The organism is Halolactibacillus alkaliphilus (genome assembly GCF_900115465.1).
In the GTDB taxonomy this organism is placed as follows: Bacteria; Bacillota; Bacilli; order Bacillales; family Amphibacillaceae; genus Halolactibacillus; species Halolactibacillus alkaliphilus.
The window spans coordinates 1-57,671 of sequence record NZ_FOWN01000004.1 but is presented as its reverse complement, the minus strand read 5'-3'; the positions used below and the strand labels follow the sequence as shown (position 1 = coordinate 57,671).

General features: G+C 36.9%; 51 protein-coding genes and 3 pseudogenes. 10 read left to right on the top strand and 44 right to left on the bottom strand.

The annotated features are described in order from the left end of the window. The first annotated feature begins 120 nt into the window (after nucleotides 1–120). Entirely contained in the window at nucleotides 121–927 is an 807-nt protein-coding gene (gene hisJ / locus BM163_RS02880) for a histidinol-phosphatase HisJ (protein WP_307725320.1), read from the top strand. Nucleotides 928–1,076: 149 nt separating this feature from the next. Here the strand turns inward: hisJ and parC are convergent, their stop codons facing one another. The 3 genes from parC to BM163_RS02865 form a co-directional block, all read right to left on the bottom strand. Continuing rightward, nucleotides 1,077–3,530 carry a DNA topoisomerase IV subunit A gene (gene parC / locus BM163_RS02875; protein WP_089800034.1) on the bottom strand — a complete coding sequence of 818 codons (2,454 nt, stop codon included), beginning with the start codon at nucleotides 3,528–3,530 and terminating at the stop codon, nucleotides 1,077–1,079. 28 nt (nucleotides 3,531–3,558) lie between these two features. Continuing rightward, nucleotides 3,559–5,514, bottom strand: a complete 1,956-nt coding sequence (gene parE / locus BM163_RS02870; RefSeq protein WP_089800032.1) for a DNA topoisomerase IV subunit B — start codon at nucleotides 5,512–5,514, stop codon at nucleotides 3,559–3,561. A gap of 112 nt (nucleotides 5,515–5,626) precedes the next feature. Next, nucleotides 5,627–6,040, bottom strand: a complete 414-nt coding sequence (locus BM163_RS02865) for a CoA-binding protein (RefSeq protein ID WP_089800030.1) — start codon at nucleotides 6,038–6,040, stop codon at nucleotides 5,627–5,629. Between the two features lie 189 nt (nucleotides 6,041–6,229). Here BM163_RS02865 and plsY point away from each other — a divergent pair, with 189 nt between their 5' ends. The 3 genes from plsY to yidD all read left to right on the top strand — a co-directional run bounded on the left by plsY (nucleotide 6,230) and on the right by yidD (nucleotide 8,131). Beyond that, the gene (gene plsY / locus BM163_RS02860; RefSeq protein WP_089800028.1) at nucleotides 6,230–6,817 is read left to right on the top strand and encodes a glycerol-3-phosphate 1-O-acyltransferase PlsY; all 588 of its coding nucleotides are present in this window, start codon (nucleotides 6,230–6,232) and stop codon (nucleotides 6,815–6,817) included. A 148-nt stretch (nucleotides 6,818–6,965) separates the two neighbouring features. Next, nucleotides 6,966–7,889 (top strand): GTP cyclohydrolase FolE2, encoded by a 924-nt coding sequence (folE2, locus tag BM163_RS02855; protein WP_229675479.1) that lies wholly within the window; start codon nucleotides 6,966–6,968, stop codon nucleotides 7,887–7,889. Then, a complete protein-coding gene (gene yidD / locus BM163_RS02850; protein WP_089800193.1) occupies nucleotides 7,889–8,131 on the top strand; it encodes a membrane protein insertion efficiency factor YidD in 243 nt (80 codons plus the stop codon). Before folE2 ends, yidD begins: the two co-directional genes overlap by 1 nt. A gap of 65 nt (nucleotides 8,132–8,196) precedes the next feature. On the opposite strand, the gene BM163_RS02845 is transcribed toward yidD, so the two are convergent. The 10 genes from BM163_RS02845 to BM163_RS02800 form a co-directional block, all read right to left on the bottom strand. Beyond that, on the bottom strand, nucleotides 8,197–8,496 hold the full coding sequence (locus BM163_RS02845; protein WP_089800025.1) for a hypothetical protein: 300 nt from the start codon (nucleotides 8,494–8,496) through the stop codon (nucleotides 8,197–8,199). Further along, nucleotides 8,496–8,915 (bottom strand): acyl-CoA thioesterase, encoded by a 420-nt coding sequence (locus BM163_RS02840; protein ID WP_089800022.1) that lies wholly within the window; start codon nucleotides 8,913–8,915, stop codon nucleotides 8,496–8,498. The genes BM163_RS02845 and BM163_RS02840 overlap by 1 nt, the downstream gene beginning before the upstream one ends. Further along, nucleotides 8,912–11,215 carry an AAA family ATPase gene (locus tag BM163_RS02835; protein ID WP_089800020.1) on the bottom strand — a complete coding sequence of 768 codons (2,304 nt, stop codon included), beginning with the start codon at nucleotides 11,213–11,215 and terminating at the stop codon, nucleotides 8,912–8,914. The genes BM163_RS02840 and BM163_RS02835 overlap by 4 nt, the downstream gene beginning before the upstream one ends. A 117-nt stretch (nucleotides 11,216–11,332) precedes the next feature. Next, nucleotides 11,333–14,032: an aconitate hydratase AcnA gene (gene acnA / locus BM163_RS02830; protein ID WP_089800018.1), complete on the bottom strand. Its 2,700-nt coding sequence runs from the start codon at nucleotides 14,030–14,032 to the stop codon at nucleotides 11,333–11,335. A 153-nt stretch (nucleotides 14,033–14,185) separates the two neighbouring features. Beyond that, nucleotides 14,186–14,833, bottom strand: a complete 648-nt coding sequence (locus tag BM163_RS02825) for an ATP-binding protein (protein WP_089800016.1) — start codon at nucleotides 14,831–14,833, stop codon at nucleotides 14,186–14,188. A gap of 108 nt (nucleotides 14,834–14,941) precedes the next feature. Next, nucleotides 14,942–15,313, bottom strand: a complete 372-nt coding sequence (locus BM163_RS02820; RefSeq protein ID WP_089800013.1) for a hypothetical protein — start codon at nucleotides 15,311–15,313, stop codon at nucleotides 14,942–14,944. A gap of 708 nt (nucleotides 15,314–16,021) precedes the next feature. Beyond that, complete coding sequence (locus tag BM163_RS02815; RefSeq protein ID WP_089800012.1) at nucleotides 16,022–16,252, bottom strand: YneF family protein; 231 nt, start codon at nucleotides 16,250–16,252, stop codon at nucleotides 16,022–16,024. 359 nt (nucleotides 16,253–16,611) lie between these two features. Beyond that, nucleotides 16,612–18,609 (bottom strand): transketolase, encoded by a 1,998-nt coding sequence (tkt, locus tag BM163_RS02810; protein ID WP_089800010.1) that lies wholly within the window; start codon nucleotides 18,607–18,609, stop codon nucleotides 16,612–16,614. Between the two features lie 114 nt (nucleotides 18,610–18,723). Continuing rightward, nucleotides 18,724–18,948: a DUF896 domain-containing protein gene (locus tag BM163_RS02805; RefSeq protein WP_089800008.1), complete on the bottom strand. Its 225-nt coding sequence runs from the start codon at nucleotides 18,946–18,948 to the stop codon at nucleotides 18,724–18,726. Between the two features lie 40 nt (nucleotides 18,949–18,988). Further along, complete coding sequence (locus BM163_RS02800) at nucleotides 18,989–19,651, bottom strand: YneB family resolvase-like protein (RefSeq protein ID WP_089800006.1); 663 nt, start codon at nucleotides 19,649–19,651, stop codon at nucleotides 18,989–18,991. A 145-nt stretch (nucleotides 19,652–19,796) separates the two neighbouring features. Here BM163_RS02800 and lexA point away from each other — a divergent pair, with 145 nt between their 5' ends. Then, entirely contained in the window at nucleotides 19,797–20,420 is a 624-nt protein-coding gene (lexA, locus tag BM163_RS02795) for a transcriptional repressor LexA (protein ID WP_089800004.1), read from the top strand. A gap of 95 nt (nucleotides 20,421–20,515) precedes the next feature. On the opposite strand, the gene BM163_RS02790 is transcribed toward lexA, so the two are convergent. Continuing rightward, entirely contained in the window at nucleotides 20,516–21,268 is a 753-nt protein-coding gene (locus tag BM163_RS02790; protein WP_089800002.1) for an N-acetylmuramoyl-L-alanine amidase, read from the bottom strand. Nucleotides 21,269–21,343: 75 nt separating this feature from the next. Here BM163_RS02790 and BM163_RS02785 point away from each other — a divergent pair, with 75 nt between their 5' ends. Continuing rightward, nucleotides 21,344–22,018, top strand: a complete 675-nt coding sequence (locus tag BM163_RS02785; protein WP_089800000.1) for a peptidylprolyl isomerase — start codon at nucleotides 21,344–21,346, stop codon at nucleotides 22,016–22,018. A gap of 133 nt (nucleotides 22,019–22,151) precedes the next feature. Here BM163_RS02785 and BM163_RS02780 read toward each other — a convergent pair whose 3' ends face one another. The 3 genes from BM163_RS02780 to BM163_RS02770 all read right to left on the bottom strand — a co-directional run bounded on the left by BM163_RS02780 (nucleotide 22,152) and on the right by BM163_RS02770 (nucleotide 25,496). Further along, nucleotides 22,152–23,495 carry an APC family permease gene (locus BM163_RS02780; RefSeq protein ID WP_089799998.1) on the bottom strand — a complete coding sequence of 448 codons (1,344 nt, stop codon included), beginning with the start codon at nucleotides 23,493–23,495 and terminating at the stop codon, nucleotides 22,152–22,154. Nucleotides 23,496–23,989: 494 nt separating this feature from the next. Further along, the gene (locus BM163_RS02775; RefSeq protein WP_089799996.1) at nucleotides 23,990–24,550 is read right to left on the bottom strand and encodes a sugar O-acetyltransferase; all 561 of its coding nucleotides are present in this window, start codon (nucleotides 24,548–24,550) and stop codon (nucleotides 23,990–23,992) included. A gap of 67 nt (nucleotides 24,551–24,617) precedes the next feature. Further along, entirely contained in the window at nucleotides 24,618–25,496 is an 879-nt protein-coding gene (locus BM163_RS02770; protein WP_089799994.1) for a LysR family transcriptional regulator, read from the bottom strand. A gap of 169 nt (nucleotides 25,497–25,665) precedes the next feature. On the opposite strand from BM163_RS02770, the gene BM163_RS02765 reads away from it, so the two are divergent. Together BM163_RS02765 and BM163_RS02760 are read left to right on the top strand one after the other, a co-directional pair. Beyond that, nucleotides 25,666–26,664, top strand: coding sequence for a YeiH family protein (locus BM163_RS02765; RefSeq protein ID WP_089799992.1), 999 nt, complete (start codon nucleotides 25,666–25,668; stop codon nucleotides 26,662–26,664). Nucleotides 26,665–26,725: 61 nt separating this feature from the next. Then, nucleotides 26,726–26,932 carry a hypothetical protein gene (locus tag BM163_RS02760; RefSeq protein WP_089799990.1) on the top strand — a complete coding sequence of 69 codons (207 nt, stop codon included), beginning with the start codon at nucleotides 26,726–26,728 and terminating at the stop codon, nucleotides 26,930–26,932. 166 nt (nucleotides 26,933–27,098) lie between these two features. Here the strand turns inward: BM163_RS02760 and BM163_RS02755 are convergent, their stop codons facing one another. The 25 genes and pseudogenes from BM163_RS02755 to BM163_RS02635 all read right to left on the bottom strand — a co-directional run bounded on the left by BM163_RS02755 (nucleotide 27,099) and on the right by BM163_RS02635 (nucleotide 53,285). Then, on the bottom strand, nucleotides 27,099–28,367 hold the full coding sequence (locus tag BM163_RS02755; protein ID WP_089799988.1) for an O-acetylhomoserine aminocarboxypropyltransferase/cysteine synthase family protein: 1,269 nt from the start codon (nucleotides 28,365–28,367) through the stop codon (nucleotides 27,099–27,101). Nucleotides 28,368–28,570: 203 nt separating this feature from the next. After that, nucleotides 28,571–29,923 (bottom strand): YjiH family protein, encoded by a 1,353-nt coding sequence (locus BM163_RS02750; protein WP_089799986.1) that lies wholly within the window; start codon nucleotides 29,921–29,923, stop codon nucleotides 28,571–28,573. A gap of 179 nt (nucleotides 29,924–30,102) precedes the next feature. Next, nucleotides 30,103–31,770 (bottom strand): ABC transporter permease, encoded by a 1,668-nt coding sequence (locus BM163_RS02745; protein WP_089799984.1) that lies wholly within the window; start codon nucleotides 31,768–31,770, stop codon nucleotides 30,103–30,105. Nucleotides 31,771–31,805: 35 nt separating this feature from the next. Then, nucleotides 31,806–32,894, bottom strand: coding sequence for an extracellular solute-binding protein (locus tag BM163_RS02740; RefSeq protein ID WP_371859481.1), 1,089 nt, complete (start codon nucleotides 32,892–32,894; stop codon nucleotides 31,806–31,808). 161 nt (nucleotides 32,895–33,055) lie between these two features. Further along, entirely contained in the window at nucleotides 33,056–34,117 is a 1,062-nt protein-coding gene (locus tag BM163_RS02735) for an ABC transporter ATP-binding protein (protein WP_089799980.1), read from the bottom strand. 253 nt (nucleotides 34,118–34,370) lie between these two features. Then, nucleotides 34,371–34,565 (bottom strand): YwbE family protein, encoded by a 195-nt coding sequence (locus BM163_RS02730; RefSeq protein ID WP_089800191.1) that lies wholly within the window; start codon nucleotides 34,563–34,565, stop codon nucleotides 34,371–34,373. Between the two features lie 943 nt (nucleotides 34,566–35,508). Continuing rightward, complete coding sequence (locus BM163_RS02725; protein ID WP_089799978.1) at nucleotides 35,509–36,780, bottom strand: RidA family protein; 1,272 nt, start codon at nucleotides 36,778–36,780, stop codon at nucleotides 35,509–35,511. A 566-nt stretch (nucleotides 36,781–37,346) separates the two neighbouring features. Further along, nucleotides 37,347–37,655: a PTS sugar transporter subunit IIB gene (locus BM163_RS02720; RefSeq protein WP_089799976.1), complete on the bottom strand. Its 309-nt coding sequence runs from the start codon at nucleotides 37,653–37,655 to the stop codon at nucleotides 37,347–37,349. A gap of 156 nt (nucleotides 37,656–37,811) precedes the next feature. After that, nucleotides 37,812–38,291 (bottom strand): hypothetical protein, encoded by a 480-nt coding sequence (locus tag BM163_RS02715; RefSeq protein ID WP_089799974.1) that lies wholly within the window; start codon nucleotides 38,289–38,291, stop codon nucleotides 37,812–37,814. Between the two features lie 185 nt (nucleotides 38,292–38,476). Next, a complete protein-coding gene (locus BM163_RS02710) occupies nucleotides 38,477–39,289 on the bottom strand; it encodes a hypothetical protein (RefSeq protein WP_089799972.1) in 813 nt (270 codons plus the stop codon). Between the two features lie 28 nt (nucleotides 39,290–39,317). Continuing rightward, nucleotides 39,318–39,551, bottom strand: a complete 234-nt coding sequence (locus BM163_RS02705) for a hypothetical protein (RefSeq protein ID WP_089799970.1) — start codon at nucleotides 39,549–39,551, stop codon at nucleotides 39,318–39,320. A 1,287-nt stretch (nucleotides 39,552–40,838) separates the two neighbouring features. Next, nucleotides 40,839–41,399: pseudogene (locus tag BM163_RS02700) on the bottom strand (M15 family metallopeptidase); the annotation flags it as partial. 301 nt (nucleotides 41,400–41,700) lie between these two features. Next, nucleotides 41,701–42,390, bottom strand: a pseudogene (locus BM163_RS14230) (sensor histidine kinase); the annotation flags it as partial. Nucleotides 42,391–42,787: 397 nt separating this feature from the next. After that, the gene (gene vanR / locus BM163_RS02690; RefSeq protein WP_089799966.1) at nucleotides 42,788–43,495 is read right to left on the bottom strand and encodes a VanR-ABDEGLN family response regulator transcription factor; all 708 of its coding nucleotides are present in this window, start codon (nucleotides 43,493–43,495) and stop codon (nucleotides 42,788–42,790) included. Between the two features lie 98 nt (nucleotides 43,496–43,593). Further along, nucleotides 43,594–44,346, bottom strand: a pseudogene (locus BM163_RS02685) (transposase); the annotation flags it as partial. Between the two features lie 869 nt (nucleotides 44,347–45,215). Then, nucleotides 45,216–45,554: a type II toxin-antitoxin system RelE/ParE family toxin gene (locus BM163_RS02680; RefSeq protein WP_089799963.1), complete on the bottom strand. Its 339-nt coding sequence runs from the start codon at nucleotides 45,552–45,554 to the stop codon at nucleotides 45,216–45,218. A gap of 4 nt (nucleotides 45,555–45,558) precedes the next feature. Beyond that, the gene (locus BM163_RS02675) at nucleotides 45,559–45,807 is read right to left on the bottom strand and encodes a type II toxin-antitoxin system prevent-host-death family antitoxin (RefSeq protein WP_089799961.1); all 249 of its coding nucleotides are present in this window, start codon (nucleotides 45,805–45,807) and stop codon (nucleotides 45,559–45,561) included. A 259-nt stretch (nucleotides 45,808–46,066) separates the two neighbouring features. Further along, complete coding sequence (locus BM163_RS02670) at nucleotides 46,067–46,549, bottom strand: hypothetical protein (RefSeq protein ID WP_089799959.1); 483 nt, start codon at nucleotides 46,547–46,549, stop codon at nucleotides 46,067–46,069. Nucleotides 46,550–46,592: 43 nt separating this feature from the next. Continuing rightward, nucleotides 46,593–47,243 carry a hypothetical protein gene (locus BM163_RS02665; RefSeq protein WP_089799957.1) on the bottom strand — a complete coding sequence of 217 codons (651 nt, stop codon included), beginning with the start codon at nucleotides 47,241–47,243 and terminating at the stop codon, nucleotides 46,593–46,595. A gap of 455 nt (nucleotides 47,244–47,698) precedes the next feature. Beyond that, nucleotides 47,699–48,499 (bottom strand): exonuclease/endonuclease/phosphatase family protein, encoded by an 801-nt coding sequence (locus BM163_RS02660; RefSeq protein WP_089799954.1) that lies wholly within the window; start codon nucleotides 48,497–48,499, stop codon nucleotides 47,699–47,701. Between the two features lie 2 nt (nucleotides 48,500–48,501). Then, nucleotides 48,502–48,804 carry a recombinase family protein gene (locus BM163_RS02655; RefSeq protein ID WP_258390158.1) on the bottom strand — a complete coding sequence of 101 codons (303 nt, stop codon included), beginning with the start codon at nucleotides 48,802–48,804 and terminating at the stop codon, nucleotides 48,502–48,504. 26 nt (nucleotides 48,805–48,830) lie between these two features. Beyond that, nucleotides 48,831–49,481, bottom strand: a complete 651-nt coding sequence (locus BM163_RS02650) for a hypothetical protein (protein ID WP_089799950.1) — start codon at nucleotides 49,479–49,481, stop codon at nucleotides 48,831–48,833. Nucleotides 49,482–49,498: 17 nt separating this feature from the next. Next, nucleotides 49,499–50,434: a recombinase family protein gene (locus tag BM163_RS02645; protein WP_089799948.1), complete on the bottom strand. Its 936-nt coding sequence runs from the start codon at nucleotides 50,432–50,434 to the stop codon at nucleotides 49,499–49,501. A 264-nt stretch (nucleotides 50,435–50,698) separates the two neighbouring features. Continuing rightward, a complete protein-coding gene (rlmD, locus tag BM163_RS02640; RefSeq protein WP_089799946.1) occupies nucleotides 50,699–52,087 on the bottom strand; it encodes a 23S rRNA (uracil(1939)-C(5))-methyltransferase RlmD in 1,389 nt (462 codons plus the stop codon). A 106-nt stretch (nucleotides 52,088–52,193) separates the two neighbouring features. Further along, nucleotides 52,194–53,285, bottom strand: a complete 1,092-nt coding sequence (locus tag BM163_RS02635; protein ID WP_089799944.1) for a GGDEF domain-containing protein — start codon at nucleotides 53,283–53,285, stop codon at nucleotides 52,194–52,196. Between the two features lie 278 nt (nucleotides 53,286–53,563). Here BM163_RS02635 and BM163_RS02630 point away from each other — a divergent pair, with 278 nt between their 5' ends. After that, nucleotides 53,564–54,595, top strand: coding sequence for an NAD(P)/FAD-dependent oxidoreductase (locus BM163_RS02630; RefSeq protein WP_089799942.1), 1,032 nt, complete (start codon nucleotides 53,564–53,566; stop codon nucleotides 54,593–54,595). A 99-nt stretch (nucleotides 54,596–54,694) separates the two neighbouring features. On the opposite strand, the gene BM163_RS02625 is transcribed toward BM163_RS02630, so the two are convergent. Together BM163_RS02625 and BM163_RS02620 are read right to left on the bottom strand one after the other, a co-directional pair. Further along, nucleotides 54,695–55,174: a cupin domain-containing protein gene (locus BM163_RS02625; protein WP_089799940.1), complete on the bottom strand. Its 480-nt coding sequence runs from the start codon at nucleotides 55,172–55,174 to the stop codon at nucleotides 54,695–54,697. 415 nt (nucleotides 55,175–55,589) lie between these two features. Then, the gene (locus BM163_RS02620; protein WP_220083664.1) at nucleotides 55,590–57,296 is read right to left on the bottom strand and encodes a glycoside hydrolase family 3 protein; all 1,707 of its coding nucleotides are present in this window, start codon (nucleotides 57,294–57,296) and stop codon (nucleotides 55,590–55,592) included. 110 nt (nucleotides 57,297–57,406) lie between these two features. Between BM163_RS02620 and BM163_RS02615 the strand changes: the two genes are divergently transcribed. Further along, the coding region (locus tag BM163_RS02615) for a transposase family protein (protein WP_177200249.1) at nucleotides 57,407–57,671 on the top strand (265 nt) is incomplete at its 3' end.

The window sequence follows — 57,671 nt, the reverse complement described above, 5'->3', positions numbered from 1 at the left end:
TGTGGTAAAGTAATTATGTATTGTTACTAATTTAACATCAAAAAGTAAGTTGGTCAACAATTTTTTCTTTTCTAATTGTTCAGTTAATTATAACATATATTATAGTGGGAGGTTTTTTTAATGATTATAGGCGATTACCATGTTCACACACCATTCTGTCCTCATGGCACAACAGATACACTTAACGCATATGTAGAAAGCGCATTAAATAAAGGATTTAAAGAAATCAGTTTTACAGAACACGCCCCGTTGCCTTTAGGTTTTATTGATCCAACGCCCGCGAAAGATAGTGGGTTAGCGCAAGATAAAGTCGCGCGTTATATCGAGACAATGATAGATTTAAAGGCAACATACAAGAATGAACTGAAAATAAACGTAGGTTTTGAGGTTGATTTTATTGAAGGTTTTGAATCAGAAACACGACAATTTCTAGATCATTATGGTCCATGGATCGATGATGCTATCCTCTCAGTCCATATGTTGAAAGACCCTTATGGTCAGTATCATTGTTTAGATTATAGTGTCGCAAGTTTTGGAGACATACTGCGTGCCTTTGTATCACTAGAGGAGGTTTATGCTGCTTATTTTAAGACCGTTGCTTTGTCACTTGAAAGTGATTTAGGGATGTATAAACCGATGCGACTTGGCCACATCACGTTAGTGGAGAAATTTAAGCGTCAGTATCCTTATGACTATTCACATAAGCTAAAAAATCAAATAACTGCATTATTAAAAGATGTGAAAGCAAAAGGTTATAGTTTGGATCTAAATACGGCCGGTCTATTTAAGCCTGACTGTTTAACGATGTATCCTAATCCAGTCGTCTTTGAAGAAGCTAAAGCCTTAGGCATTAGCTTTAAGGCTGGTTCAGATGCTCACCAAAGTAGGGATGTTGGGCGTGCCTTTGACCTTTTGGAACTATCATAACAGGTCAATTGCTTACATTGTGAATGAATCTTTTCTAATAAAAAAGCAATCGATCACATAATTATATGTTATCGATTGCTTTTATCATTAATTAGCCTCATTGATCACAAAACTCCTAAGACGAAAGCCCACTGCTTTAGCAGTCAAATTTATGCTTTATCTTCTTTAAACGGTGCTTGATAAATCGTTTCTTTATAGACAGTAACTACATCCCCCACTTGATCTGTATCTAAGACGAAGGAACCGTTACTGTAGCGATCACTTATCGACAATGCCATTGGGTGGTGAACACTCCGGTCCCCGCTCGTTGTCTCCAAAACAATGTGTTCTAAAGGAGCCACTTCTAAAAATCCAGCAACACGATGCGGTTTTCCTTTTAATTCACGCAACATAATTTGACCGCGATTTGCTCTTTTTGATTGTTCAAATAAGGACAATGCCATACGTTTCATCGCCCCACGTTGGGTAATTAAAGTAAAGAACGTATCGTCTGTTTCACCTCTTAAAACAAGCCCACTTACAACATATTCATCTGGTTTTAATTGAATAGCTTTAACACCTGCTGCACGTTGACCTACTGGTGATATTTCTGCTTCATTGTATCGAAGACCGTAACCGCGATTAGAGGCAATGAACACATCTTGTAAACCGTTTGACCGGCAGACACTGATGACTTCATCCCCTTTTTTCAATCCTGTAGCGATCAATGGTTTTGAAAAACGCGTGGCTTCATATTGCTTTAATTCAGACCGTTTGACCATGCCGTTTTTTGTAAAGAAAATCAGATAGTCTGCTGTGTTAAAATCTCTAATTGGCATCGCCTCAATAATCTTTTCACCTTGGTCCAACCCTACAAGGTGTGAGGCATGTTGAGCAAGGTCTTTCCAACGAATATCTGGCAATGTGTGCACGGGTGCGTAAATATACTTCCCTCGGTTCGTGAACATAAGCATTTTATCCGTTGTATTCACTTCAAAAAGCCCCACAAGATGATCATCTTCCTTAATGGCTAAGCCCTCCCCATTTGAGGCTTGATACGATCTAAGACTTGTTCTTTTTATATAGCCATCACGCGTTGCAGATACAAGAACATCTTCACTTGCGATCATGACTTCTAAATTGATTTTTAATTCCTCTACTTCTTTTTCAATAATAGTTAGACGAGGGGTATTAAATCGCTTTTTCAGATCTTTCAGGTCTTTTTTGATGACATTATCTAACGTTTGCTTGTCTGTTAATATTTTTTCTAAGCGCATCATTTCATTAGTTAGCTCATCTAGTTCTTGTTGAAGTGCTGTTATATCTGTATTTGTTAAGCGGTATAACTGCAAGTTCACAATGGCTTCTGCTTGTTCTTCTGTAAATCCGTAGGCAGATTTAATCCTCTGCTTCGCATCTTTTTTATCGTTACTCTCACGAATTTTTTGAATCAATTCATCAAGTACAGAAATGGCTTTAATGAGCCCTTCAACAATATGATGTCGTGTTTTTGCTTTTTTGAGGTCATAATCCGCTGATCGCCTAATAACATAGCGTTGGTGTTTAATATAGGCGTCTAGCATATCTATAAGAGACATGAGTTTAGGTGTTTTATCAACAATAGCGACCATATTGAAATTATATGTTACTTGAAGATCTGTATTTTTATAGAAATAGTTAAGTATCCCTTCACTATCAGCATCTTTTTTTAACTCAATAACAATTTGCATGCCCGTCCGGTCTGTTTCATCACGAATTTCGGCAACACCCTCGACTTTACGGTCAAGCTTTAGCTCGTCCATTCGCTTGACGAGGTTTGCTTTATTAACCTCATAAGGAATTTCAGTGATGACAATCTGTTCCCGCTTACTTCGTAATTTTTCAATCGAACAACGGCCGCGAACAACAACTTTCCCTTTACCGGTCCGGTATGCTTGTTTAATGCCATCCTCGCCTTGCAGTATGCCGCCGGTAGGAAAATCCGGTCCTGGAATAATCTTGATTAACTCGTCAACGGTAATGTCAGGCGTCTCGATTTTTTTAATCACCGCATCGATCACTTCGTTTAAGTTGTGTGGTGGAATATCAGTCGCATATCCAGCGGAAATTCCTGTTGAACCATTGACAAGCAAGTTAGGAAAACGAGCGGGTAACACGACCGGTTCACTGTTAGTATCGTCAAAGTTCGGTATGAAATCAACCGTTTCTTTATCGATATCTCGTAATAATTCAGCTGCAATCGGGGCAAGACGCGCTTCAGTATAACGCATAGCAGCTGGTGGGTCACCATCCACACTTCCGTTATTTCCGTGCATTTCTACAAGGACATTGCGTACTTTCCAATCTTGTGATAGACGGGTCATCGCTTCGTAAACAGAACTATCTCCGTGTGGGTGATAGTTACCAATAACTGTACCAACAGTTTTGGCGGATTTTCTAAAGCCTTTTTCATGGGTGTTGCCCTCCTTATGCATCGCATAAAGAATTCGGCGTTGCACGGGCTTGAGGCCATCGCGGGCATCAGGAAGTGCGCGGTCTTGAATAATGTATTTACTGTAACGACCAAAGCGGTCACCTATAACTTCTTCTAATGGTAAATCTAAAAATTGCTCACTTTGTGGCAAGGTAGTTCCTCCTTAACTCAATGCTTACTTATGATTCAGTATGAATGTTTTCATTTTCAATGATATTTGTTTCTTCATCAAGCCCAAATTGAACGTGGGATTCTATCCATTTTCTTCGAGGCGCGACTTTATCACCCATAAGCGTCGTTACCCGGCGTTCTGCACGAGCTAAGTCATCAATTGTGACACGAATTAATGTCCGTGACTCTGGGTTCATCGTTGTCTCCCAAAGTTGATCTGCGTTCATTTCACCAAGGCCTTTATAGCGCTGGATAATGTACCCGGTTTTTAACTCCTTAATGGCTTGTTTCATTTCTTCGTCACTCCACGCGTAACGAACTTTTTCTTGCTTTCCCTTACCTTTTGATATTTTATAAAGGGGAGGTAAAGCGATAAATATTTTCCCAGCATCAATAAGCGGGCGCATATAGCGATAAAAGAACGTCAATAGTAATACTTGTATGTGCGCGCCATCTGTATCGGCATCTGTCATAATGATTACTTTATCATACTGGGCATCATCTACAGTAAAGTCTGCACCAACACCTGCACCAATCGTATGAATAATTGTTGCGATTTCTTCATTTTTAAAGACATCTTCTAATTTTGTCTTTTCCGTATTAACCACTTTACCACGTAACGGTAAAACAGCTTGGAATTTGCGATCCCGCCCTTGTTTAGCCGAACCACCTGCCGAATCACCCTCTACAAGGTACAATTCATTTTTCTTTGGATTCCGCGATTGCGCCGGTGTAAGTTTTCCACTGAGTAAAGCATCTTTTCGTTTCTTTTTCTTGCCTGAACGTGCATCATCTCTTGCTCGTCGTGCGGCTTCACGTGCTTCTTTTGCCCGTATTGCTTTTTTAAGTAGCGATTGAGCCAATTCAGCATTCTCCTCTAAAAAGTAGCCTAGTTGCTCGGTAATAACCGTATCAACAGCTGTTCGCGCTTCGCTTGTACCGAGTTTCCCTTTTGTTTGACCTTCAAATTGTAACTTTTCTTCTGGAATTCTTACGCTAATAATACTAGTAAAACCTTCTCTAATATCATTACCATCTAAATTTTTATCTTTATCTTTTAGTAGATTTATTTTACGTGCGTATTCATTAAACACACGGGTTACACCAGATTTAGCTCCTACTTCATGTGTACCACCGTCTTTAGTCCGCACATTATTTACAAAACTTAATATACTTTCGGTATAGCCATCGTTAAATTGGAAGCTAAAATCCACTTCAATACCATGGTGTTCACCTTCAAAAGCAACGACATCATGTAATACATCTTTATCTTCATTTAAATATGTAACAAATGCCTTAAGTCCTTCTGGGTAGACATATTCTTCGGTTACGTTGTGGCGCTTATCGATGAGGGTAATGTTAATACCTTTAAGTAAAAAGGCAGATTCTCTTAAACGTTCAGATAATATTTCAAACTGGAACGTTGTCGTCGAGAAGATGGTGGGGTCTGGTTTAAAGTGTATGGTTGTTCCTGTTTGCTTCGTTTTACCAATTTCAACAAGATCGCCATCGGAATGCCCTCCATGTGAAAATGATTGTTGCATCACTTTGCCATCACGTTTAATTGTCACGGTTAAGTGTTCAGAGAGCGCATTAACCACAGACGCACCGACCCCGTGTAGTCCACCAGATGTTTTATAACCACCTTGTCCAAACTTACCGCCGGCATGCAGAACTGTCAATATGACTTCGGGTGTAGATTTCCCTGATTTATGCATGCCAATAGGCATACCGCGTGCTTCATCTGTTACGGTAATGCTGTTATCTTTTTCAATGGTGACAGTGATTTTCTCACCGTAACCAGCAAGCGCTTCATCTACCGCATTATCGACAATTTCATAGACTAAATGATGGAGACCACGGGCATCTGTAGAGCCAATGTACATCCCCGGTCTTTTTCTAACGGCTTCTAGGCCTTCTAATACTTGAATTGAATCATCTGTATAATTATTTGTTCGTGTCAACGTTCTTTTCCCCTTCCAAGTGCTCGATTTAAAAGTGAGCACATAACGAACTGTTGTTTGAATAAGCTCATAAAGTATAGCACGACTCGTCTTTAGAAGACAAGCGGTCGTTCTAACTCATAACCTCATAATACTTCACTTTAATACACGTATCCATAATTAATTTGACATCTTGATGATAACGCTTAAATACTGCTTCGTCATAGATACCTAGCTGTGCCCAAACAACAGGTGCATCAATATTAATGGCCGCTTTTACAATGTCATCTAAGAACATCGCTTTTCTAAAAACGTTGACAATATCAACGGGTTCGTTGATGTCAGACAATGTTGCGACACTTTTTTCACCCAATGCTTCCTTAATCGTGGGATTAACAGGAATTATTTTATAGCCAAGCTGTTGCATTTTTAAACTCACCTGATAGGATGTTCGATTAGGTTTATTAGACAACCCAACGACGGCAATCGTCTTAGCTTCAGTTAAAATATGTTGAAAAGTTTGATTCGATGTTTGTTCAGTGTACACGGACTCTTCACCTCATTTTTTAGTCTCTTCTTTCTTAGTTTAAGCTTTTTAGGTTAAAAAGGTCAACTAACACCTGATATAACCGTTACTTAATCAACTTTTTTAAGACCTGGTCTTAAAACCCTTTTACTCTTATATAAAACGTGTTACAATAAGGCGACGAATCTGTATGAAAAGAGGAACAGTTATATGCTTTATTATGTATTATTTATTGTATTAGCTTATTTACTTGGTTCAATACCTTCCGGTCTTATTGTTGGTAAGTTGTTTTACCAAACAGATATCCGTGAACATGGTAGTGGTAACCTTGGTGGCACAAATACCTTTCGTGTGCTCGGTAAGAAGGCAGGCATGATTGTCACAATTGCTGACGTATTAAAAGGCACATTAAGTATCATCATCCCTATGTTGTTTAGCCCGATTGAGGTTAACTTACTCATCATTGGTGTGTTTAGTGTCATCGGACATATGTACCCTGTATTTGCGCAATTTAAAGGAGGTAAGGCAGTCGCTACTTCTGGTGGTCTTGTACTAGGACTCAGTCCATTATTATTCTTTGTCATTTTGGCCTCATTCTTTATGTTCCTATATATAACGAAATATGTTTCGTTATCATCAATCATTACGAGTTTCATCGCAGTCATCACAGCACTTGTTATGTCACGTTACGATTTATTGATTTTAACAGCCGTTTTACTTACCTTTATCATTTATCGACATATTCCGAATATAAAACGTATTCTCAATAAAACTGAACCAAAGATCACTTGGCTGTAATTTATTTATAACGGCGCACACAATTTGTGTGCGTTTTTTATATGAAAAAAGACAATTTATATTAAACCCAAGTAAAATAGATTGAAACAAAGAAAGACTCTTAGTATACTCGTTAGATAAGAAAGAACTGAAAGGGGATGCAAGATTATTGACCTCATCCAAAAAAAACTTACCAAATAAACAAGCCCGTCATCGCTTATTCGGGTCTGTTGCGCCAGGCGAAAAGACAAAACCAGTAGAAAAAGAACAAATGGCTGATTTGCAGAATACTAAAAATGACTTCCTATTTCACATTGATGCTGTAGGTATTACTAATGTGAAGCACCCTGTCATTATAAACGGTGATAAAGAGCCAAAAATACAAACATCCATCGGAACGTTTACTATGACATCATCCATCGTAAAAGACAGTAAAGGAACAAACATGTCACGGTTCACCGAGCAATTAGAAGCTTATTTTCAACAGAATAAATTGACGACGAAACTTAGCGACTTACAAGCTTTCACAAAAGAATTAAGTGCCCGTCTCAAAACGCAAGATGCTCAAATTGAACTAAGTGTTCCTTACTTTTATCAACAAGCTGGACCGTATTCAAAGTTACAAGGTCTTAACCATATTGACCTGAATTTTAAGGTGACTTATGATGAAAAAGAAGGTTTTACGACAACCGTCGGTATCGTCGCAACAATTACAACCCTTTGTCCATGTTCGAAGGAAATCAGTGAATACAGTGCGCATAACCAACGTGGCGTTGTAACGATTAATGCCCTTTTAAACGCGTCTTTTGATGAAACGTTTGTTGATTGGAAAGCAGTGTTACTAGAAATGGCTGAATCTAATGCCAGCGCCCGTATTCATCCCGTCTTAAAGCGAACAGATGAAAAGGTTGTTACCGAACACGCTTATGAAAATCCGCGATTTGTAGAAGATATGGTTCGCTTAGTTAGTGCCGATCTCTATGAATGGGAAGATGTTGTAAAGTTCGATGTTCACTGTCAAAATGAAGAGTCTATCCATCTACATGATGCGATTGCATCGATTCATTATGATAAAAGAGATGAAACGAAGTGATCAAAAAATTATTCATTGCTATCATTCAATTTTACAGAAAATACATTAGCCCAGCAAAACCACCCAGCTGTCGCTTTCATCCAACCTGTTCAAGTTATGGTTTAGAGGCGATTGAACGCTTTGGAGCTTTAAAAGGTGGCTACTTGACGATCAAAAGACTATTAAAATGTCATCCGCTTCATCCTGGCGGCTTTGATCCTGTACCATTAAAAAAAGAAAAATCGTCTAAAAAGATACAATGATTATAAACGTATGAAAGACTAAACCCAGTATGGCGGTATCTGACCACCTACTGGGTTAATTACTATCACAAATTGAATCGTTTAATATGCTCATCATACCCCTCACCTATTAACACCTCTTTTTGATAAGGGGGAAATAAATCGTAATGAGGAAAGTCATCCTTATAATCGATCCATTCAGGTTTTAGGTCGTAGCGTTCTCCCCAGGCCATTAACTTCTTCAGGTCATTACAACCGACTTTTGTGACAGAAGTAGCACCATCAAAACGTTGATCTTGCCAATAATGCGTAATAATAGCGATTTCCCCATTGGTTACTTTGTTTTTCCACTCATTTAATTCCTGACGACTAATTCCGAAGGCCATTATTGCTTCATCGCCTTTAGATAGGCCTCGTGCCAATCCGGGAATTTTTTTCGAACGGAGAGTGGTCGAAAACTGTCTTTTTTCACAATGACATGATCACTAAAACCTGTAACTAACAGGGTATCTGCCCCATTAGTGACCTCATAACCGTACCGTGTTCGCAATCCATCATAACGTTCAACCCATGTTGTCACAAAGCAAGGCTCCCCGTATTTAGCAGGGGACATATAATCTGCTTCAATATGTGTCACTGGTGACACAACGCCCGCTTGTTCCATGTCATGGTAATTAAAGCCTAATGCTTCAATAAAAGCTGTTCGTCCAATTTCAAACCATACGAGATAGTTCGCGTGATAAACAACCCCCATTTGGTCTGTTTCTTGATAACGCACATTGATTTTCTCTGTTACTTTCTTCACTCATCTACACTTCCCTTTATTTGTTGCCAAGCATTTTTAAAATCTTGCACAGATAGTTCTGTAAAAGTTTCCGTCAATTCATCGGCTTCTGATAAGCGCAATGCCTGAAATTGAATGGCCTCTTCGACTAGATTGACGACAAATCGCGCATTGCCAGTTATCGCTTGGTCAGTGAATTGCTCAAGGAGATAGTCTTTCACTTCTTGATTCACTTGATAATGGTAACGTTCAATATGAAATAATGAAATATCTAGTAAGTCATTTCCTGAATAATCTTGGAAAACAAAATATTTTTTAAAACGAGAACTTAAACCGGGATTGCTGTCGATAAATCTTTTCATATCCTGTTTGTACCCAGCAAGAATAACGACAAGATTTTCGTTATGCTTTGTCATTTCATCTACTAACGTATCAATCGCTTCTTTACCGAAATCATTTTCTCCACGATAGAGACTATAAGCCTCATCAATAAAGAGTACTCCGCCTAAAGCTTCACGAATTTTATTCTTTGTTTTAATAGCGGTTTGGCCAACGTACCCTGCGACTAAATCACTGCGAGAAGCTAAAATAACATGGCCCCGTTTTAATAATCCACGCTCTTTTAATAGTTTAGAATATATTTTGGCGACAGTTGTTTTACCTGTACCTGGATTACCAGAAAAGACGGCATGAAGTTGAATGGGTACCGATGGTAAACCTTGGTTCTTCCTTGTTTGTTGAATCTTCACGAATGAGGACAATTTTTTCACTTCATCTTTTACATGTGTTAAACCTACTAAGTTTTCTAGCTGCTCCATTGGATCAGTATCGTCTTTTTCATCATCCATGACAGCTAAATCTTTAGATTCAATATGCATATGATCAAGCCAATCATCTTGTTCGTCTACAGAAATGGAAGCACCTTTTTTAAAGATCGCTTTCATCACTAAGTCTCTTACCGTACGTGCATTACCAAATGAGTCATCTACTTTCGCTCGTTCAATTAAGCCATAGAAGCCATTTAACGCTGTTTCGGTGAAGAAATAATCATTATGAAGTGCAGCTTCTTCAGCGATTTCTAACAACTCACTCATTTTAAAGTCAGGTAAATGGATGAAATTTTGTTCAGGGAAGCGACTTCTTAGGCCGGGGTTTGCCCATAAAAATTGCCGCATTTCTTCTGGATATCCTGCTAAAATCACTGCGAATTTTCCAGCATACTCCCCACTTGTCATAGCTGAAACCAAAGTATCAATGACTGATTGACCGTAATCACTCCCGCTTTGGTTTTGTCGATGAAGGCTATAAGCTTCATCAATAAATAAAACCCCACCTACGGCTTCTCTAATATAGGCCATGGTGTTTTCTTCACTTTGCCCAACGAATGAACCGACAAGATGGGACCTGTTTACCTCAATCACTTTTTCTGTTTCCAACAGGCCTAACTCATGATAAATCTCAGCTAAGAGTCGCGCGATGGTTGTTTTACCTGTTCCAGGGTTACCAGTGATAATCATATGCAGTCCTGGTTCATCGATCATTTGAAAACCAATAGATTTCCGGTCTTGTTGGTATTTTAAGTAATGATAATATTGTCGCATATAACGTTTGACATGCTCTAATCCAATCATTGATTCAAGCTTTTCTAATGGCGATTGCTTTAATTCGGAATTGAATATTGAAGGAAAAGCATCGTAAAATTGATTGATAAGCTCATGCACGTGCCGAACGTGCTCATTAATGGTGCCCGTTTTTACACCTGTGCGTCGGTTATCTATTAAATCTATACCTTCATCCAGTGTGCCCTCTAGTTCAACTAATACATTTTTTAGCTCGATAAATATTTTGTGTAATGGTTGTTCTTTACCTGATTGGTAAATGGACACATGGCGTGTAAGTTCAAAGAAACGATTAATTTCCGCTTTTAACAGCGTCATTTTCTTTAATTTTAATTGATCAAAATCCGTTTCCCGTAAAGTAAAGTCAGCGATATCAAGCGTTCTAATGTCTTGAAATACGCGATAAAATTGTTTGATTTGGGTCATTGAATCAATCATTGGTAGCTTTTGATCATATTCTTTAGCAATATTTAAGAGCTTGTCAGATAAATGATCCGTTTCATGGTGTCGCATTAAGCGATGATAAACGAGCATCGTGTGCAGTGCGCTAACAGCAGTATGGGCTAACTTATCTGGCTCTATGCGATATTGATCGATGGCACGTAAGCAATCGATCTCTCTATAGGGTGGTTTCGTGTTGATATCTGTCCAATTAAGTAGTGTTGTTTCATTTATTTTCGAAAAAATTAAGTGATTTGTCATTCTACATCCCTCTCTTTCATCCTTCTAATAGTTTAACATAAATAAATACATTTGATGACTTATCTGTTTTTATGCCATAACAAAAAGCCGCCCTGCTGGACGGCTTTTTTCAGTTTGTTAAGCTTCGTTTTCAAGTAGCTTATTACGTAAAACCATTTGTAAGATACCACCATGACGGTAATAGTCAATTTCAACTTCACTATCAAAGCGAGCAAGAGCTTCAAATTTAGTAATAGTGCCATCTTCAGCGGTAGCTGTTATTGTGACGACTTGGTTTGGTGTAACTGATTCATCAATCTCAACAGAGATGGTTTCACGTCCATTTAATCCAAGTGTATCAGCATCTTCGCCAGCCGTAAATTGAAGCGGAAGAACACCCATCATGACAAGGTTACTGCGGTGAATACGCTCATAACTCTTAGCAATAACGGTTTTTATACCAAGAAGATTCGTCCCTTTAGCGGCCCAATCACGTGAAGAACCCATGCCATAATCGTTGCCAGCTAAAATAGCTAAGCCGGTTCCTAGTTCTTGATACTTCATTGCTGCATCGTAAATTGGCATAACTTTCTCTTTTGGCCAGAAAGTTGTATAACCACCTTCAGTACCAGGTGCCAGCATATTTTTAATGCGGATATTACCAAATGTTCCGCGCATCATTACTTCATGATTTCCACGACGTGAACCGTATGAATTGAAGTGACGTGGTGTGACACCATGTTTTTGTAAGTATCGGCCAGCTGGCATATCTTTTGCGATTGCGCCGGCAGGTGAAATATGATCAGTTGTCACAGAATCACCAAACTTACCGATCACTCGTAGGTTATTTAATGGTTTCACTTCATCTGGGTCACGTGAAAGATTTTCAAAGAATGGTGGATTTTGAATATATGTTGATGATTCGTCCCACTCATAAAGTGGCTCATCTGTTGTTTCGATTTGATTCCAACGTTCGTTAGAATTAAAGATATTCGCATATTCCTTCTTGAAAATTTCAGGTGTGACAACTTTGAAGACTTCATTGCGTATCTCATCTAATGATGGCCACAAATCATCAAAATAGACAGGTTCATTGTTTTGGTCATAACCTAAGGGTTCTTTCATTAGATCAATATCAACAGTCCCTGCTAGCGCATATGCTACAACAAGCGGTGGGGATGCTAAGTAGTTTGCTTTAACGAGTGGATGAATCCGCCCTTCAAAGTTACGGTTTCCAGATAATACCGATGCAACAGTTAAATCGTGCTCGACAATCGCCTCTTCCACTGAAGGTTCAAGCGGACCAGAATTACCAATACATGTTGTACAACCATAACCAACGAGATTAAAGCCAAGCTCTTCAAGATATTGCATAAGTCCTGCATCTTCTAAATAGCGTGTGACGACTTTAGAACCGGGGGCCAAAGAAGTTTTTACGTAAGGCGGTACTGTTAAGCCCTTTTTAACTGCGTTACGTGCGAGTAAACCAGATCCTAACATAACGTATGGATTTGATGTATTTGTACAAGATGTAATCGCCGCAATGGCAAGTGAACCAGTATGCATCTCGCTTTTTATACCATTTTCGTGCTTTACTTTCGCCACTTTATCAAATTCTTCTTTACCTAAGCCAAAACCATGATTTCCTTGTGGTCCAGTGATTGCTTCATGGAATGAATGTTTCATATCTGAAAGTAAGATTAAGTCTTGTGGTCTTTTAGGTCCTGATAAACTTGGTTGTAAATCTGATAGACTAATTTCAACTAACTCTGTAAATTCAGGATCTGGCTGATCTGAATCATACCAGAGATCATTTGCTTTACAATAGGCTTCTACCAACGCAATATGTTCTTCCTCACGTCCAGTTAATCGCAAATAGTTTAATGCTTCTTCATCAACAGGGAAGAAACCACATGTTGCCCCGTATTCAGGTGCCATATTTGAAATAGTTGCCCGATCTGCAAGGGGCATTTCTTTTAAACCTGGTCCAAAGTACTCGACAAATTTACCTACTACTTTTTTCTCGCGGAGCACTTGCGTAACTTTTAGTGCTAAATCCGTTGCTGTAATGCCGTTCGGCATAGAACCAGTGAACTTGACACCGATAACATCAGGTGCAGGGAAATAGGAAGGTTGCCCGAGCATACCTGCTTCAGCTTCGATACCACCGACACCCCATCCAAGAACGCCTAAACCATTAACCATTGTTGTATGTGAGTCAGTTCCAACTAAAGTATCAGGATAAGCGTCAATTGAACCATCACTATTCTCCTGTTGGTGGACCACTTTCGCAATATACTCCAAGTTCACTTGGTGAACAATCCCTGTTGCTGGCGGAACTGCACGATAATTATCAAAGGCTTTTTGCGCCCAGTTAAGGAATTGATAACGCTCCATGTTCCGTTCGAATTCATAGTCCATATTCGCCAGTAACGCACTATTTGTTCCGAATTCATCTACTTGAACTGAGTGGTCGATAACGAGATCAACAGGTACTTCGGGATTAATTTGATCAGCCTTCCCACCCATGTCAACCATCGCTTTACGCAATGATGCCAAGTCTACAACGGCAGGAACACCCGTAAAGTCTTGTAAAATAACACGTGATGGTTTAAACGGTACATCTGTCTTCTCCGTTTTCCCCCAATTAATTAAGCCATCAATATGCTCTTCGTTGATAATACGTCCATCATATTGTCTTAATAACGATTCAAGTAAAACACGAATCGAGAACGGTAGGCGGTTGATATTTCCTTTACCTGCTTCTTCTAACGCTTTTAATTTGTAATAGTTTACTTTTTTTCCGTTAAGCTCAAATGTTTGCTTAGTTTTGATCACTTAATCTGATCCCTCCTATGTCGTTCTATTCCTAGGGTAACGCGCATCTACATAAAAAGACACGGCTATTTACTTTACTATTGTAAAGTAAAAACGTAAATATGTAAAATATTTCGACAATATTTTTCAAAGAGATGCTTGTTGGGGGCATTATTAACTGATTTGACCTAACGTTTGAATATCTGGATAAGGTAAACTCAAGGTGAACATGGTGCCTTCATTTAACTTAGATGTCGCTATTAATTTACCGTGATGGTCTTCCACAATTTTTTTAGACATATTAAGACCAAGACCCGTCCCCGACTGTTTAGTCGTAAAAAAAGCCTCCATAATATTAGACAATTGTATGTGCGGGATACCGGGACCCGTGTCTTTAATCGTTACATGGAGCTCACGTGTATCATGTATGCCGGTAATATATATACTTCCCTCTTCTTCAATGGCCTCTATTGCATTTTTTATTAAATTTATAAAGACTTGTTTGATTTGACAACGGTTACCTAAAAAGTGAAGGTTATCAGTTAAATCTACATTAAGATGAATTTTATGTGTGAGTAATTGTTGTCTGAAAAGAATGGCCATATCTTGGCAAATACTATTGATTGTCATAAGCTCCCAATCCTGATGCTGGGGCTTAGCAAAGGAAAGTAATTCATGTGTTAATCTTTCCATTCGATTTAATTCATCTCCAATTACTTGGTAGTACTCTTCTTCATATGCTACTCCCGCTCGAATCAGTTCAATAAAGCCTCTCAGTGATGTAATGGGATTTTTGAATTCATGAACTAGTCCAGCAGACATTTCCCCCAAACTGATTAATCGTTCCGCATGGCGTGTTAAATGTGTATGGTTATTATCCAAAGGAATAGAACGAAAGCTAAGCAAATGTATACCATTCAGACGATTTAATCAAAAGGAGCGCACTTCCGCACTAATGGACGCCATTGACTTAATTTTCACTTTCTCTCCTGAAACTATATCTTGTGTTAAATGATTATCTAGGTAATTTTCAATAACGGAGTATGAGTCGTGGTGTAAGATTTGAAATATATAAGTAGCCTCTAAAGAGTGTTTAGGTAAGTAAATTGCTGATGAAGTAGATTTGTATCTAATGATACCCGTTTGATCTATAACGATATAAAAATCGAATCCGTATCTTTCCATTTGTTCTGTTATCCATTCTGGCAAATGATATAAATTAAAATTGTTCGTATCGGCTTTTTGGAAAACGTCAAACATGTGTTGATTTAATAACGTTAAACACCAAGACTTAATAGACAATTTTGTCACCTTCCATTTATTAGATTCACACATATCATAGCATAATACATGTATTATTATACGTCTTCTTTCATTTTTTTCCTTATATAATCTAAAAATACGAGGATAGTCATAACTAACTTAGGTAGATAGTGACTTTTGACTGTGGTTTTGTCGAATGACTTATAGGTAAGTATGATATAGTGATTTTCTCCATAAAAAACTATAAGGCTGCTTCAAAATCTACACCATGATGGAAAAGACTATTTCCTAGAATGGTTTTAAGTTAGGTATTGAACTACCCCCACCTAACATTCTAACGAATGTTTGAGGAAGGGGATGCCATGCGAATGGACACATCGAGCCGCTTCATTGGATGCTTAAAACGCTTCTATGAGCTTTATTTGAGCTTATAGAACGTGTTTAAAGCATGTGTGAAAGATTATCTTTTGACAAATGATTTATGTTAGTGAAATCATCCTATTTTTTGTTTAAATTCATCAAAGGCGATGACTTTATCGCTTCAACGACCGAGTAATCTAGATAATGTATAGATATCTACTAGATTTTTCTCAACAAAAAAGTCATCCCCTCTGATTAAGTTTCTATCAGAAAAGATGACTTGTTTTTTGTGAATTTGCTCTAAAATGCGTTTCCAAGAAAAATTAAGCAGAACAGATCACAAAAAATCTATTCATTACTTAAAGCGCTAGAAACGTTGATATGAAGCTATTTACCTGGGTTTTGATTATTCATAGCGCGCATCATTTGATTGATCTTTTTTTGCGACGGCTTTTGACCCATTTGCATCATAAGTGTACGGAGCATTTGCTCATTAATTGGTGGATTTTTCTTAAGGTAATCCATCATATATTTTCTTGCGATGAAAAAGCCAAGTGCAGCCCCTGCAACAAGCGCAAGAATAGCGATGAGGATAACCCAACCGATCCCTAATGTCATAATTCAACTTCCTCCTTCAAATCATTTCTTACTTAGTATATTAAATATTACGAGATATTACAATAGTAACAAGTAAACTCAATAGGTGATTAAGTAGTTGTGCATTAATCAATAAGAAACCTAGACCAAAGATCACTGAATATGGTTTTTAAAATATGCATTTGAACAGGTATATTTTCTTCATGTGCCATAACATTAACTTGACTCTTGTCTGTAATGAATTTCAACCCTGTAACCATGGATATGTCAACAAAAAATTTATACTTTCCTATCCTACAACAAAAAAGCAGAGCCGCGGTAAAAGTACCGGGGCTCTGCTCATCGTCTAATCAGAGCTTCTGTCTTTTTAACAAAAACGATTATTTATTTGCTACAGCTTCAAAACGTGCGACAACGTTTTCTACAGTGAAACCGAAGTGTTCCATAATCTGATTACCTTCACCCGAAGCACCAAATGTATCGATTCCTAAGATATCACCTTCGTCTCCTGCATAACGGTCCCATCCAAGTGAAGAGCCCATTTCAATCGCAAGACGTTTTTTCACATCTTTAGGTAATACAGCATCCTTATATGCTTGATCTTGTTGTTCAAAACGATCCCAAGCAGGCATACTTACAACGCTTACGTCATGACCTTTAGCTTTAAGTTCTGCTTGAGCGCGAACAGCAAGTTGAACTTCAGACCCAGCAGCGATCAAGATACCATCTGCCACTGCTTTTTCAGCTGGACTGACGATATAACCGCCTTTTTTGACGCCTTCATAATTTGTGCCAGGTAATGTTGGTAAGTCTTGACGCGTTAATACAAGAAGTGATGGCGTATCAGTTGACTCCATCGCTAAGCGCCATGCGGCGTTAACTTCATTTCCATCAGCTGGACGTAACACAGAAATACCAGGCATTGCTCTAAATGCAGCTAATTGTTCGACTGGTTCGTGAGTCGGACCGTCTTCACCTACGGCGATTGAGTCGTGTGTTAACACGTAGGTAACCGGTAATTTTTGAATGGCAGAAAGACGAACAGCTGGGCGTAAGTAGTCACTAAAGACAAAAAATGTCCCGCCGTACACTTTTAAACCACCGTGAAGCGCCATACCGTTAAGAGCAGCAGCCATGGCGAACTCACGAACACCAAACCAAATGTTACGGCCCTTATAGTTCGTTTTATCAAAGTCTTCTTCATCATCCATACGTGTTTTATTAGATCCTGCAAGGTCAGCACTACCACCGAAAAGTGATGGAACTGCTTTAGAAATCGCATTGACTAATTTGCCACTAGAAGCACGTGTAGCTAGTGTATCTTCACCAGGCGTGAATGTTGGTAATGTATCAGCCCAACCTTCAGGTAATTCGTTATTCATTGCCAGCTTAAACTCCTCTGCAAGTTGAGGATAAGCCGCTTTATAATCAGCAAATAATTTATTCCATTTTTCTTCTGCTTCAGCACCACGTGTAGCTACTTTTTCTTTAAAGTCAGCATAAACTTCTTCAGGTACTTCAAATGGAGCATGTGTCCATCCGTAGTTTTCACGAACAAGCTTGATTTCATCATCTCCAAGTGGCGCACCGTGCGCATCACTCTTACCTTGTTTGTTAGGCGAACCGAAACCAATCACTGTTTTGATTTCAATCATTGTTGGTTGCGTTGTGTTTGCCTGCGCTTCTTTGATGGCTGCTTTAATTGCTTCAACATCCGTGCCATCATCGACACGGATAACTTGCCAATTGTAAGATTCAAAGCGTTTTTCAACTGATTCTGAGAATGATTTATCTAGATCACCATCGAGTGAAATATCATTTGAATCGTAAAGAACGATTAATTTACCTAAACCTAAGTGTCCAGCAAGTGACGCAGCTTCATGAGAAATACCTTCCATTAAATCACCATCACCTACAAGTGCATAGCTATAGTGATCAACGATATTAAAATTCTCTTTATTGTATTTAGCAGCTAAATGCGCTTCTGCCATCGCCATACCAACTGTCATCGCAATCCCTTGTCCAAGTGGACCTGTTGTTGCTTCAACGCCATCAGTATCTGTTACTTCAGGGTGTCCAGGTGTATGTGAACCTAGTTGACGGAAGTTTTTAAGGTCGTCAATGCTTAGGTTGAAACCTGATAAATGTAGCAGTGAGTAAAGTAACATTGAACCATGCCCTGCTGATAGTACAAAACGGTCACGATCGAACCATTTTGAATGTTTAGGGTTTTGATTCATAAACTCTGTCCATAAAGTATACGCCATTGGTGCCGCTCCCATTGGTAACCCTGGGTGCCCTGAGTTGGCCTTTTGGATTGCATCAATAGAAAGCGTCCGAATCGCATTAATTGATGTTTGTTGTATTTGATTTGTCATACGTGATTAACCCCTTTCTGGATTCATACATAAGTTGATATGTACGTACAATTAATATCCTATAATGAAAACGCTATTTACACAAGACATAATTGTACATTTTAATGAATAATCTTAATTTTTTGACCGTAAATCCTTAATTTTTTGGGGTGTCACATCTTCCCCGTTAGGATCAACAATTTTCATCCCTTTAAATTGGTTTTTAAAGGATTTTCTTACGTTTTTTAAATAGGCTTCTCGCAGCGCTTGCTGTTCTTCCTTTTCTTCACTGGATAAACCTTCAGCTTTCGCTTTGTTGGCTAGAACATTGATACGATTTAACTTGTCTTGTGACAGCATGGTTGAATCTCCCTACTTTGATTGATTTGTTTCTTACCTATCATAACGAATCTTCACTGCTTTCTGCAAGTGTAAGGTGTTCTTGGTATCGTCTGTGAACGGTCGCTTTTGATACATCGTAACCTAATCCCTTTAAAGTAAGAGAGATATCTTTAAATGTTAGTCCACGATTTCTCAGTCTAATCACTTCTTCTACCGGAAAAGAAAGTTTATCTCGCCCTTTACTCCGATCAATATTTGATAAATTCTTTTCTGGTTTATAACCATTTTCAATGGCTTTTTTCATCCCACGTTTAATCTTAAGGTTATGAATTTTTCTTTGATACTCTTCAACTATCCCAACAATTTCAAGCACCATTTGATCTGATTCAGACAACTGAAACTCTCCAGATTGAGACAACGTATAGATTTTCACGTGCATTTTATTTAGTTGATGAAAGATCGCAATTTTTGTTTGACCTCGCCCTAAACGGGTGTCGTCTTGTACTAAAATAGCGTCAATATCACCGTTTTGACAACGGTCAAACAGTGACAGTAAACCTTCTCGTTCAATCGTGTAACCACTGACTTTCTCTTCTATAATATCACACACGTGCATTTTCTTTTGTTCAGCTAACTTAAGCAATTCTTGGCGTTGTCTAATAAGTGAAGAAGCTTGTTCGTTTTTTGTGGTACTTACCCGACAATAGATAATCACCTTCATTTTTACACCTTCTTTTTGGGAAACGTATTTTCTGTTTTAGTTTAGAAAACTTGTTCATTCATGTCAATCCTTTTTCGAACAAACGTTTGATTTCAACTTTGTTATTATGGTATACTTTATTTAAAATTGATTGGAGGGATTTAATGTGGAAACCCTATCAAAAAGGCAAGAAGCTATTTTGAATTATATTAAACATTATCAAGCGACAAAAAATTATCCCCCTTCTGTCCGAGAAATTGGAGAAGCAGTTGGGCTATCTTCTACATCAACGACGCATGGACACCTTGCGCGCATGGAGAAAAAAGGTTATATCAGACGTGATCCAACTAAACCACGTACAATTGAGATTATAGATGGTACGGATTTAAATCCGAAAATGAAAAGCGAAGTCGCTTATGCACCTCATATTGGTAAGGTAACGGCTGGTCTTCCTATAACCGCGTTGGAGAACATTGATGAATACATTCCAGTTCCTTCATACTTAATGAGCCAACAAGCGGATACTTTTGCCTTAACAATAGAGGGTGACAGTATGATTGAGGCGGGTATCCATAATCGTGACGTTGTGATTGTTAGACAACAAAATACAGCCAATAACGGCGATATCATTGTTGCATTAACAGATGATGGTGAAGCCACGGTGAAACGTTTCTTCAAAGAAAAAGATCACATACGTCTCCAACCAGAAAACTCCAACATGGAACCTCTTATCTACAGTAACATCACTGTTTTAGGTAAGCTTGTTGGACTCTATCGACATATGAATTAACGTCTGTTTTTAACACGTATTGTTTATAAAAGGGCAAAAAGTATCATAATACAAAAACGTGGGGTTGAATAAAAAACAACCGCCACGTTTTTTTCTTAGTTATTTTTTACACTAAAACTTGCTAATCCAAGAAGTCGAAGTCTCGCTTGCACCTGGGCACAGGTAAGTGCTGAGTGGACGTTTACTCTATAATAACGATTCATGCCCATGGTCATCAGAGTAAGCGTGGTTTCAAAACCATGGGATTTTAACAGTGCTTGTCGTTTTTCTGCTTTATCCCTATTTTTAAATGAACCACATATAACACTCGACGGTGTCGTTTTTTTATCTAGGAGTGACGTTATCCCCTTTACATGTGCCGTAGCGATGCTGTTTATTGTCTGTTGCTTTTGCAACATGGCATAATCATTTGGATGGTCAATGAAATAGGATTCCGTCAAAACGGCTGGCATACGCGTATTTCTTAAAACATAAAAGTCTCCTTTCTTTATCCCTCGATCTCTGACTTTTAATTCAGCAATAATACTTTGATGCACGCGTTCGTGATAGCCTTTTGTTTTTTCTCTCGTATGAAGATAACGATAGCTTTCAAATCCTGTACCACCCCCTGCATTTATATGAATAGAAATGAATAAATCGGCTTTAAATGCATGGGCTTTCTCAACTCGCTGATGCAGTGATACGGTCTCATCTACTGAACGAGAAAGTGATAAGACAATTTTCGGATGGTGATATAGTTGTGCCGATATTCTTTTAGCAATCGCAAGCGTTAAATCTTTTTCTTTTAAGTTTTTATATACAGCTCCAGGGTCATGACCACCATGACCAGGATCAATAAAAATACGCATAATGACTACCTCTTTCCTTCTTTAGCTTATTAATGATATACTGTGTGAGGACAACATTTGTAGGAGGAATTAAGAATGAAAAAATACATCGTAGTAATTATTAGTTTAATCACCATCACACTTTTAATGCTTACCGCTTGTAGCAACAATGCGTCATCGAATGACAGTGTAAAGGATGAGATGACCTTTGAAGAAGAACAAACACGGTTTTATGATGATTTTCCAGAAGTAGATAAAGCCCCATTAGTAACAATTGAACTTGATTCTGGAGAGGAAATTGTATTAGAACTGTATCCAGATATAGCCCCAATTACAGTAGCGAATTTTATCTCGCTAGTAGAAAGTGGTTTTTATGATTCACTCGGCTTCCACCGTGTGATTGAGAACTTTATGATTCAAGGGGGCGACCCTTTAGGTAATGGATTAGGTGGACCTGATTATTCAATTCCTGGTGAGTTTAAGTCCAATGGGTACGATAATACATTGAATCATGAACGTGGTGTTATCTCCATGGCACGTTCACAGTCACCCGACTCTGCCGGTTCACAATTCTTTATTATGCATGCTGATAGTGACCATCTTGATGGTGATTATGCCGCATTTGGACGCGTCATCGACGGAATTGAGGTCATCGATCAGATTGCTGCTGTAGAGACAAAAAAAGACGATGTCCCAGTGATCAAACAAGTAATGACACGAGTGACTGTCGATACCCAAGGTGTGGATTATCCGGAACCATTAAAAAAATAAGCGCTACATTATTATCGATAGTTAAACACAAAAACGGCACCATCTGCTTTTCTTCAATGAAGAAGTCCAAGCAAATAGTGCCGTTTTTTTTTGGTGTACACTCTATATTACTGAGAAGGGATTTAATAAATGATTATGAATCTAACCGTGCTTTGTTTTCGTTATAGTAGTAAATAATGAACCCAATCACACTAATAACAAAGAATAAAATCCATGTTAACAGTGATAATTGAAAAATTAAATAGAGACTAAAGACGACTGCTACAATGGGTAGGGTTGGAACGAATGGCACATAAAACTTACCATCTTTCGGGTTACCTTCTCGCTTTCTGATAACAATAATTCCGATAGCTAACATCATCATCACGATTAATGTGACGATATTTGTTACCTCTGCTAATTGCTGCAAAGGAACTAAACCAGTAAAAATACTCGTAATAATGCCTGCTGTCCATGTTGCTTTCGTTGGGACACCTGTCGTTTTATTTACATGATTCATATAGCTTGGAAGTAATCCACCTTTACTCATCGCATAGAGGAGTCTTGCTAATCCATAAAGCATCGCAATGAGAACTGTTAAAAGTGTCATAATGGCCCCCACAGATATAATGCTTGCGAGTACGTGCTGATCAACGTAACGCAAAGCGAAAGCGACCGGGTCTTTTACGTCAAGTTCACCAAAGGGGACTATTCCAGTTAAAACAAGTGTCACTAAAATATAAAGTAGCGCTGAAATGCCTATCGCAAAGAAGATTCCAAGCGGCAAACTTTTTTGCGGGTTTTTAACTTCTTCCGCGGCCATACTAATGGCGTCAAAACCTAAAAATGCAAAGAATAATAGAGCCGCTCCACTTGCAACACCATTAAAACCATATGGAAACATCGGTTGCCAGTTGCTCGGTTCTACAAAGAAAATTCCGACCACAATAAATAAAGTGATAATACCAAACTTAATAAAAAACATAAAGTTATTAAGTCTTAATGCCTTCTTAGCTTCAAATGACACTAACCACGTGACCAGTAAGGTCATTGACACCGCAATCAGGTCCACAAATGTACCTTGTTCTGGATTAAACGAAGCTTGAAAAACTAAAGGTAATCCAACTCCCATGCCATTCAAAAAACCATTAACATAGCCAGACCAACCAGATGCAACAGAGGCACTTGCAAGCAAGTATTCCCAGATAGTAAACCAACCAGCAACCCATGCCAGTCGTCTGCCAGCAATTTGTAACATATAGGCATAAGGTCCACCGACTACGGGATAACGACTTGCAAGCTCAGCATAACAAAGCCCCATCAAAAAAATAACAAAGCCAGCTAAAATAAACGAAAAAATTAAACCAGGCCCAGCATAATTTGCAGCCGCTGTTCCTGTGACGACGAAAATCCCCGTACCAATCACAGCTCCTAAACCTAATAAAACGAGATCAAGTGTCCCTAAATTCTTTTTTAACGGAATGGATTCCATACTCATAATGTGACTCCCCTTATATACATAATTTATCTTTTTTTATTTAAAATATACATCGTCGTAATCAACTTATACAACCGAAAGTAATGTTTTTTTTTAGTAGTTTGAAAGTCTTTTAAAAGTAACGCCAATAGAGCATAATCAGAACCTACGTGTACTTTTAGTTGGTCGACGTCATCTAATTACATGGTAAGATGCTTCTTCGTCGAAAAGGCCTCCAACATGTCATCAAAATTCCGGCCATCATCTGAATAATAATCCGTAAGAATAATGAATGATTTTTTCAATGTGACAAAAATAATATAAGCATCTCAGCGCTATTAACCTGTACAATTATATACAATCACAGGCTCTGTGCCAATAGGATTTCAAATATCTTTTTGTTTATCTTAAATATAAACATCAAATGAATCATAAGAAAAAGGCCCTCATGATATAGGCCTTAGTCACTAATGATGATGTGGCATGTCAACGTATAAGCGTTGATACATAACGTATCATGTCTGAATAATATCTTTAATAATACGCGCTGGATTCCCACCAATCACAACGTTATCAGGGAAACTCTTCGTCACAACCGCACCTGATGCAACGACAACACCGTTACCAAGTGTGACACCAGGATTAATGATAGCACCTCCACCAATCCATACATTATGACCAATGGTGATAGGCTTTGCGTATTCTTTACCAGAATTTCTTGCAGCATACTCGATTGGATGTGTGGCAGTGTAAATCTGTACATTTGGTGCTAACATACAATTGTCCCCAATCGTTACATCACACACATCGAGTATAACACTGTTAAAGTTAGCGTAAAAATTCTCGCCAACATGAGTATTATAACCATAATCAAATTGGATAGGTGGTTCCATGTGTAGATTTTCCCCAGTTGAACCTAACATTTTTTTTAATATTTTTTCTCGCTGAGTCGCCTCTTGTTCGGTCGTTTGGTTATATAGACGAACGCTTTTTCTGGCGTTTAAACGATCTTCTTTTAATTGTGAATCGCTCGGGTCATACATTTCTCCGGCTAACATTTTTTCTTTTTCAGTCATGCTATCTCCCCTATCTTTATTACTTTTTCAACTTAGATAAGTGCATCAGTTATATTAAGCAGAAAAACTATTTTGCTGATTCTGGAATAAACTGCGCATAAAAGTCTTGAATCCACGTTGATTTTAGTGAATGTTTCGGATAGATGAAAAATAACGGTCGTGTGAGACGCACGTCTTTTAATGATAAATAAGCTAAGTTGCTACTTATCACTTCATCTTCAACAACTTTTTCATACATAAACGATACAGCTTGCGAATTTCTTAAAATAGACTTAAGCAACATAAAGCTACCAATTTCATGGATTTCTTTAAATGATAAAAGTGAATCATTTTGTTGAGTTAAATATTGTTCAAATATTTTGCGCGTGCCAGATCCTTTTTCTCTTATGAGTAAAGGATACTGATAGAGATCAGTTACGCTCGCTTCTTTTTGCAAGAGTGGGTGTCCAGGTGAGACAACGGCTTTAAAATCCGTTTGTGTAAATGCATGATGGCTGAACATATCCTTATCAAAGATGCCCTCAATAAATGCACAATCGAGCTCATCATCTAATAACAGTTGAATAATGCGTTTTGTGTTATTTACTGAGACAGCGATATTGTCATGCCCTTTTTGAAGATAATCATTTAAATATTTAGGTAAATAATAATCTGCGATAGATAACGTAGCACCAATACGCATCGGTGCAGCAATCTGATTTAGCTTATTTTTTAAATGATGTTCATTAGACCTTTGAACTTGAACGTAATTATAAACCATCTTTCCTTGGTCTGTTAAATTGATCGCTTTACCCTTCATTTCTATAAGACGGGTTCCGTAGTATGCTTCTAACTTTTTCATGTGCTGACTTACGGCTGGTTGCGTTAAGTTCAATGCTTCGGCTGCTTTGGTGTAGTTCTTACACTCGACAACCTTTATAAATGTTAAGAGTTTTTGATCCAGCATTAAAATCGCTCCTTTTTTCAAATATCTTCATTTTTAAAAAAAGTGACATATTTGTCGGATGTAGTATAACATAAGTTTATTATAAATAACAAATCATCATTTTATTTTATCTTCTATTTCGGTTATGATACTAATGACAACGTTTAAGAAAGAAGGTTAATGAATTATTATGAAAAAAATACTTCCTGGTCTTTTACTTGCTTTTACGATCGCCGTGTTAGCGTCACTCGTGGAAACACTACTTCCCATGCATTTGATTGGTCGAGCGATTTTGGCTTTATTTATAGGTATATTACTCCACCCTTATATGATGAGAAACGATCGGTATATCCCCGGACTTGCCTTTACATCAAAAAAACTATTGAAATTTGCAATCATCTTAATGGGTAGTACGCTAAGTATCTCAGTAATCTTTAACGTCGGTAAATTGTCACTGAATGTCATGATTTTTACATTGCTAACATGTTTCCTTGGCGGTTATATCATTGGAAAAATGTTTGGTATTGATTGGCGATTAAGCTCATTAATCTCTGCAGGTACCGGCATTTGCGGTGGCTCGGCGATTGCGGCGCTATCACCTGTTATTAAAGCAAAAGATGCTGATGTTAGTTATGCGCTCTCTACAACATTTATTTTTGATATGTTGATGATCCTTTTGTTTCCCATCATGGGACAATGGTTAGGTTTATCAGACATTGCTTATGGTCTTTGGACGGGTACAGCGGTAAACGATACGTCAAGTGTAGTTGCGGCTGGCTATGCGTTTTCAGAACAAGCAGGCAATTTTGCTACAACAGTGAAATTAACTCGAACCTTGGCTATTATTCCAACAATACTCGTCTTTTCTTGGGTGCAACATCGAATAGAACCAACGTCACAGCGTATGAAATTCAATTTGACAGCGATTTTCCCCTGGTTTATATTAGGCTTTATTCTTATGGCCTTGCTTAACACCATTGGCTTTATTCCGATTCAAATACAATCTGTACTTCAGTCATTTAGTCAATTTTTAATGGTCATGGCACTGAGTGCTATTGGCTTAAGAACTTCTTTGAGAGATGTCAAACAATCTGGAACAAAACCGTTTATTCTAGGTTTTATAATATCTGCCCTTGTCGTTATTGTAGCCTTTTTGGTTGAAATGGCTATGGGTCTTATTACGTTTTAAATGGTCACTACAGTGGTATAAGATAAGTAGTTAGGTAGACTAAAAAGAAGAGGTGATTGATATGGATATCAATGGTATTATCAATCGAACTGTCACTAAAATCCTTACGGATGAAGCGTTTAAGGAACGCTTCTTTGATGATCCTGTTACGGCTTTAGAGGAAACGGCTGATGTTCACTTACCTAATGAGCATATTGACCCGATTATTGAAGGTGTTAAAGCTAAATTAAAGCTGAAGAAAACAACGAACATGCCGTATAATATGTAGTGGTTTTTATCTCTTATTGTTAACAAACACCGAGCGTCTGCGATTTAGTATTTAGCAGACGCTCGGTGTTTATTTCTCTTCAATTAATCGAAACATTGTTGTTTCGAAAATATTCCTTACAAGACGTGGATAGGTTGTTTTAGAATAACATCAGTTAGTCCGAGGCTTATTTTGATTTTTCAAACGCTTGCTTTAAGTCGTCTATTATATCCTCAACATCCTCTAACCCAACAGATAAGCGGATTAATCCAGGTGTAATCCCCGCCTCTTTTAATTGTTCATCATTTAATTGGCGGTGTGTTTCTGATGCTGGGTGAAGCACACACGTTCTAATATCTGCCACATGGACAACGTTGCTTGCAAGTTCTAATCCGTCCATGAATTTTATCGCTCGGTCTTTACCACCACTAATGTCAAAAGAAATCACACCACTTGCACCAGCTGGGGTGTATTTTTTCATCCATTTATGATTCGGGTCTGTTTTAAGACCAGGATAAAACACAGTCTGTACCTCAGTTGAAGCATATAAAAATTCAGCAACCTTCAACGCGTTTTCACAGTGCTTTTCCATTCTTACTGCTAAAGTTTCAAGCCCTAAATTTAATAAAAAAGCAGTGTGAGCTGCAGGATAAGCACCTATATCCCGCATCAGCTGAACACGAGCTTTTGTAATATATGCGGCTTCTTTAAAGTCTTTAGTGTATATGACACCGTGATAGGAGTTATCTGGCTCTGTAAATTCAGGGAAATTACCATTTGTCCAATCAAATGTTCCGCTATCTACAATGACACCACCTACTTGGACAGCATGACCGTCCATATACTTGGTTGTTGAATGAATAACAATATCCGCACCAAATCCTATAGGTCGACAAAGGATTGGGGTCGCAAATGTATTATCAATGATTAAGGGAATGTGGTGTTGGTGGGCAAATGTGGCGAACTTTTCAATATCTAGAATCGTCATCGCAGGGTTAGCGATTGTCTCACCAAATACAGCTTTTGTATTTGGTTTTATATATTGACTTAACGTTTCAAGCGGTTTTGTTGGATCAACAAATGTACAGTCGATGCCAAAACGCTTAAGTGTAACCGCAAATAAATTAACTGTCCCACCATAAATGGTAGACGCACTGATAAAGTGATCGCCTGCTTTTAAAAGTGTCATCAAACTGATCATCGTTGCTGCTTGACCTGATGATGTGCAAAGAGCACCAACGCCCCCCTCCAGTGCAGCAATCTTTTCTTCAACAGCTTGTACTGTTGGATTAGAAATACGTGAATACATATGTCCTGCTTTGGTTAAATCAAATAACTCACCAATAGCCTCTGTTGAATCATAGGTATATGTTGTACTTTGGTAAATAGGTAGCACCCTTGGCTCACCATTGCCTGGTTTATAACCTTCGTGTAGTACTTTTGTTTTCATGCGCATAAGATAACCTCCATAATATTCTGAAAATACTGAATGAATGTCTACTATAGCATGAATATTAAGAATAATGTACGCAGGAACAGTCTATAGCTAGTTATAGTTTAAACCTATAGAGTCTAACTATGAACTTAATTAATATAGACGCCCATAATTTAAAAAAACCGCACCCTTACAACATTGTATAGGCACGGTTAACATATGAGTTAAAATGATATAACATTGAAGTAAACGAGTACTTCTGTTAAGAGATATAGTAATGGAATGGACAACAAGGTTCGGAATAAAAATACTTTAATAATATCAAAGAAGTTAAGGCCAATTTTCGTTTTAACTAAAATCATTCCTGTTTCTGATAAAAAGACCAGTTGGGTAAAAGCTAATACGCCAATAAAGAAGCGACTGGCTTCAGACGTTGCATTCGTAATAAATAAGGCAGGTAAATACATATCTGCAAACCCAGCAAGTGTCGCAGGAGCCATAAGCTGTGCTGTTTCAGCCCCATAACCGAACCACTCATATAAATAAATAAACGGGGCACTAATCACTGAAAAGAAAGCTGTATATTCTGCGACAATAAGGGATAATGTACCAACAGTCATAATAATGGGTAAAAAACCAATGTATATATTTAATACATTTGTCACCGCTTCTTTAATAACGTCGACAATTTTAACGCGTGATGCCTGTTCAATCGCTAATTGATAACTGTATGAGATTAATGATTGGTCAGTTGGCACATCAACCGTCTTTGGCGTCGTCCCCGCATAATAAGTTGGTGTAAACTTCTTAAGTGGTAAACGTGATGTAATAAAGGCAAGTATAATCGTTATGAGAACGATCGCACCATAAAAAACCGGGAAAATATGCCCGAAACTCAGCTCTTCTGCCACTGCCGCCGCAAACGCAATCCCAACAATAGAAAAGCTTGTAGCAATAATATAAGCCTCTCTTCGATTGTAATAACCGCGTTGGTATTGTTGATCCGTTACTACAATCCCAATCGTCCCATCACCGACAAAAGAAGCAATGGCATCAATTGTTGAATAACCAGGTACTTTAAATACCTTTACAACGACGGGGCCAAGTAATGTTCCTAAAAATTCAACGACGCCAAAGTGAGTAAGGAGTGGTAAAGCTAAAATACCGACGAGAAATGTAATATATAACGTCGTTAATAATCCACCTTCACCTGCCATGACACCACCTGTGTAAGGGTCGAGTATGACTGATCCGATAGATGTATGACTAAACCACTCGTTCATTAACATTAAATACAAAAATGATCCTGAAACTCTAAGAAATACGTTGAGCGGTGAGGCTTTAAATAAGTCGTTTAACCATTGGTTTTTCGTTGATATTACCGTAAACAGTAATGTCATAATCAACACAAACCAAGCCATAATTGTTGTCATCAAAATAAACGGATCAAATAGATGATTATTTACCACATCAACAATATGCGAAATCATTATTTTACTTTCATTATTTAGTTCAATAGGCATTAAAAAAAAGATGAATCCAGCCAGTGATAAAAAGATAAATTTAATATGTTTCATGTCAGTGCCCTCCTATAATATCAAACGAGAAACAGGATATCACAACATAGACATTAACACAAGCTTTTTTTGAATAAAATCACATAAGTGTGTATATTTATTCTTTATGCTGTTTTTATAGCTCACTAGACAGCAGCTATGGGTCGCATACCATAGCTTATCTGAATGAAGTGATCTAGCTAATACTTATTGATCAAAAAACGTAACGGAAAAATAGAAACCCCAATAATAATTAAAGCGGCTGGTGCGGCTTGATGATAGATAGCTTCTGAAGCTTCAAAATACACCCTGACAGCTAACGTGTCAAAACCCGGTGGCCGTAACATAAGTGTTGCGGGTAACTCTTTGATTGCACTCACAAACACGAGCGCCCCACCAGATAAAAGACCGGGTAAGATTGCCGGCAAGGTCACTTTATACATGACTTTCCAAGGCGGATGCCCTAAACTGCGCGCCGCTTCATCAATCTTAGGTGAGACAAGCGCTAAAGAAGCATCTGCTGCCTGCATTGCCTGAGGCAAGAAGCGCACGATAAATGCGAGGCTTAACATAAATACCGTATTATATAACAATGGTATGTGATTATTAAAGACAAAGACAAAGCCCAAAGCAACAATGACACCTGGTAAAGCATATCCCCCGTAAGCAAGTCGATTAATTAAACGCGTGACACGTGAAGGGTAGCGTCCTTTTAAATAGACCAAAGGTAAAGCCAACATCATAGAAAACAGAGCGACCCATGTTGAAAGCTGTAAGCTGTTCCAAGCAAACCCGATAAACCGTGTATCTATTGCTCCACGCCCCAAGCCAATGATCGTCCAATAAACTAATACTGATACTGGGACTACGACCGATAGAATAAATATGCTATAGGCATATGTTGTGACAAGTAACCTCCATTTCCCTAAAGCTAGTCGTTGCGGTTGTTTAAAACCGCTAGGCGTTTGACTAAATCGAGTCCGTCTTCGGCTCATCGATTCAAGGTATAAAATCAGGAGTGTTAATATAACGAGAACTAGACTTAAAATTGATGCGGATTCGGTATCAAATCCTGCCCGTTGAAAATAAATCGCTGCTGTAAAAGTGACGTAGCGTAACATAGCAACCGCTCCAAAATCAGACAAGGCATAAAGAGCAACAAGAATGGCACTAGCCCCAATAGCTGGTCGTAAAAAAGGCAAGTTGACACGAAAAAACACGCCCCATGTTGATAGTCCCTGAGACCTTGCAACTTCTTCATAATTTCGATTCATTCGATTTAACGTCGAACCCGTTATCAAATACACATAAGGATAAGTGAACATCGTTAGTACAAAAACAACGCCCCAAAAAGAATATGGATTAAATGGAAAGGCCGGTAAAAAGCCAACCGCATCCCATATGTTCTTTAGCCGTCCGCTTGGGCCAAGAAATATGATATAGGTGACAGCTCCTACATAAGGCGGAACGACCAATGGTAAACTTAATAATACTTTTAGAAACCGTCTGCCTGGTAAATCCGTTCGATGAACAAACCACGCTAATGATACACCTAGTAAGACGGCACTTAACGTTACCATGATGGTTAAAGACATGGTATTCCACAACAATTCAGGAATTCGCCCATCCAATAAGCGCGCCCATTTGCTCTGATCTGCACGAGCCGCTTGGATAAGGACATAAAGAATCGGAATCACCATAAGGAGCGACGTTAATGCACCAATCGAGAATAAGATCCCACCTGGTGGTTTTTCTTCAAAAACTATAAAATTTATCTTCCTAAAAAAATCCAAAAGGGTTGAAGCACGTGGCACTTCAACCTTCTGATGTGGGTTTTGTTTATTAAATTGATCTGTATGTTTTTTCATTAATAACAGCCCCTCACGGCATTATGTCAATACCTTTATCGCAACTCTAAATCTAACCCTGATGATTCAATGAGTAAACGCGTATCTTCAAAGTATTGCCCCAATTCACGAATAGGCATCTCTTGGATATGGAGCTCATCAAATGAAACAATATAGGGTGCTACTTCTTCTGGATACTCTGCACCATACTCGGCATTAATCAATAGTTCTAGCGATTCACCAACAAATTCCACTTGATTTTCTGGTTCTAATAACCATTCTAAGAACTTAATACCTGCCGTTTGATTTGGTCCACCGGCAACCAATCCAGCACCTGCTGCATTGGCAACAGCACCCATTTGATCCGGCTCTTGGTCTAAATAAATGAAGCCGACATTGTTATCGGTTGGTTCTAATAATTGTTGATGGAAATAATAATTATTAACAAGACCAAAGGCGTGTTGTCCTTCGCCAACTGCACGACGTATATCACCATGGCCATTATAAATACCTGCTGCTTGATTGCGAATCGTTTCAATCCATTCGGCCGTGCGCTCATCTCCCCACTCATATCTAAGGGCCGACACATGACCGATCATTCCACCATTACCCCCACGAGTAATCGCGTAGCCATTTTCTATCGTTGATAAATCTAAATCAAACAAGTCCTCAACAGATTTAGGCATATCAGCCTCATCAATCAAGTCTTTATTGTAGATAAAGCCACGGGCCCGGGCTGAAATAGCAAAATAGCTGTTATCTTCCGCACGAAAATCAGCAGGTATAGACTCAATTCCCTCTAATTCGGTGCCAGTTAACACGTCATTCATCGCCAAATAACCAAGCGCACCCAAATCATTTGAAATATAAACATCTGCTTGAACATTGTTTTGTTCCTCAACCAATTGTAAAGGTTCTGCTCCATGTAAAGCAATCACTTCGATACCGGTATCTGCTTCAAACTTATCCAATAACGGTTGCACAAAATTCTCATTTCGTGCTGAGTAGACGACCAATTGTTTCTCAGTCACATCGTCATCTGCCGTGTTATCTGTTGATTCATCATTTACATTCTGACAAGCTGATAATATGACAAATGCTATTAATAATAATACGAGCACACTATTTATACGTTTTTTTTCCACCATTTTCTCCCCCTCTTCATATTAAATGAGAATGAATCTCACTAGATATGAAAGTAGTATAGCTTATTTGCGAATTGTCTGTCAATTCTTTTTTGTTTCACTAAGAAATAGAACATGTCTCTCCCTTTAGAGAGAGAAAAAATGAAGGTGTCATTATTACCTTAGGCTTCAACTAATGTCACCATTTCCGAACGAATATCAAATGATAGTCGACTTCCTACTTGTACATCTTCATCAATACTAACATAAAGTACTATAGGTTCCCTAGTGTGGTCTCCATCTAAATGAAGAAACACTTCTTGGTACTCGCCACTGTACATCACCCTGTCAATCATCCCGTGATAACGTCCTTCTCCCTGTTTGTTAATGACGCAAGCTTCAGGTCGCACGGATAGATGCACATCCGTCATCGCTTGATCCGTTTTCTCGGGTAAGCAGATGCGACCGATAGGGGTAAGGACATGTTTTTGATCTGCTTCTAAGGTTCCTTGAAGGAGATTAGTCTTACCGATAAACTGAGCGACGAAACAGTTGCGCGGACATCGGTACATGTCTTTTGGCGTTGCGATTTGTTGAATAACTCCTTGATTCATTACAACAACTCGATCGGAAACCACGAAGGCATCTTTTTGATCATGACTAACGAGTATAGCAGTCGTATTGGCTTTTCGCAAAATATCTGTCACATCTTGCCGCATTTGCTCTCTTAAACTAGCATCTAAATTGCTAAAAGGTTCATCCATTAAAATCACATAGGGGTTTGGTGCTAAAGCTCTTGCCAGGGCAATACGCTGTTGTTGACCACCTGATAATTCATGTGGAAATCGGTCTTTATATGGTAGAAGCTCTACCAAGTTAAGGACTTCTTCTGCCCGCTTTTTTCTAGCCTTCTTGGTCATACGTGTTAAACCAAACATGACGTTTTTTTCAATCGTTAGATGAGGAAACAAAGCATAATCTTGAAACACCATACCAATTCCTCGTTTTTCTGGTGCAAGTGCATAATGGCCTTGATCGACAACCGTTCCATCTATAGTGATTGTTCCACTTGTCGCTTTTTCAAATCCCGCAATCATTCGTAAGGTTGTTGTTTTACCACAGCCACTTGGACCTAATAAAGTAACAATCTCCCCTTTTTCAATCTTTAAATGCAAATGATTAACAGCTGGTTGACTCGAGCCACTGTAAAACTTAGTTACATCAGTTAATTCAATAAAACTCATCGACTTCGCCCCCTGCCTTTTCTATCTAACCCATTTAATTTTATCTCTACGTGAAGTATAGCATAAATCCCTTCACCTTTAGAACCACCATGACTTTCACATCTTGTATAACAATGGTTTTCTAGTTAAATCACTACTATTGCAAGGAAGGATAGTTTTGAAAGTGCTTTTTTAGACAATATTAAAAGTAACATCCTAAAATTTCTTTCCCTTTAAGATGTTACTTTATATTTTTAACAAATTAAGTAATTATCTAATTGTTAATTTTTTTAACACGTCCAACAATCCCTGACGTTAATCTCACTTTGATACCGTGTGGGTGTGACGCGCTTTTTGTTAGAATATCTTGAACGATACCTTCTGTTAATTTATTCGTTTTTTGATCTTGTTTTTGAACTACTGAGACTGACATACCTGATTTAATCTCTTGTCGGTTTTTCCCATCCATTTTAACACCTACTCTCATTTTTTTCGCTTCTACGTTGCAGCCAAGGACGCCATCATTTAATCAATTAAAACAATAATTGTTTACCTGCCTTATACTCTTGCCCTCTCAATAACAGCAGCTGAGTTAAGTGAGATACATTTAGACACTATCGCCTGCATAAGAATCATATCATAAATACAACGTGTATCATTTTCACTATCAACGTAGGTACGAAAACCAGCTTAAAATGATTAGATACTATCTATAGATCTTCCTTATGCTATTTATATATTTATATTAAGTTGGCAAGTAAGCATCTTCGATCAAGTACTTTGATTCATCTTTAACAGCTTCTGATTGATTATATCATATACAATCAATCAGAGTATTACTTAAGTGCCTCAATCTTCTGTGTATGATATGTGCTTAAAAACGATCTATGTATACAGCCTATATTTATAAATTTGCAGTGATTCCTAAATAAGTAGCCTGAACAATCTTACAACGTACTTTCTATCACTAATAGTATAAGAGATTTATTAAACAAATTAATCCAGAATGGATTAGAGTACTAGTAGAGTCATTTAAATAGCTTGCAGCGCGTCAGATTTTTAAGCTTGAAATATCCAAGTGAAAGCCATAGAGATTAGCTCTAGGGTTGAAATAAGCTCTACACAAGTCCACTTTTATATGTTAAAACTTAAAAAGGTGCAGGTGAATGATTTTTATTAGAGAAACACTGTTTCACTAAAAACCTCTTCACCGACACCATATTTTATCCAAACAAAGTATATAAATCGTATTTTTAAAAGGCTGAAGTCTAACTACCCACTTATCACTAATGTTTTAAATAAAGTGACTGCTTAATAATATATGACACAACCACTTAACATACGCTAATTTAAAACGCCCTTACATCTCGCATTCATTTGCTTATCTAAAAATAACGACCGGTAGTAAGTTATTATACTCTAGGTGGTGTACCTTCAGCATTTGCAACAACGACGTCAATCTGAATTAAAGCGTCTTGAGGTATTGCTGATACGCCAACGGTTCTTCGGGCAGGCGTGCCATTTGGGAAAAATGTTGAGTAAACGTCATCAACCGCTTTAATATCGGTGATATCTTTAAGGAATATATTCACTTTTACGACATCATCCATTACATGATCAATACTTTCTATAATTGTCTGAATGTTTTTCAAACACTGTTCAGCCTGCTCCTTCACACCACCAGATACTATTTCACCCGTTTTAACGTCTATAGGCAATTGAGCTGAAAGATGGTTGTAATGAGAAAATGCAACGGTTTGTGTAGATAGAGAACTAACAGGGGCATTTTCTGTATTGTTCGCATATATAACGATTCCGTGTCGATCCTCTATAAGCTGCGGAGGTGTCCCATCACCATGCGATACAACTGCTTCAATCTGTACCGATGCATCCATTGGCAATGCCGAAACTTCGACCGCTGTTCTAGCCGGCATATAAGCTACAGCTCTTGCGATAGCTGAGTCTGGGAAGAATGTTGTATAAACGTCATTTACAGTGTCAATATCTGAAAGGTCGGTTAGAAAAACAGTGATTTTAACAATATCATCAAAAGGAACGTCAATGCTTTCTAAAATAGTTTTAATATTCTTTAAGCACTGTCTTGCTTGTTCCTTCACACCACCAATGACTAATCTACCGGTTTTTGGATCGATAGGCAATTGTGCTGTAAGGTTATTGTAGTGTGAGAATGCGACCGTTTGTGTAGAAAGAATACTTGTTGGTGCGTTTGATGTATTATGTGCTAACTTTATAAGGTCACCTGCTTGTGGTGCATTTGGAATTGTACCTTCACCATTGGATATAAGCGCTTCAACTTGCACTAACGCATCCATTGGTAATGCTTCAACAGCAATGACCGTCAAGGTTGGAACATAGGTGCTGAAAAATGTTTTTAACACATCGTTAACGGCATCTTGATCGCTAATATTCTTTAAGAATATAGTTACTCTAACGACATCGCTCATAACATGGTCGATACCCTCTACAATAGCCTTGATGTTATTAAAGCACTGAATAGCTTGCTCTTTTATGCCACCAGAAATTAATTCACCCGTTTGTGGGTCGATTGGTAGTTGTGCTGAAAGGTTGTTGTAGTGAGAGAACGCGACCGTTTGTGAATATGGACCGATACTCTTGGGAGCGCTTTCGACGTTTCTTGCTAATACTGTGTTATAGTTGCTCATGATTGATTTCTCCTTTTTAATAGCTATGCTATATTTATAATCTCCTGTTTCGCTCCATAAAAATCGGTCTAAATCATTTAATAACTGACGATTTTTTCTTGAAAAGTGCACATACAAATGAAAATGAAAACGGATCGTTTATCAACATGAGGCATCACTTAAGTCATTGATCAGTAAATTCACTCTCCGTGTTAACGCTTCCATTTTCTTCAATGCTATAGCTAAACTGGCCATACTTTTACACAAAAGAAAAAACAATTCCTACTAAAAAACGCCTACCGTTTTTTAAGCAAGTCATGTCTGGGTTGAACTCGCAGTTTAGTTATATCAAAGATTTAATGCCTAATTTCTATAGTGAAACGTGAGTTAGTAACCCTATCTCGGTTACTGTAGACGCAATTATAACAAGTTTTATTAATTTTTACTACATTTATTTATAAATTGTTTATTAAATTATTTTTCAAGGTAATAGCCACTTAAATAGTATGACTTTGACTACAAATCATTGATATAGTTTGAATTCCTGCATGAAGTGAATCCCGAGATGATAATAAAGACGCTAATCGTTATCTATTTAAAAGTTCTTGAAGCTGATTGAATAGTTTAGTACCACCTAATGGACTGTATGCCTGTGGATGTATGGCTTCAATACGAACGCCTTCTGCTTCTGCAAACTTTTTAAGATGATCAAATAGATATCTGATTTGGGGTGCTATCATGACGGCATCATAATTATTTTTGATTTCTTTTTGGAATTCATGGCTCCCTACGGCTGTTACAGCAAGTTTTTGACCGTTTTTTTCTGCTTCTTCTTCTAATATTTTAACGATCAATGAGCTTGACATTCCACCTGCACATACGAGTAGTATTTTCATTTTACCTCTCCGCCTCTCTATGTATCCTTGCTCAAATTCTTGTATAGATGCTTATCAAGGAAATGGCTATTAGTTTGATAAGGTATTTATTTAACTATAGCAGCTCGTCACTTATTTACATAAATCTATATGTATTCTTTTATATACAAGATAAAGTTATTCTTGATTCTTGGGATATTCCATATTCCACATTTCCTTTATTACTATATTCTCAAGGATGTTTTTAATCGTACATTTTTTGGTATCATCAAGTGGCAATTCTATATTAGTTATGATTCTTCTTTCATCTGTTAGTATACCATCGTTTTTATTATTAGTATAAACAAAGAAGCCAATTCTGTCATATAAAGCATGAACATTACCGCTATTCGTGTCTGTTTCCAACATATTAAGAGAAATAATACACGAACAATCTTTTCCCCTAACCTCCACCCATTTCCAATTTGAAAGGTCACATACATCTTTGCCAAATCTTCCACCGGAGGCATATTTAATACGACCTTTTCCACTTGAACCACGTGTGACGACTGCTAATCTTTCGTCGTGTTTAAGAATATCAACAAGATAGTTAGAAAGAGATGTTCTTTCATTTTCACGCACTTTATTATAGTCATCTTTTATGTCTTTGAATTCCATTGATTTAAATCCTCCCTTTAATTTTATCGTCTTAGAGCGAGAAGATACCTTCCTCAAACATTCGTTAGAATTTTAGGTGGGGGTAGTTCGATTAAGCTTGCCTCATCAAGTTTGTTCTTTTAATTAAACTCAACTATTAGGAAATATTGTTTAATCACGATCACAATATGCAAAAGCTCGTTTTTTTATATTTTTGCCTTCTTTACACATTCATAGACTTTTGCAGACCATTCCCAAATATTATTACAGTCATTATTTAGGTAAAATACATTGTCTTTTAATGCGGCTGGAATAATGCTAGAAAATTCTTCGCGATAATTATTCGGTATAACAATCGTATCTACATAATCTTCTAAAATGACTTCATCTTTAATTTTTAGAGCATGATAGCCATCTGAAGTACACCCAGAATGCAGGGCTAATTGATCATATTTAAAATAAAATCTTACTCCCGGTTTAAATCCATTGCTTAAATCATTTTCAGTGGGCATCCTACCAAGTGTTCTCTCCATAACTAATCGATCACCAGCCTGACAATTCCCCCAAGAAAACATAATATAATCAAAAAAATCAATCGGATCCTTTGCAGCGTTTCGTTTTTCTGTCATCAACAAATTTGCAGGCTCATTTCTTACTTTTCGTGCAGATAATAGGCTTCCGCATTGAATTATCTTTATAGCATTCTCCTTTGTCGCTACATGGCATAAATAATCAGTCAAGCAGCCTTTATGCTGACAAGATGTGCATTCTGAAATAAAATCTGGTTTTCTCACATTTAAATATTTATTACCTCCTTCTAACGCCACTTTAATTTTATTTATTAAAACGGAATCAGGACCAACAACTTCAGTTTCTCGACCATGTGATTTTTCGTATGCTACAAAATCAATAATACTCTTTAACTCCCAGTCATTAATATGAGGATAGTCAGATAAAGCCTTGTAATATACACCATCCCATATTATAGAAAAATCATGCTTGTCAATATTTAAAATCATATAACCCCTCCAATAACTCAAAATTTGTTTACATATACAAATTTCCTACATAATCAATTAGCTCTTCGATTTCTTTACCTCTTTTATTAATTATAACTCCATTAGGGTCATCCATTCCTGTTTCTAAAAATTCATCATTTAAAATGTTCCTGATATGATTACCTAGGTCCTCATCAATCTCATTTATTAAATTATTAGAGAAATATCTTACTAGTTCTGGCTCTCGTTTAGATAATATTTCTACCAATAGTATTTTATTCATTTAAAATTCACCCCAAGCTCTACTTGTTTTTGCCCAAGTTGTAATTACTTTTCCATCTCAGTTTAAAACAACAGTCTCAGCATTTTTATAACGCAATACACCATTCGCTTGCGATACAATTTTAGTTGGATTTTTTAATTGCATTATTTGTTGCCCGATTAACTACTCCTCTGCCGCTATTTATCCCCATAGCTTGTGCGAGTAATAAAACCTTGAATCGCTTTATTCAAGCAGTTTAATAACCGCTTTAATCTGTTGTGATTAAACATGAACCTTTCCTTTCCGCTAGCGATATTGTAGTCCGACTTTAACGTTCTGCAAAAGGTGCTGGCTTTCTTGTTGTGCAAGAGAGACCATAATGGTAAGTAGCACCTCGCCCTTGGCATCTATTGTTTTGATGTTCTCTTTTTCAAAGTAATGGTTAATACTACATTTATTCAATACATACTTTTGATAAACGATTGAACCCTTAAAGCAAAACTACATTTTCATGGGTGAGTTCAATTTGTTTTTTCCTTCTTCTCTTAAAACACACCCAAAACCCATCATTTTTCTTACTCCAACAAAATATAGAAACCCCTGAAAACACCGTAAATACTGCATTTCCAAGGGGTTATACATCTATTCTCTTGTCAGCAGAGCAACCGTCTCAACGTGTGTTACCACATTACTCTTATACAATTTAACAAATACTATACTGAGGGGGGTGATTTTTATTTTCTATCCCCTTTCAAAGTTTCATCCTTTTGCTTATATCTCTATAATCTACTTAGCCCACATATCGATTTATTGCTGGTATAATTATAGAATACTCCTTGGCATCTATGATTGATGTCAAAAACATACTAGACGATAGCATCCTTTTTGATCACATCACATATTCAAGACTTATTTTTCACATATTTGTATATTATCGCACAAATATACTTAGAAATTGCTGAACAAACTTCAATTATTTTTTACAAAAAAGGAAGCACCTGAATAAAGGTAGTAATCATCCATTTTAAACTATTTTAAAATTCAGACCGACAGATAGTTAGTCAAATTCCTCACGGCAATGTTTTCCCTGGAATAGCATTTATCCACATATGAGAAGAGTCCAACAAACTTATTTTTCATAAGCATATAATCTTTAAATAAGTCTCTTTACTATTTTTTTAGACCAATGAGAACAAGTAGACAATAAGTAATGAGTGAAACATATCTCTGATTGTGTACCACTTGTTCGCTTCTGCCAAAGGAAGTCTTATGTTCAACACTTATACCTTTACTCACCTGCGGAAAGATTTATTTTTTCTGATATTCTCCAACATATTCTTCCAAGACCATACCGTTTTCGAACATCTCGGTCGCAGCTTCTTTACCAACATAGCGATAATGCCATGGTTCATTTGATATTCCTGTGATATGAATTTTATCTTCGGGATAACGATATATAAATCCATACTTATGGGCATTTTGCGCAAGCCAGCTATAAACCTCTTGACCCGCAGATTGTATTCCATCGGCATTAATATCAACGGCGAGCCCAAGTTCATGTTCACTTGTACCCGGCAGTGCAACCCAATGCTCAGTCTCTTCTTTTGCTTTTTTATCAGTCATAAACTGTGCTTTATATTCCTTAAGTTTATTATTGTAGATACTTTGTTGCTTTTCATTTGTACGATATCCTGAAACAACAGTCATATAAACACCACTATTCCTTGCGTCATCGAACATCTGCTGCAAGTCCGGATATATTCTTTCATCTACCATTTCACCATTTGATAGTTCAATAAGCTCTATATTTTCTTCTTTTGAAATAGGGTTCCATTTATTCACTAAAGTTAATTCCCATTCATTATCGTCTAAATTATCAACATTAAATATAAAGGGTTCGTTATAATCATTAGGTAAAATTTGCCCATTTATTGCACCATAAGCAAATATAGCGACAGATATAATAAGAGTAAAAGTTGATAAAAAAATAAAATTTCTTAGTCTTTTTTTTGTGTTATTTGTTCTTTTATTCATATGTGAGTCCTCCTTATAGGTTGAAAAATAACGCGCTTGATCTTTCAAGATATATTCTATCATTATCAAGCGTGCTATTTTTCTGTTTCCCTTAACGGATTTCTCAAGTTTTTATACTGAATTTCTTACGATTTTCTTACGACATAGGAATTGTAACGCAAAATTCAATAATTTCATTTTCACTGGTTGCTAAAATGCTTCCTTTATGAAGGGTTACGATCTCCTTTGCAATAGCAAGACCAAGACCGGATCCACCGCTATTTGTACTTCTTGATGTATCAATTCGATAAAATTGTTCAAATATCCTATCAAGCTTATCTTTAGAAATAGTATCTCCATGATTTTTAAAGATAATATTAGTTTTTATATCATCTTGTATAGCTCTAATCTCAATTGTACTGTTCTCAAAGCTGTAAAACACAGCATTCCGAAGCAAATTATCAAAAACACGTTGCATTTTGTTAGCATCGCATCTTATTATAACATTTGCATTTACATTCAAATTACACTGTAAGCCTTTGTCTGTTAATAACGGATTAAATTCAAACACAAGCTGTTCAAGTAACCTTGTTAAGTTTACTCTGGTTAGTTGTAAATCAATATTTGATAGATTAAATCTTGTAATTTCAAAAAACTCATTTATCAAATCCTCAAGTCGTTCTGCTTTATTAAGGGAAATGGAGAGATATTTTTCTCTAAGATCTTCAGTAATTTGTCTCTCATCTTGCAAGAGTGTTAAATATCCTATTACCGAAGTAAGTGGAGTTTTCAAATCGTGAGCAAGATAAACTATTAAATCATTTTTACGTTGCTCTGCTTCCTTTGCAATTTGAGCATTTCGCAAAGAGGTTTCCCGTGCTTGATTCATTTGGTCTTGAACCCATTTCATATCATCAGAAAGAATAATTTGCCTGTCGGTAGGGCACGCAAGCTGCTGCGATGCAAGAATAACCTCGTCTAAATATTGCAAAGGCTTTCCGATAAAGCCATAGGTGATAACAATAAAGCCGGCTAATAGTGGGACTCCTGCAAACAAAACAATATACTTTCTAACAAATTTCATAAACACATAAAGTTTGTTCTCCGGTTGCCACACAACACTATGAATAAGAGTTTCTAATAGTAAAGACAAAAGGAAAAACCCCACAGCTAACCCTGCAAGAAGTAAAAGATACTGTATGGTAATGCGACTCGTAATACGCCTTTTATAGTTTATTTTTTCGTTATTTTTCAATGGTATAGCCAACTCCCCACACAGTTTTAATATACTTTGGATTTCTGGCAGGTTCTTTTAGTTTTTCTCTCAATCTACCAATATGCGCCATAACCGTATTGTTATTGTCTAAATATTTTTCTCCCCAAACTGCTTCAAATAATTCTTCTGTTGAAACTACGTTTCCTCTATTCACGCATAAATACCACAGAATGGAAAATTCTATAGGCGTAAGCGTAATTTCGTTTCCAAACATATAGCACTTGTGAGAATTTCGGTTGATGATAAGTCCGTTGATATCGTGCTCATCTATTTTAGCATGGGCAATACCTTCTCCTTTATTTCCATTATATTTTACATAACGACGAAGTTGTGTTTTTACCCTTGCAACCACTTCTAAAGGATTAAAGGGCTTTGTGATATAGTCATCTGCACCAATCGTAAGCCCCATTATTTTATCACTGTACTCTACCTTGGCAGTAAGCATAATAATTGGGTAAAAGCTCCTTTCTCTAATTTTTTTGCATATTTGAAAACCGTCCATATCGGGAAGCATAACATCTAAAATAGCAAGATCAATCTCTTTCTCTTCAACACATTTTACAGCTTCGCTGCCAGTATTATATTTATAAACTTGATAGCCATCATTTTCAAGATAAAGTTCTAGTAAATCTGCTATTTCTTTTTCGTCATCAACAATCAGTATTTTTTCATTCATAATTTTTTCACCTCTATAAATACTTGAATCAATTTCATAATTGCTCTTTTTAAAAAATCAAACACGACCAGAATTTCAATATTTGTCTTAAAAATTTTTTATACTATTTGATATTGCTTTAGGAATGAGCCTAAACGATCTGCTGCTAGTTTTGATGCATTATAAATAAGCGTCACTAAATCAAAGTGAGGTTTTGCACGTTTTCCTGTACGGTAACGAACATTATTGAGCTGGAAAAACGCCTTAAGATAGCCATTTACTCTTTCGACAGAACTGCGACGTTTAGCAATCGTTTTCCATGCCTGTGAACCACGAGCAGGAGCTGAATATTTCCGAAGATCTGTTGTTATTTTAACCTTGTACACTTTTTGATAAATACCTTCGGTATTTAAGGGACATCCACTACATTCTTTAGGTCGTGTGTACTTTAATGTTTCATACTTTGGATCATAGCTGTCGTAACGATATGAATGTTCACGGAAACATGTTGGCGCAAAGTGTTCATCATACCCTACGAGCTACCTTTCATTCTTTTTGTCATAGGCAATGTTTGCGTGTTGACCCATACGGTATATTTGCTCATAAATAGGCGCATAATCATAGCCAGCATCTAGTGTTTGATACTGTAATGATGGTAGAAATAATCGATTTTGAATACCTTTAAGCAGAGGAATAGCTGCTTTTCCATCATTTAAGTTTCCAGATGAAAAGAGAGATTGCAAGATATACTGACTTTTGGCTCCAACGGCTAAGTGGCCCTTAAATCCATACCAGAAGACATTTTTGCCTTGACTATTCTTTTTGACACCCCATTGAGGTTCTTGTGGCACTTCGGAACGAAGTGCCTCTAATTGTCTCAATATCCTCATAACTCATTTATTTTATACCTCCACTAATACATTTCTTTTTCACATCGTTCTTTATTGGTTTTATCGCTTGATAATACTGGTTTGTAGAGTTAACATGTGATACTAACAAAGGAGGTATCACAATAAAAACCAACAAATCTCTACTACACATATCTATTTATTATCCATCCAGTTTCAAGTCAAAAAGTAATCTGAATAAACAATTGGTCTCATACACTAAAAGGCTATTGAGTAGTCCATCTATAAATATTTCCTTGGCTAACTATCATTATATTAAATTTGCACTATTTTAGTTAGTCTATTTTTCTTTAATATCCAACCTACTCTTTCAATTCCGCCATTGCACAAAACATCTGCTCTGTACGAACCTTCTGACATCTATTCTATCTCCACAACCCTATGATTTCATCTAATCTGTCAACTGAACCCTACGCCAATTTTAACATTTGATATGTTCCCTTAAACACTAAAATAAGAGTTTCCAAGCGTTAACTACTCTAGAAAATCATCTAGAAAAATTAACTACACTTGGAAACCCTTGATTTATCAATGTTTTAAATACACCTTATTTATCTATTCGTGACATCAAGGCTATACACTCCACATGACCCGAGTTGATGGCATTGATGTCAGAAGTTGATTTTTGACCCCGATGTATGAGGGAATAGATCAATCGATTTTTGGCTGTTTTTTTGAGAAAAGGTCGTATATGGGAACATGTCAATTACATTTTATCGGGCAAATTAAGCGCTTTTCTCTTGTTACTGTTGAATCAATCACAAACTCTACACCTTTTTATTGCTACTTTGCCAAACCACCGTCTCCTTGTGAGAATACCCGCTTCTTTATTATTACTCTTCTTGGAAATTTGTACCCACTTCATTAGGAAATAGAATTCTTAGATAGTCTCTACCAGCATATAAAATCCGATAAATGTAAACAAATTCATGATCCGCTCGATAAATCACGAGATAATTTCCCGATACCACATATCTAAAATCAGTTTGCACATTTATCTTTGTAGATAATTCTACTCCCATCAGCGGAAATTTTTTTAACCCCTCGTACTTAGCAATTATCTTTTTTATAACATCTACCGCAGCTGTTGGGTTGTCTAATTCTTTTTGGATATAATCTCTAATCTCGATCAAATCTTCTGTTGCCATGGGATTTACTTTGATCTTATACATTAAATCAAACCCCTAGCTTTTCTTTCACTTGTTCCTCTGTCATCCAATCATCATCTGTTTTTATGCGATTTTCAGCTTCCATGAGCTTAGACAATAATTTTATAGTAGCTTGATTTTTTTCATATTCTTCAATATCTACGATTGCAAACTTTCCTCTACCGTTCTTCGTTAAAAATACCGGAGAGCCAACTCCAATATCTTTTAGTACATCATTGTAATTTCTTAAATCGGAAACCGGCTTAATATTAGGCATAATACCAACTCCTTTGTAAATATTATACCCTTATTTTACTTAAAATTCAACACAATATATTACAGCTTTTTTAATCATCTTTGCTTTGATTGAAGCCAGTGCTTATTCTCTGTTTTTGTTGTATTTCAATCCGTTTTCAGCAATCTTAATAAGAGTCCGGTTACAGGCACTAAGTTAATATTAAGATTGCTACTAGGTTAGTAATGTAGGCTTTTTAGCACGCAATAACTAAGCTTATTTAAAGATTAAATAATGCATTTTAATCCCAGTAGTTAAAAATCGCTTCACCAATAGTTTTAGGATTATAGTATTCAACTTGCTCAATCACTGATTGTACATTTTTTAGTTCCTCATGTTCTTCTAATATAAATGAAGAGTTAAGTTCATGCACACTCAATACCTTATATTCGCTTTCAAATTCCTTTGTCAATTCTTCGATGTCCAAGAATTTGTCCCAATGAAAAACACAGTCATTGTCAGTAGCATCAAAAGATTCATATGAACAAAAAGCAATAATTGGTTGAGACATGTTGCACATAACGTATATGTTTTCATGTTTATAGATAAACTTTACTGCATAATAGCTGCGAGAACCTAGTTTATCTAATATCTTAAAGCGGATTTTTATTTTTGACGCTAGATCTTTACATTTACTGTAAAATTTATCCTCATCAAAAATAGGCGTCCCTCTTTCTTTATTAGGATAATAGTATCCACCAGTAATTCCATATTGTAACTCCACTAGCAATGATTCTCCTGTCATTAATCTAACGTACAATTCATACTTATATTTTCCAGTACACATTATTAGGTAATCTACGCAAATAGCCTTCACTTTTTTCTATTATTTTTCCTGTCTGAATATCTCTAACGATTACATTTTCATGATATTCTGGATCCTCATACCATTCTGATAGATATAACTTATCTTCATCACGAAATAATACCGTCTCTGTTTTTCCGATTGCAATCTTCTTTTTTTCTGGCCAAATAATTTCATAAAAGCCCTCATTTCCACTTCTTCCAAGGGTAAGTGGCGTTGTTTCAAGCATTAAATTATAGCAATCTTCAACTTCTACTAAAGACAACTCAGTAACAATTTCTAATTTTTCATTCTCTGGTATGTATTTTGTAATTCGAATTATCTTTTCCTGAAAATCAACCACTAAAAAATTAAATTCTTCGTTGTTCCATATAGGCTTTTCAACATATACATTCTCTTGAATTTGAAATGGCGAATGTACTTTACCATCAGGATAATGGATTAAGTGGTGAATAATTCCTTTAAATAATCCGTCCCTATTAAATATCTCATGAGCATCATATAAATCATTACAGGGATCCGCTTCTTCTCTACAGAAATACCACTCGTTCGTTCCTTCAACTTCTTCTGGATAACTATTTGAAATCCCTTTTATTTTAGTAATATTAATCATTTATTGACGCCCCCTTTATAGTCCTAGTGTCTACTTAACATATAGCAAAATTCTACTTATGATGTGTAGGCGATTTAAAACAGCTTATCACATCTATCCTATCTCCTCACCCCTCCTAATTTATCTAACCTGTCAACTCAACCCTACGCTAATTTTAGTCTTTGACATGTTCCCTTAAGCACTAAAAATAAGGGTTTCTAAGCATTAGTAGTTCTATAAAATCATCTAAGAAAACAAACTATGCTTTGAAACCCTTGATTTATCAATGTTTTATATACATCTTATTTATCTGCTCTTGACATCAAGGCTATACTCTCAACATGATATACTTAGGCTATTTTAAAGTTTGATGGAACTAGCAAAAAGTCTGTATTTATAGGGGTTGGACCTCTAGCCTATCAACTCTAATGTTCTTTTTGATTAGGCTATTATACATTTTACAAACTTAAAGGTTATTAATATTTTAATTCTGCTTGTAAATACTTATGATCACTATTGCCCCAATCTTTTTCAATAACAACTTTATAGTCTAAATCTGAGTTAAAATTAATAAATATGTGATCAATCGGTGTTTGTCCAATATAAGTTGGGGTATCATCAGAGACTATATCTTTTGCAACTCTAGCTAGCTCTATAAATCTTTTTTCTGTTAATTTATTTTTACATCCAATATATCCATTAAAATCTCCTGCGATAATAAGTTTTTCCTTTTTGGCTTTCTTATCAGTAGTATACTCAATTAATTCTCGCCACATATGATCATTTTGATCATCTTCTTTAAAGTTAGTAGGCATATGTACACCCAAAACTGTTATGTCATCACCAATGTTTAGTCCAATTATTCTATTGTTACAGGGCTTAAAGTTTAAATCTCTACTAAATATTCCTTTTTTTAAAATTGCAATTGTACACCTTGTTATATAATTCCTAGATATATTTTCAACTATCTCAAATTCATTGGTAGGAAAATCATTGTGCAGTTTCTTATGATAGTCGCATTCTAACCACATTGCACCATCTTTTATTTTATAAGGAACTTCTTGCAATAATACGATTGCATTTTGTCGACTATCCAAAAAATCCTTAATATCTTTTACAATATTAATGTATGTATTTAAATCACAATCGTTTTCATTATATTCCCATTCTTGCCCCGACCTCTTCTTATTTCTAAACCAATCAACATTCCAAGTTTTTATATTAATTGTATTCTTTATTCCCACCTCATTTTTCATTTTTAGATTTTCTCCATTCATTTCTATCTTCCCTTCTTCGAACTATACTTACTACTACTCCTCCTACGATTTCCACTCTTTCCTTTCACAACATTACTTCTATTCTTCTTCTCAATTTGCACCGCTTCAAATTGCTCTTTTGAAATGATTGCTGGGTGATTATTTTCCGAAATATAATATTCCTGATGTTCTCCAGCATTTAGTAATCTTACAACACCGATATATTTTTCGGTGCTGAGCATGACATCAATCGTTCGTTTACTCCATTTTTCTTTTACAGTAGGTGTTTTAATTCTTCGCTTTTCTAACTCCCACTTTAAACCAATATCAATTAGGCTATTTAAGATAAAATTTAATCAGTTATACCAAGGTCACTCCGCATACTATTTATTAAACTTCTACGGGATGCACGAATTAAATTATTTATCGGATCACTCTCTTCACCTGCATTTTCACCTGAAATAAACACGTTATGAATAACAACTTCAAATGAAACAAGAGAATTTCTTACTTCCTGTCCAGCATAAAGATCAAATACTACCTTGTCAGCTTTACAAAATTTCTCATACTCTGCTTTAGCAATATTATATCTTTTTTTATTTTCCGATATTTTATTTTTAGCATATTCACGATTTGATATTTCAATTTCTAAATGAGATTTCTGTTCATAATTTATATTATTTGTATTTAACTGTTTTTTTAAATTTTCACTTTGATGATCAAGACTTCTTAAAACTGCATCATAGTATTCCATTGAATAACCGGGTGCATACTCGATATGTTTCAAAATATCATTTGGCGATGAACTTGGATAAAGATTAATTATAGAGATTAATTGTCTATATACATTATTTAAGTTTTCCTTCTTGGTTTCTAGTCTTTTTTGATGTGTGTTAAATTTGTTTCTAAACACTTCTGTACGTACATTTAAAATCGATGTTACTACAGTGACTATTAAAGTTGCGCCTGCACTAATCAGGGCTATTACCATTGGCTCCGACATGACTGTTCCACCTTTCTTTACTTTTCTTTTATTATCTTGCTACTGTACTTTCTACTCCTCCTCTTATTACCACCTTCAGTTTTCACAACATTACTTCTTTTTTTCTTCTCAATCTGCACCGCTTCAAATTGCTCTTTTGAAATGATTGCTGGATGATTGTTTTCAGACACATAATGCTCTTGATGTTCTCCTACATTGAGTAACCTTACTAGACCAATATATTTCTCATTGCTCAGCATGACATCAATTGTTCTTTTGCTCCATTTTTCTTTTCCGGTTGGTGTTTTAATTCCTCGTTTTTCTAACTCCCTCTTTATACCAATAATGCTAAGCCCGCATAAATACAGTTCAAAAATTAATCGGACATTTTTAGCTTCATCTTTCTTAATGATTAGTTCTCCTGCTGTGTCATTTTCATAGCCACAACATTTTCGGTTGTATAATTTTGACGTACCTTGTGCTGCATGGCGTCTGTAACCCCATTTAATATTTTCACTACGAGATTCATTTTCCGTTTGTGCAATAGATTCGATAATCGAAATCATCAGTTCACTATCTGTATCGGCTGTATCAAGTCCTTCTTGTTCAAATATTACACGAACATTATATTCTCTCAGCTTATGAAGTGACTCTAGCACTTCAACCGTATCACGACCAAATCGACTTATATTTTTAGTTATAACTATTTCTATGTTTTTTGCCTGACAATCTTCTAATATACGTATAAATTCTTTACGTTTAGACCCTGTTTTCCCTGATGCAATATCTATATATGTGTCAACAAGCAACCAATTCGGTGTAGCCGCTATTAATCGTGTAAGTGCAGACACTTGGTTTGTTAGACTATTTAATTGTTCCATGCTGTTTGAGCTGACACGACAATATATCCCCACTTTTTTGTTACGTTTCGCAGGTCTTGGTGGAATGAAATGAACCCTTCGACTATCAGACATTTTCTTATCCTCCAGAAATCGTATTGAAAATATCAAACTTAAACTAATCATATTTAGTGTGTTTTTCGCAATGTTAGTTAGTCTAAATATAACACGATTTTCTCCATTTATCTATCCTGTCAACTCCCCTATCCAAAATCTATTCTATCAACTCAACCCTAAATTCCAGTCTTTCTAAAGCCAATAACAAAAAGGATTCCACCCGTTTATTCACATAAAATAAACATAGGCGAAACCCTATAAACCTTATTCTATCAACACTTCTTATTCATCCACCCTAGACATCAATGCTACCAACTCCACATGAGGCGTATGAGGGAACATATCCACAGGTTGGACACGTACCAGCTCGTAGCCGAATGGGACAAGTTCTTTAATGTCCGACGCAAATGTTTCAGGGTTACAAGACACATACACAATACGCTCTGGCTTTGCACGACCAATTCGTCTCATGACTTTTCCTCCTGCACCAGAGCGCGGTGGGTCGAGTAATAATAATTCCGGAATACCAAACGAGGTTAACATTTGATCAATCCCATGTCTTGCATCTTTCGCTAGGAAAGTTGTGTTATGAATACCGTTATCCAAAGCATTGCGTTTTGCTGAAGCGATAGATGTTTCAACAATTTCAATCCCTGCCAACTCACCCACTTTTTCTGCGAATGGCAAGGAGAAAGTCCCTACACCACAGAAAAGATCAATCATTTTTTCCGTTTGTTTTGGTTGTGCCATTTCAATCGCTAAATTCACTAATGTTTCTGCTTGTTTAGGATTGGTTTGGAAGAAGGTATCAAACCAAAGACGGTATTTAAAGCCAAACATTTCATCATAAATAAAATCACGGCCACTTAAGATATATTGCTCCTCTGCTTGTGTACGATCTCCCCAATCTTTATTTTCAAACCACATCAGACTTTTAACATTTGGGCACTTTTCTTCTATGCGTTTTATAAGAGCTTCTTTTGCTTCAGTTAAAGCGCCTGTCGGTGCTTCAGCAGCAAATAAACCAAGCATCACTTCGCCTGTATAGAATGATTGTCTTACCATAAGGTGTCTTAATAGACCTTCATGTGTATCTTTATCATAACCTGATAAATTAAATGCACTTGCCCACTGCTGAACTTCCATCGCATAATCAACCATTTCTTTACCGGCGATTAAACACGTTTCTAAAGGAATTATCTTTCTGAAATTCCCTTGTTCATGCAGACCTAAATGACCTTCTTTTGAAAATGTAAACTCCATCTTATTTCTATAACGATACGGCTCGCCTTCAACACCGACTGTTTCTTCAACTAGGGCTGGATCAAAGCCATTGTTCTTAACCATTTCTTTTACATACCGCGTTTTTTCATTCAATTGACCATTATAGGACCAGTGTTGCCAAACACACCCGCCACATAATTCAAAATGTGGGCAATCAGGTGTTACCCGTTCACTCGAAGGTTCAAGTAACGTCGTATAATCTGTTTTAATCCACCTTTTCCCTTCACCGTCAACATGGACTTGTACTTTCTCATTGGGTATCGTTTGTGGAATAGTTAATTTAAGTTTCTTTGGATTTTCTTTTCCGGTATCACGCCATACAACAGCACGCCCCGATCCTTTTTTATCAAGATAATCAATGGTTGTTTCATATGTTGTTTTTGTCACTCTATTTCCTCCTAGCTCATAGTCACTTTAGCAAACCTATCATATCATCTTTTCCTTCACTTGGGTATGTCCATCAAAAAAAGCAGCACAAAAATGTGCTACTTTTTCAAATAGAAACAGCGACTTGGTTTTTACCATTTTGTTTCGCTTGGTATAATAGTTCATCAGCTCGTTTAAAAAACTGTGTCTGTGTTAAGTCTTTTGATAATGGTTGAAAGCCTATACTGACCGTAATTGGACTGTTAATCTCATCATTTGTCATGTTTGCAATTTTTAATCGGATAGATTCAATCAAGGCATAACTGTCATTGATGGATTTACTCGTTAAAAGCACCGCAAACTCTTCACCACCATATCGAGCAACAATTTCATTCTCCGTCACACTGTCTTCAATTAATCGTGCGACACGCTTAAGAATAATATCGCCTACATCATGACCATACGTATCATTGATTGATTTAAAGTTATCAATATCGACAATCGCAAGCTGAAGCGGCATATTATAATGAATGCTCTGATCGTATAAGAAATCAAGGTATTCATAAAAAGTCCGGTGATTATATAATTCTGTTAATGGGTCAACTTTCGTTAATCTTTCCATCATGGCACTACGAACCATTAATGAACGTTCTTGTTCATTGGACCTTTTTAGGACGTCTAATATGTCCGTTCCTCGATCTAATACGAGTGAAAAGACCTGATATGCAGCGATTAAGATAAAGAAGTAAGCGAAACGCTCAAAGATTGTTGTTGCTAACCTAACATCTGGAAAAATATACAGAAAAGTTAACGCTAACATATTTGTGATAAAACTAAAACGTAATTCTTCTTTACCAAAATAGATCAGATTTACTGCAAGTAAAATTACAAACAGGACTTGCAAACCTGGTACAGTCGCATGTGTATAGGCTGTAATCCAAGCAGATAGTGTACCGAAGACAGTGAGTAACTTCGGTTTGTAAAGCTCTTTTACTTTAATCAAATATTGGACGATTAACATAAGCAAGACTTGTGTGCCCGTTGGTAAAAGGACTTTGTAAGTAAGGAAGCTTTCAAATGGATAAAGTTGATATATTTCATTCATAATCAGACCTAAAATTTGACCGATAAAAGCAAGGCCAATCATCAACCAGTAGATAGAAATGATTTTATTCATCCAGACCTTTAAGTCAATATGTAATTCATTATGGGATAACATGGCGCGTCTCCTTTATTTAACATCAACATTTGTTGCTTGTTTGAACAATGATTCCATGTTAGATTAGTAGTCGACTATATAGCTTCTTGACATTTATTTTATAAAACTTTTTTTAAAATAAATTATATAAATCATTCAATCGTTTCCATTATAACGTAATTTACCCAACATTTCACCTACTTCTCACAAAATTAATTATTTTTATTAACGATTTTTTGTGACATAATACCTATCTTATTCAAATGTTTCGACACTTTTTTTGAGAGCGAGGAAACAACATGACAACGTATCATATTATCGGTGCTGGCATTGCCGGGGCGAGTATTGCCTATCACTTATTACAATTAAATCAAAAGGTCTTTATTTATGACAGAGATGACATCGGCCAAGCAACAAAAGCTTCTGCTGGAATTATTTGTCCTTGGACAAGTCAACGGCGAAATAAAAAATGGTATCGTCTTGTGAAAGAAGGCGCAAAGTACTATCCACAATTCATTGATGAATTGGAGGCTCTAACAGACATGCAAACAGGGTATCGACAAAGAGGCGCACTTTGCTTATTTAAAGATGATTATATCCAAGGTCTTGCTTATGAACGGATTAAGGCCAAACAAAAAGAAGCACCTGAAATGGGGAAGGTGTTAAAACTTACTGCAGAGGAACTAACAACGTATCATCCAAGTATGACTACAGAATACCCTGCCGTTTACGTTGAAGGCGGTGCTCAAGTCAATGGCTTTTCACTATTAACAGCTTTAAAACAAGCCATTATTCAACTCGGTGGGCAATGGCATACCCAATCTGTTAATCCACAAACGTTAGACGGAACCATCATTTATACCGCTGGTGCGTGGTCTAATGAATATGCAGCTACACCTCAAGTAAGGCATCAAAGAGCAGAACTATTGGAAGTAATGTTACACGAAGCCCCACTAGCTGACGTTGCCCCTGTTGTTATGGGACTTGGTCCAATGTATATTGTTCCAACTACAAAAAATCATTATATGATTGGTACAACCCATGAAGACACGACATCTTTTAATATGAATGATTCTCCGGAAAATAGAGACTATTTGTTTACGCAAATCAAGCGATACTTTAAAGAAACACCACTGAAAAAGGGAATTTCCTCCATCGGTTTTCGTCCTTTGACGGATGAAAACTTGCCTTATATCGGTCCTAGCGGACAGCTATTTGTCGTTAACGGCTTAGGGTCCTCTGGATTAACCGCTGCACCTGTAATTGGTCGCGAAGTGGCACATTACCTTACAGGTAAAAAAACTGTATTGGACTTAACTGATTATCATTGATCAATAGAAAAATAAGCACGTATACTTCTGACAGGTGAATGACACTCGTCAGAGGTATACGTGCTCTCTATTATTTGTGATCGTTATTTTAAATACGCCTTAGCTATCTTTGATTGTTAGTTGTTTAATGATTGACACGTGTTGTGGATAGCGTTCCAACAACTCTTTTTCAGTAAATAATGTAAAATCATCAAAACAAAAACCAGGAGAAACCATACACCCAACTAAACCATAGTCCCCATTTACAGTTGAACCAAAGATTGTCCCCTTTTTAACAAGTACTTGCGGTCTTTCACCTTTTGCGATGTCAAGACCAAGTGTTTCTGTTCGATATAATCCAGACGGCTCTATCATATGAATTGTAAGAGCTGACCCTTCATGGAAATACCAAAGCTCATCAGCTGTTAACTGGTGAAAGTGTGATCGGTCATTTTCTTTTAGTAAAAAGTAAATACTCGTATACTGTGGTCGCAAAGCATTCGATTCAGGTGTATCCCCTTTAAATATTGATGCATAATATCCCCCTTCTGGGTGAGGGTTTAAATTTAGTTTTTGGATAAGCTCGTCACTTCTTTTCATAAAATGTCCTTCTTTCTATAACTTGAGTTTTATTCTGTTACTCTTTTATGATAGTACAAGTAGACACTCACGACAAGACGTATACAGATTGCGCATATGTAAACTTAAAAAACATGAGGTAGCGTAGCTACTCACATAAAAACACACAAAAAGAAAACGCCTATTCACCCCAAGGTCAAGCCCGTTGGGTTTTCTAGGCGTTCGTTGATAACCCCCTCCTTCAAACCAACACGTTGTATACGTTGTGATAGATTGAGCCAACAACCTCGTCTCACTTGATACAAGTGAAACAGATATTAACAAAAAAATCAATCTACTGGTTATTATCAACATAAACTAAAAAGTCACCCCCCTGCAAACTTTAACAGGGCGGTGTGACTGTATTGAGTAAGTTATCTTTGTCACTTGTTTTACTTTAATAACGTGTATCTACGAAACCACAAAATGCATCGACAGGTGACACACCAGTAAATGGAGAACGTCCCATCATCTTTTCAACTAATGCTTTTAAAGTAAATGGTTTAGAATCATACGTATTGATAAAGGTTTGAACTTGTGGCACATCAGCCAAATGATTAGGCGCTTGAACGGCGATAAAAATAGTCGGGATTTCATGAACATAAAACGGAATGTCTGGCGTACCTTTTGATGCCGGCCACTGGATACGCTGATCTGTATTCGGTTGAACCGATGCCACATTAATAATCACGTCATATTGATCAACCATTTCCTTAATCGGACGTTTTTGTGCATACACATTGGCAACCGCTTGAGCACGTTCAGCTTCTGGTAATTTATTTATCCGTTCTTCCGTTGATTCCCAAATAGAAACGTCAAAGCCCTCTTCTTCAAGAATACCTTTTAACGTATCGACAGGTCGAACACTTTCTGAACCTATGAGTGCACCAAACCCACCTTTATGACCTTCGACATTTACAAGTAATACACGAGGTGATTGATTAACATTTAGTGGGAAGATCCCTTCATTATCTTTTACCAGTGTGATCGCTTTATCGGCTACTTCTTCTGCTATGCGCTGATTTTCTGGCAAGCCAATGGTTGCCATAGCTGTCTCTTTATCCGGTAGAAGTTCTGTTTTAGCTTTTTTATGAAGTCCTAAAGCTGCTTTTGTACCTAATATACGTGTGAGTGCTTCTTCTAGACGTTCGTCTGTGATTATTCCCTCTTGATATCCTTCCAGCATCCACTGGAAATCTTCATCTGGATCATTGAAGAATAAAAAGAGATCAGATCCTGCAGCAATAGCTGTTGGTAACATATCTTTTCTCTTCATTGATGCTGTCATCGCAACCATGTGACTTGCGTCCGTAACAACTAGACCATTAAAGCCCATTTTTTCTCTTAATAAATCCGTTAAAATATACTTGTTTAATGTCGCTGGGAGTATTTGTTCCTGAATCGTCGCATCAGGCTTAAAATGTTTCACGTATTCTGGTAGCGAGATATGACCGGCCATAATGGAAGGCAGTCCAGCATCAAACAAGGCGCCATATACTTTTCCAAACGTCGCATCCCACATATCTGTTGAATAATCATTTACACTAAAAGATAAATGTTGATCCCTTTCATCAATACCGTCACCTGGAAAGTGCTTAGCAGCTGGAGCAATCCCGCTTTCTGTGATCCCTTTCATATAAGCAAGGGACATTTCAATCGTTAAATCTACATCTTGTCCCCAAGTACGTGTTGATATAATGGGATTGCGCCAATTACGGTTTAAATCAACGATAGGAGCAAAACTCCAGTTACAACCGATTGCTGAAGCTTCAACACCAGAGATTCGTCCTAGTTCATAAGCGTATCGCACATCATTGGTCGCGGCTATTTTAACTTCGTAACCTACATATGTCCCGTCTTTACATGCACCATTTCCGCCTGACTCCGTATTTGCTGCAATGAGTAGTGGAATTTTACTGTTCTCTTGTAATATCTTATTTTGATCATACACTTCTTCTGCTGTTCCAGGGTTATACCTTACGCCGGCAATATGATAATTATTTAATACACCCGTTAAATAGTCTTCCGTTCTTTCTGAACCCATATTAATGAATAATTGCCCGATTTTTTCTTCAATGGTCATATTGTCGATGGTCTCTTTCACCCATGCAATACTTTCTTGATCTAAATGATAAGGTTTTTTTGGTTCTTACGCAACTTTGGGGATATGGAGTATCCAAAACAGGGTATAGGATAGTGAAAGGGGTGATTGTTATGCTTCATTCTATCACGACACTTGACCCTCATATTCACATCGTATCAATATCAGAAGAAACCGATAGTATTCATGTTGTGGCGTTTATAGAATCAAAAAGCGCCACATGCCCGCATTGCCATCAGAAAAGTTGTCGCGCGCATAGTCATTACACAAGGGTGATTGATGATTTACCTATTCAAAATAAGGCGGTACGCATTTATCTGAGAAGTAAAAAATGGTTTTGTACCAACATGTCTTGTGAAAGTAAAGTATTCACTGAAC

Coding starts and splice junctions, on each gene's coding strand:
- hisJ (WP_307725320.1), top strand. CDS start 121: ATGATTATAGGCGATTACCATGTTCACACACCATTCTGTCCTCATGGC.
- plsY (WP_089800028.1), top strand. CDS start 6,230: ATGCTTTATTATGTATTATTTATTGTATTAGCTTATTTACTTGGTTCA.
- BM163_RS02845 (WP_089800025.1), bottom strand. CDS start 8,496: ATGGCCTTCGGAATTAGTCGTCAGGAATTAAATGAGTGGAAAAACAAA.
- BM163_RS02835 (WP_089800020.1), bottom strand. CDS start 11,215: ATGACAAATCACTTAATTTTTTCGAAAATAAATGAAACAACACTACTT.
- BM163_RS02825 (WP_089800016.1), bottom strand. CDS start 14,833: ATGTCTGCTGGACTAGTTCATGAATTCAAAAATCCCATTACATCACTG.
- BM163_RS02815 (WP_089800012.1), bottom strand. CDS start 16,252: ATGACATTAGGGATCGGTTGGGTTATCCTCATCGCTATTCTTGCGCTT.
- tkt (WP_089800010.1), bottom strand. CDS start 18,609: ATGACAAATCAAATACAACAAACATCAATTAATGCGATTCGGACGCTT.
- BM163_RS02805 (WP_089800008.1), bottom strand. CDS start 18,948: ATGCTGTCACAAGACAAGTTAAATCGTATCAATGTTCTAGCCAACAAA.
- BM163_RS02800 (WP_089800006.1), bottom strand. CDS start 19,651: ATGAAGGTGATTATCTATTGTCGGGTAAGTACCACAAAAAACGAACAA.
- BM163_RS02790 (WP_089800002.1), bottom strand. CDS start 21,268: ATGCGTATTTTTATTGATCCTGGTCATGGTGGTCATGACCCTGGAGCT.
- BM163_RS02785 (WP_089800000.1), top strand. CDS start 21,344: ATGAAAAAATACATCGTAGTAATTATTAGTTTAATCACCATCACACTT.
- BM163_RS02780 (WP_089799998.1), bottom strand. CDS start 23,495: ATGAGTATGGAATCCATTCCGTTAAAAAAGAATTTAGGGACACTTGAT.
- BM163_RS02775 (WP_089799996.1), bottom strand. CDS start 24,550: ATGACTGAAAAAGAAAAAATGTTAGCCGGAGAAATGTATGACCCGAGC.
- BM163_RS02770 (WP_089799994.1), bottom strand. CDS start 25,496: ATGCTGGATCAAAAACTCTTAACATTTATAAAGGTTGTCGAGTGTAAG.
- BM163_RS02765 (WP_089799992.1), top strand. CDS start 25,666: ATGAAAAAAATACTTCCTGGTCTTTTACTTGCTTTTACGATCGCCGTG.
- BM163_RS02760 (WP_089799990.1), top strand. CDS start 26,726: ATGGATATCAATGGTATTATCAATCGAACTGTCACTAAAATCCTTACG.
- BM163_RS02755 (WP_089799988.1), bottom strand. CDS start 28,367: ATGCGCATGAAAACAAAAGTACTACACGAAGGTTATAAACCAGGCAAT.
- BM163_RS02750 (WP_089799986.1), bottom strand. CDS start 29,923: ATGAAACATATTAAATTTATCTTTTTATCACTGGCTGGATTCATCTTT.
- BM163_RS02745 (WP_089799984.1), bottom strand. CDS start 31,770: ATGAAAAAACATACAGATCAATTTAATAAACAAAACCCACATCAGAAG.
- BM163_RS02735 (WP_089799980.1), bottom strand. CDS start 34,117: ATGAGTTTTATTGAATTAACTGATGTAACTAAGTTTTACAGTGGCTCG.
- BM163_RS02730 (WP_089800191.1), bottom strand. CDS start 34,565: ATGGATGGGAAAAACCGACAAGAGATTAAATCAGGTATGTCAGTCTCA.
- BM163_RS02725 (WP_089799978.1), bottom strand. CDS start 36,780: ATGAGCAACTATAACACAGTATTAGCAAGAAACGTCGAAAGCGCTCCC.
- BM163_RS02720 (WP_089799976.1), bottom strand. CDS start 37,655: ATGAAAATACTACTCGTATGTGCAGGTGGAATGTCAAGCTCATTGATC.
- BM163_RS02715 (WP_089799974.1), bottom strand. CDS start 38,291: ATGGAATTCAAAGACATAAAAGATGACTATAATAAAGTGCGTGAAAAT.
- BM163_RS02710 (WP_089799972.1), bottom strand. CDS start 39,289: ATGATTTTAAATATTGACAAGCATGATTTTTCTATAATATGGGATGGT.
- BM163_RS02705 (WP_089799970.1), bottom strand. CDS start 39,551: ATGAATAAAATACTATTGGTAGAAATATTATCTAAACGAGAGCCAGAA.
- vanR (WP_089799966.1), bottom strand. CDS start 43,495: ATGAATGAAAAAATACTGATTGTTGATGACGAAAAAGAAATAGCAGAT.
- BM163_RS02680 (WP_089799963.1), bottom strand. CDS start 45,554: ATGTATAAGATCAAAGTAAATCCCATGGCAACAGAAGATTTGATCGAG.
- BM163_RS02675 (WP_089799961.1), bottom strand. CDS start 45,807: ATGCCTAATATTAAGCCGGTTTCCGATTTAAGAAATTACAATGATGTA.
- BM163_RS02665 (WP_089799957.1), bottom strand. CDS start 47,243: ATGATTAATATTACTAAAATAAAAGGGATTTCAAATAGTTATCCAGAA.
- BM163_RS02660 (WP_089799954.1), bottom strand. CDS start 48,499: ATGAATGGAGAAAATCTAAAAATGAAAAATGAGGTGGGAATAAAGAAT.
- BM163_RS02650 (WP_089799950.1), bottom strand. CDS start 49,481: ATGTCGGAGCCAATGGTAATAGCCCTGATTAGTGCAGGCGCAACTTTA.
- BM163_RS02645 (WP_089799948.1), bottom strand. CDS start 50,434: ATGTCTGATAGTCGAAGGGTTCATTTCATTCCACCAAGACCTGCGAAA.
- BM163_RS02635 (WP_089799944.1), bottom strand. CDS start 53,285: ATGTTATCCCATAATGAATTACATATTGACTTAAAGGTCTGGATGAAT.
- BM163_RS02630 (WP_089799942.1), top strand. CDS start 53,564: ATGACAACGTATCATATTATCGGTGCTGGCATTGCCGGGGCGAGTATT.
- BM163_RS02625 (WP_089799940.1), bottom strand. CDS start 55,174: ATGAAAAGAAGTGACGAGCTTATCCAAAAACTAAATTTAAACCCTCAC.